Origin of the sequence: Rathayibacter sp. AY1B4, from assembly GCF_002932815.1 — a bacterium.
In the GTDB taxonomy this organism is placed as follows: domain Bacteria; phylum Actinomycetota; class Actinomycetes; order Actinomycetales; family Microbacteriaceae; genus Rathayibacter.
Window position 1 is genome coordinate 1 of record NZ_PSWN01000027.1, and the last position, 42,454, is coordinate 42,454.

The following is a 42,454-nucleotide window of genomic DNA, read 5'->3' on the forward strand; positions in this document are numbered from 1 at the left end:
CTCCCCGACGGCACCCTCCCGCCCGCAGACCGTACGAGCCCGGGCTCGCGGCGCTCGCGCTGGGCCTGCTCGCGCTCGCGTCCTCCGTGCATCCGCTCTGGGCCCTCCCCGCCGTCGCCGTGGCGGTCGCCGCGGTGATCGCGTCCGTGCGGGCGCTGCGGTGGGCGGGCGAGCGGAGGAGCGCGGTGGCCGGGCTCGCCTGCGCGGCTCTCGCACTGCTCGTCTGCTCCGTCACGGCACCCGCCTCCGTGCGGGCGGGCCTGGCCGTGCTGGCCTGGATCACCGCCCTGCGGCCCGGCCCGTGAGCGGGCGCGGCTCCGGTCCAGCCCGCCTCGCTACAGTGACGGCGGCCCGCGCCCGAGCGGGCCGGGAGGACGGCCACGATGGCTCAGACGGACGGTTGGATCTCGACGGCGATCTGGTGGCACGTCTACCCGCTCGGCTTCACGGGCGCCGAGGCGAGCGCCTCGGAGGGTCCGGGTCCGGACGACGAGCCGCAGCACCGCCTCCGCGCCCTGCTCCCCTGGCTCGACGACCTGCTGGCGCTGGGCTGCAACGGGCTGCTGCTCGGGCCGGTCTTCGCCTCCTCCACCCACGGCTACGACACGGTCGACCACTTCCGGATCGATCCCCGCCTCGGCGACGAGGCAGACCTCGACGCGCTGATCGCCGCGTGCCGCGAGCGCGGGATCCGGGTGCTGCTCGACGGGGTCTTCAATCACGTGGGACGGGAGCACCCCTGGTGGCGTGCCGCCGTCGCGGCCGGCGAGGGCTCCCCCGAGGCGGCGCGCTTCTCCCGCAGCGAGCGGTCGCAGGAAGTCGACGGCCTCCGCGTCGACGTGTTCGAGGGGCACGACGCTCTGGTCGAGCTCGACAACGGGAACCCCGAGGTCGCGGAGCACGTGTCCTCCGTGCTCGCGCACTGGCTCGAGCGGGGCATCGACGGCTGGCGGCTCGACGCGGCGTACGCGGTCGCGCCGGCGGCCTGGCACGCGGCGATCGACCCGGTGCGGCAGCGCTTCCCCGACGCGTGGTTCGTCGGCGAGGTCATCCACGGCGACTACACCGGCTACGTGCGGGAGTCGGGGCTCGACTCGGTCACGCAGTACGAGCTCTGGAAGGCCGTCCGCAACTCCCTCGAGGAGGCGAACCTCTTCGAGCTGGCCTGGTCCCTGAAGCGCCACGACGACTTCGTCCGCGAGTTCCTGCCCCTGACCTTCGTCGGCAACCACGACGTGACCCGGATCGCCAGCGCCGTCAGCGACGAGCGCCACCACGGCCACGCCACGGCGATCCTCGGCTTCGTCGCAGGCGTGCCGAGCATCTACTCCGGCGACGAGCGGGGCCTGCGCGGCGTCAAGGAGGAGCGGATCGGCGGCGACGACGCGATCCGCCCGGAGTTCCCGGCCGATCCCGCCGAGTGGCCGGGCGGGGAGGCCTACCGGGCCCACCAGGAGGTCGTCGCGTTCCGCCGACGGAACCCGTGGCTGGTCGGCGCGAGCACCCGCACGGTCGACCTCTCCAACACCGCCGTGATGCTCGTGGCGGAGGGCCCGGAGGGACGCACCGCGCGGCTCGCGCTGAACATCGACGACGAGACGGCGACCGTCGGCGGCGTCCAGGTCGCTCCCCACTCCTGGTCGCTGCACGACTGACCCGGCGCGCAGGCGGCCCGGCAGTGCGCGACGGAGCGTCGACCTCCGGGGGCCCGTCCTCTACGCTCGGGCGCATGCCGAGACCTGCACGAGGACCCTCCGACGGACGAGCCGACTCGATCGACGACGCCGGGATGCCGGCGTCCGGACTCGAGCAGGCGTTCGCCGCCCCCGTCGACCCGGAGAGCGACCCCGGACCGGGCGAGAGGAGCGGCCTCTCGAGCCGCATCGCCCAGGAGCTGCTCGAGGACGGCTTCGGCCTCGACGCGAGCGACGAGGAGGCCCCGTCCCGCGCCGTCGAGATCGACGATCCCTCCCGCGCCGTCGGTGACGATCCCGCCCACCCCGTGCACGGCTCGATGTCCGGCGAGTTCGAGCGCCGCTGAGCCCGGCCGCCGTCGGTCGTTCGTCGTGAGCCCGGCGGCACCGCTCCGCCCGCCGGCCGTCGTCACCCCGCCGGTACCGCGCCACCCGCCGCCGGCGCCGGGTCCTGGCCGCCCGCCTGCAGCTCGGCGAGGAATCCGGGCCGGAGCACGCGCGCCTCGATCGACACGGCTCCCGAGGTCCAGCCGTCGCCGAGCGGACGCTCGGGCGTGAGCAGCACGTGGCCCGGCGTCCCCGCTCGGCCGAGGACGGCGGCGACGCGGCCCTCCGGATCGTAGAGGGCGTGGTCGACGAGCGGCCCGTAGACGGCGTGCACCGCGAAGTCCTCGCGGCTGCCGAGGAGGACGGGCAGCAGCTCCTCGCCCGGGCGCAGGCCGTGGGGCCACCAGCGGAAGCGCTCGACGAGCTCGTGGCAGGCGGCGCACGAGGGCGAGAAGAAGACGAGGTGCGTCGCCGGGTGGGACAGCTCCTCGAGCGTCAGGAGCTCGCCGGCCACCGTGACGAACGCGAGGTCGGCGGCCGAGAGGTCGCCCTCGGGCGCGCGCCCCGGCGCGGACTCCCTGTCGGCTGCGGACAGGCGGGCGGCCGCCCGGACGCGAGCGGCCGTCGACGCCGCACGGCGGTCGCGCACCAGCACGAGCGAGACCGCGGCGAGAGCGGCGGCGAGCCCGGACGCCGCCGCCGAGGCACCGCCGCCGCCGAGCAGCGCGGCCGGAGCGAGCCCGCCGAGGGCCCCGGCGACCGCGAGCGCGAGCAGCACCGCGTTCCTCGCGACGGTGCGTCCGGTCATCCGCGCCGAGCCCAGCCCGCCGAAGCACTCGCAGTCGACGTCCTCCGTCGCGCGGACCGCGCGGACGGCGACGACGAGGAACACGGCGTCGAGGAGCGCCACCGGCACGAGGGCGGCACGGTGCGCCGGAGCGGGCGCCAGCACCACCGCGGCGCCCAGCGCGATCTCGACGGCGGGGAAGGCGGCCGCGAACCAGCCGCGGCGCCGGAGGAGGAGGGGGACCCCGAGCGCCTCGAGGCTCGCCCGGAACCGCTCCGTGCGGCCGAGCTTCAGGGCACCGCTGACGACGAGCACCGCGCCCGCGCACCACGCGGCGATCGCGAGAACCGCCTCCAGCATCCGTCGCCCTCCTCGCTCGGCATCGACCCGCGCGACGCTACCGGCGCGGACCGGCCTCCCGCGGCCGAGGCGGGGAACGGGGCGGAGACGGCGCGATCCGGCGCGTTCCGCCCTCCGGACGAGCCGCTGCCGGCGCATCCGGCGCCCGGATCCCTCCAGGCGGGGCGCCCCCGGGCTCCCTCCCGGTCCCGGACGGCCGCTCCGCCGTACACTGCGAGAGGATCGGAGGGGTCATGCGGGGACGGCGAGCGCGCGACGAGCGGCACGGCACGGCGACGACCCCGCCTGCGGACGCCGCTCCCCCGGCAGCGGTCCCGGCTCCGGCCCTCGCGGACTCGCCGGACGACGCCTCGGGCGACGTCTCGACCGGGATGCGGATCGCCGCCGCCTGGTCGTGGCGCTTCCTCGCCGTCGCCGGGCTCCTCTACCTCCTCGTGCGCCTCGTCTCGCTGCTGCCCGTGATCGTCGTGCCGGTGCTGATCGCGCTGCTGCTCACCGCGCTCCTCACTCCGCTGCGGAACCGGCTCGAGCGCCTGCGGCTCCCCCGCCCGCTCGCGGTCCTGGTCTCGATCGTCCTGATGCTCCTCCTGCTGACCGGCCTCGTCGGGCTGGTGGTCGTGCAGTCCCGCTCCGGCTTCAGCGGAGTGGGGCAGCGCGCCCTCGACGCGGTCGACGGCGTCGAGGCGTGGCTGCGGAGCCCGCCGCTGTCGTTCTCGGACGTGCAGCTCTCGGACTGGGCGCAGCGCGCGGTCGACTGGGCCGACGCGCAGGCGTCGACGATCGCGTCCGGCGCCCTCGCCGTCGGCTCCCAGCTGGCCGAGGTCTTCGCAGGGACCCTCCTCACCCTGTTCTCGCTGATCTTCCTGCTCCTCGACGGCCGCCGGATCTGGCACTGGTTCCTCCGCCTCCTCCCCCGCCGCGCGCGCCCCGCGATGGAGCGCGGCGGCGCCGCCGGCTGGCGGACCCTCAGCCAGTTCGTGATCGCGCAGCTCGGCGTCGCCGGGATCAATGCGGTCGGCATCGGCATCGGCGCGCTCGCGCTGCAGCTGCCGCTCGTCGTGCCGATCGCGATCGTGGTGTTCCTCGGCTCGTTCGTCCCGATCCTCGGTGCGATCGTGACCGGTGCGCTCGCCGCACTGGTCGCTCTGCTGTTCAGCGGGCCCGTCGCCGCGCTGGTGATGGTCGGCGTCGTGATCCTGGTGCACCTGCTCGAGGGGCACGTGCTGCAGCCGCTCATCCTCGGGACCGCCGTGAAGGTGCATCCGCTCGCCGTGGTGCTCGGAGTCGCGACCGGGCTCGAGGTGGCCGGGCTCGCCGGAGCGCTGTTCGCGGTGCCGACCATCGCGACGCTGAACGCGGCGGTCACCGCCATGCGGGCGCGCGCGCCCGGCGCGGAGTGAGCGCGTTCGATCCGGCCGCCCGACCCGGATCGACGGTGCTGCCCGCCCTCGCCTGCCCGGTCTGCGGCGGCGCGCTCGCCCCCGACGCGCTCCCCCGCCCCTCCTCGCTCCGCTGCCCCCTCGGGCACAGCGCCGACCTCGCGCGCCAGGGCTACGCCTCGCTCCTGCGCGGGAGGCACGCGACCTCGGGCGACACCACGGCGATGGTGCAGGCCCGCGCCGACCTGCTCGGCTCCGGCCACTACCGGGTGATCCAGGACGCGGTCGCCGCGGCCGTCCCCGCCGGCGCACGGCTCGTGGTCGACCTGGGCTGCGGCACCGGGGCGTACCTCGCGGCCGTGCTCGAGGCGCATCCGGCGGCGGACGGGCTGGGCCTGGACCTCTCGGCCCCGGCCGCCCGCCGCGCCGCCCGCGCGCACCCCCGGGCGGCGATCGCGACCGCCGACCTCTGGCAGCCCCTCCCGCTGGCCGACGCCTCCGCCGACGCGCTGCTCACCGTCTTCGCGCCGCGGAACGCCCCGGAGATGCGGCGGGTGCTCCGTCCGGGCGGCGTCGCCGTCGTCGTCACTCCGCGCGAGAGGCACCTGCACGAGATCCGCGAGCGGTTCGGGATGCTGGGCATCGACGCCGGCAAGGCGGAGCGGCTCGACGAGCAGCTGGCGGGGTTCGCGCTCGAGGAGCGCATCGAGCTCGACACGACGGTGCTGATGAACGTCGACGAGCTGCGCGCCGAGGTGCTGATGGGGCCGAGTGCCCACCACGTGGATCCCGAGGCGCTGGACGCGCGGCTCGCGGCGGTGGAGGGGACGACCGCGGTGACGGTCGCGGTCACCGTGTCGCGCTTCGTGCGGGCGGAGTAGCGGCGGGCGCGCCGCCGGCCCCGCGTCAGTACGTCTCGCGCAGGCGCTCCTGGTCGACCACCGCTTCGCGGTCAGCGAGGCGGCGCAGGCCCGCGAGGGGCTGCGCCATCCGGTGGTTGCCGCGGAGAACGGGCTCGGCCCGGTCGAGGAAGGCCCAGTACCCGGCGGTCACCGGGCAGGCGTTCTCGCCCAGGCGCACCTTCGGGTCGAAGCGGCAGCCGCCGCAGTAGTCGGACATCCGGTTGATGTAGGCGCCGCCCGAGGCGTACGGCTTCGTCGCGACGACGCCGCCGTCGGCGTGCTGGGACATCCCGATCACGTTCGCGGGCATCACCCACTCCGTGCCGTCGACGAAGACGTCCACGAACCAGTCGTTGAGCTCCGCCGGATCCCACCCCCGCTGCAGTCCCCAGTTGCCGAGCACCATCAGGCGCTGGATGTGGTGCGCCCAGCCGTGCCGGTGCACGTCGTCGAGCGTCTCGTGCAGGCAGTTCGCCTCGATGCCGCTCGGGTCGAGCGCGAGCAGCTCGGCGGGCAGCGGCGTGGAGGCGCCGAGCGCGCGGCTGCGGTTCCGGTACTCCGGCCCGAGGTGCCAGAACAGGTTCCAGACGTAGTCGCGCCAGCCGAGGATCTGGCGGATGAACCCCTCCGTCGCCGCGATCGGCGCGCCCCCGGCGGCGTACTCCGCCTCGGCCGCCTCGACGACCGTCCGCGGATCGAGCACGCCGAGGTTCATCGGGGCGCTGAGCAGCGAGTGCGCCATCGTCCAGTCGCCCGAGAGCATCGCGTCCTCGTAGGTCCCGAAGTCGCCCAGGCGCGACGACACGAAGTCGGCGAGCGCCGCCTCGGCCTCGGCGGGCGTCGCGGCGAAGCGGCGCGGACCGTCGGCGCCGACCAGGCGGACCGCCCCCTCGGCCTCCCAGCGCGCGAGGTCGGCGCGCACCTCCTCGTCGATGTCGTCCTCCTCCGGCCACCACGGGTCGGGGAGGCCGAGCCGGGAGGCGCCCTTGGGCGGAGGCTGGCGGTTGTCGTGGTCGTAGTTCCAGCGGCCGCCCTCGGGCTGGTCCCCGCGCATCAGCACGCCGGTGCGCTCGCGGCTCCACCGGTAGAAGTCCTCCAGCAGCAGGCGCCTGCCCGAGCGGGAGAGCGCCCACTCGCGGAAGTCCTCCTCGGCCGTGATGAAGCCGCGGCTGGGCAGGACGCTCATGCCGAGCCTGCGGGCGAGGCGGCGGCCACCGCGGGTCGGCGGGTCGATCACCTCGAGGTCGTCGCGCCCGGCGAGGGCCTCGCCGAAGGTCTCGGAGCGGACGTACTCGGCGCGGTCCCCGAGCTCGCGGGCGCGGTGGCGGAGCGCCGACAGCAGCAGCTGCGCCTTGGCGCGGTGCATCGGGCGGCGCCCGAACGCCGATCGGGCCTCGACCAGCAGCATCGGACCGCCGTCGTCGAACGCCGGTCCGAGCTGGCCGATGACGCTCCAGCGGGTGCGAGGGGGTCTGCTCATCCTCGGAGGCTAGGCGGACGGATCCGGCGCCGGTAGGAGTTGCGTGGCACGGATGTGCAGCCGCCACGTCTTGCACCCCCGCCCCCGATGCAGAAGTCTCGGAGCGAGCGCGGCCGATCCGACCGCGCACCGACGCGACGAAGCGAGGAGGCCGCCATGGCCCACCACGACCACGACAACGAGCACCACGAGGGTCACGAGCACCATGACCACCACGAGGGTCACGACGAGCACGCCGCCGGCCACGGCCGTCACGTCGCCGAGGGCACGAGCACCGAGGACACCGAGGGCGGCGAGTACACCTCGACCGAGGGCGTCTCGCACACCGCCGGCGAGGCCGAGGGCAGCTACGTCGACACCTCGGTGAACGAGCAGAGCACCGCCGACAAGGGCAGCTACGTCGACACCAGCGCCGCGGGCACCTCCGCCGAGGGCGAGGGCGAGTACACCGACCGCGACAAGTGACCCGCGCTCGCGCCCGGGCGCCGCGCGTCCCGCCGGGACACCGCGCTCCGGCCGGTGTCCCGGCGGGGAGCCGGCGCCTCGGCGGGACGCGGTGGTCCGCCGGCGCTTCAGGCGGGCTTCAGCGGGGCCGCGGCTAGCCTGGGCTCGCGCGGGCCCCCGCGCGCCGAGCCCGGGGAGGCCGCCATCCGCATCCTGGTCGTCGACGACGAGATCAACCTGCTCCGCGCCCTCGAGACGGGCCTGGAGGCCGAGGGCTTCGCCGTGGACACCGCCACCACCGGCACCGACGCCCTCTGGTACGCGCAGGAGGCCGACTACGCCGCCATCGTCCTCGACCTGATGCTCCCGGACGTCAGCGGCTTCCGCGTCTGCGAGCGGCTGCGCGCCGCCGAGGACTGGACCCCGATCCTGATGCTCACCGCGAAGGACGGCGACCTCGACCAGGTCGAGGCCCTCGACACCGGCGCCGACGACTACCTCACCAAGCCGTTCTCGTTCCCGGTGCTCGTCGCGCGGCTGCGCGCCCTCATCCGCCGTGGAGCCGCCGAGCGGCCCACGGTGCGCGTCGTCGGCGATCTCGTGCTGGATCCGGCGTCCCGGACCGTCGAGCGGGGCGGAGTCGCCGTGCCGTTGACCGCGCGCGAGTTCAGCGTCCTCGAGTACTTCGTCTCGCGGGCGGGCGAGGTCGTCTCCAAGCGCGACGTCCTCGGAGCCGTCTGGGACTTCGACTACGACGGCGACCCGAACATCGTCGAGGTCTACGTCCGCACCCTGCGCAACAAGATCGACCGGCCCTTCGGCCGCGACACCCTCCGCACCCGGCGCGGGGCGGGCTACACGCTGGTGGCCGGGTGAGCCGCCGGAGCCTGCGGACCCGCATCACCGCGGCCGCGACCGCCGTGGTGGCCGCCGCCGCGCTCCTCGGGAGCGTGCTCTTCGTCCTGGTCCTCTCCTCCGTGCTCGCCTCGAGCGCCGCCTCCGCCGCCGACGCCGAGGCGGAGCGGGTCGCGGCGCTGGTCGAGCAGGGCGGCCCGGAGGCCGTCCGCGGCTCGGAGGGACTGGTCCAGCTCGTGGTCGACGGGCGGGTCGCCGCCGCGGGCGAGGACGCGGAGGACCTCCCTCCGCTCGCGCTGGCCGAGAGCGACGACCCGGTCACGGTCGACGTGGACGACGAGGGGCCGGTGGTGGTCGCCGCCCGCGAGCTCGACGACGACTCCCTCGTCGTGGTCGGCGTGCCCGACGAGGGCCGCGAGGAGGCGGTGTCCACGACGATCGGGCTGCTCGCGGTCGCCGTCCCGCTGCTGATCGCGCTGGTGGCGGTGGTGTGCGCCGTCGTCGTCGGCCGGGCGCTGCGCCCCGTGGAGCGGATGCGCGAGGAGGCCGAGGCGGTCACCTCCTCCGCCCTGGACCGCCGGATCGCCGCTCCCGGCTCCGGCGACGAGGTCGACCGGCTGGCGCACACCCTCAACCGGATGCTCGATCGGCTGCAGAGCGGGCAGGAGCGGCAGCGGCGCTTCGTCTCGGACGCCTCGCACGAGCTGCGCTCCCCCGTCGCGGCGCTGCGCCAGACCGCGGAGGTGGCGATCGCGCACCCGGACCGGCTCGACTCCGCCCGGCTGGCGAGGACGGTCGCGGAGGAGTCGGTGCGGCTCGGCGGGCTGATCGAGGGCCTGCTGCTGCTCGCCCGGGCGGACGAGGCGCGCCTGGCCGTGGCGGCGGCTCCCGTGGACCTCGACGACCTCGCCCTCGGCGAGGTGCGGCGCCTGCGCGACTCCGGGGCCCGCGTCGACGCGAGCGGGATCTCGCCCGTGCAGGCGGTGGCCGACGAGGCCCTGCTCTCGCGGGCGCTGCGCAACCTGGTCGACAACGCGGTGCGGCACCGCTCCTCGCAGCTGGCGCTCTCGACCCGGATCGACGGAGCGGAGGCGGTGCTCGCGGTGGACGACGACGGGCCGGGGATCCCGGCGGCGGAGCGCGAGCGGGTGCTCGAGCGCTTCGTCCGCCTCGACGAGGGCCGGGCGCGCGACGCCGGAGGGTCGGGCCTCGGCCTGGCGATCGTCGCCGGGATCGCCCGGGCGCACGGCGGACGGGTCGTCGTCGGCGACTCGGCGCTGGGCGGCGCCCGGGTCGAGGTGCGGGTGCCGCTCGTCCGCTGAGCGGGCGCTTCAGGCCTGCTTCAGCGCCCGACCGCGAGAGTGCTGGAGGCGTCGACGAGCGGCGCCGGGACGGAGCCATCGTGCAGAAGAAGACGAAGATCATCGCCGGGATCGCCGGAGCGGTCGTGCTGATCGGAGCCGGGACGGGCATCGCCTACGCCGCGACCGACGGCTTCGAGGGGTCCGACTCCCTCACCGGCAGCGACCTGGACCGCGCGAGCGAGGCCGCGCTCGCCGAGATCGGCGGCGGGACCGTCACCTCGGCCGAGCGCGACGACGACGGCGCCACCGGCTACGAGCTGGACCTGACCGACCGCGACGGCCTCGAGTACGAGGTGCGCCTCGACGACTCCTTCGCCGTCGTGTCCGTGGACCCCGACGACCGCGCCCTCCAGGCCGGCTCCGACGACGACAGCGTGCCTGCCGGCGACCCGACCGCGGCCGCCGTGGACCCGGACGACCTCACCGGCGACGACCTCGCCCGCGCGAGCGAGGCGGCGCTGGGCGCCGTCGGCTCCGGGACCGTCACCGAGGCCGAGCGCAGCGACGACGCCGACCACGCCTTCGAGGTGGAGGTCACCCGCGAGGACGGCACGGACGTGGACGTCGAGCTCGACGCGGCGTTCGCCGTGCTCTCGACGCAGGAGTAGCGCTCTAGCGGCCGCCGGGGCCCTTCGCGGCCCCGGGCGCGGCACCGCTGCCCGCGGGGGCGCCGACGCCGGTCGCCGCACCGCGAGCGCCGGGGCCGTTGCCGTTGCCGCCCGCGTTGCCGTTGCCGCCCGCGTTGCCGTTGCCGCCCGCGTTGCCGTTGCCGTTGCCGTTGCCGTTGCCGTTGCCGTTGCCGGGAGCGTTCCCGCTGTTCCCGGGTGCGTCGCCGCTGTTCCCCGGAGCGTCCCCGCTGTTCCCCGGAGCGTCCTCACCGGGAGCGGCCGGGGTCTCCTCCGCGGGCTCCTCCGGCTCGGTCGGCGTCTCCTCCGGCTCCGACTCCTCGGGCGAGGGGGCGGGGTCGTCCTCGGTCTCGACGGGGGCCGGCGTGTCCTCCGGCTCCTCCTCGACCGGGGTCGTCTCCTCGGGAGCCGGGGCGGTCGTCTCGGCCGGCGCCGGCTCCGGGGCTCCCGCGATCAGGGCCTCGAGGTCGGCGCGGACGACGTCGACCTGCGCCTGCACCGTCGCTGCGCGGTCGGAGCTGACGGAGTCCTCGGCGAGCGCGGCGTCGAGCGCCGACTGCAGCGAGGCGAGCTCGGTGAGAGCGCCCTGGTAGTCGTCGGCCGAGGCCTTCTCGGCGACGGCCACCACCGCGTCGTCGAGGGTCTGGGCGGTGCCCTCGTCGATGCCCTGCGGCGCGGAGGAGCATCCGCTCAGCAGCAGGACCGAGGCGAGCACGGCGCCGGCGGCGCGCAGTCGGAGGCCCCTCACGAGCGGATGCTCTCGCGCAGCTGACGGAGGTGGTCGCCCAGCTCGCCGTCCACCTGCGGCAGAGGCGACTGGGGACCGTCGATCAGGATGATCGCGAGCCCGACGGCGACCGCGACCAGCGCGAGCACCAGCACGATCAGCCACGGGCTCGGGCCGCGGCGCTGCGGAGGGGCGGCCGCGGAGCGGAGCGGAGCCGTGCGCGGCGCCGGAGCGGTCTGCGGTGCCGGAGCGATCCGCGGTGCCGGAGCGATCCGCTCGGTCGCGGTGAAGCGCTGCGTCGGAGCGATCGCCTCCGTGGCCGGGTGCGCGTCGGCCGCGAGCCGGCGGGTCGGGTCGAGCGCCTCCGTCCGCGTGATCGGCTCGGTCTCGGCGAGCGGCTCCGTGGACATCACCCGGGTGGCGGGGACGTCGGGGACGACGATGGCCGCCGGCGGGGAGTCGCGCCGCGGATCGATCAGGCGGCGTGCCGACTCCGCCACCTGCAGCGCGGCGGGACGCTCGCCGGGCTCGCGCCGCGTCATCGAGGTCAGGAGCGAGGTCCAGCCGCTGCCGAGCGACTCCGAGACCTCGGGGTCGCGGAGCAGGCGGGCGAGCGTGACCTCGATCGCCGAGCCCGTGAACGGGCGGCGGCCGGTCAGCGACTCCAGGAGCACCAGGCCGAGGGAGTAGATGTCGCTCGCCGAGGTGACCGGGTCGCCGTGCGCCTGCTCGGGGCTGAGGTAGGCGGCGGTGCCGATGAGGGTGCCGGGCGCGGTGATCCGCGTCGCGTCGATGAGGGAGGCGATGCCGAAGTCGGCCAGCTTCGGGCGGAACTCGCGGCTGGTCAGCGGGCTCGGGACGAGCAGCACGTTCGACGGCTTCACGTCGCGGTGCACGACTCCGGCCGCGTGGACCGTGTGCAGGGCCTCGCCGAGGTCGCCCGCCATCGAGGCGACGTCGTTCGGCGCGACCGGGCCCTCGGCGAGCCGCTCGGACAGGCTCGGCCCCTCGGCGAGCTCCATCACCATGTAGGCCTGGCCGTTGGTGTCGTCGCCGCCGTCGTGCGCGTCGTAGAGCGTGACGAGGGCGGGGTGGTTGAGGGCCGCGAGCAGCCGGATCTCGGACGCCTTGCGCTGCAGGTCCTGTGCGTCGTCGATGCCGGGGGCGAACATCTTCAGCGCGACGGAGCGGCCGAGGACGCCGTCTCGCGCCCGGTAGACCGTGGCCATGCCGCCGCGGCCGATGAGCTCCTCGATCGTGTACCGGCCGTCGACCGTCGTCCCGACGATGCGGGTGTCGCCTGTCCGGTGGGATGCCACAAGTCCTCCTCGCGGTCGGCGGCGGGTGTGCCGCGCCCCCCGGTGCGACCGTCGACCCAGGGTAGTACGTCGACCCTGCACGCCGCCCTCCCCCGGCCGGGCTGTCAAGCGGGTGCCCCCGCGCGCGCCCCGACGTAGCGTCGGAGGTCCCGACGAAAGGCGACGACATGGACCAGGACCGCACGGAGCAGGACGACCAGGGCTCGACCATCGGCAAGCCGGACGGGGCGGCGCCCGCCACCTCCTCCGAGAGCGAGACCATCGAGAAGGACATCTCGGAGTCGCCCGGCAGCGAGCGCGAGACCGAGGCCAAGCAGGACTCGGACCCGGCGGAGAGCCGCACCGAGGTCTCCGGCTCGGCCGAGGTGAAGGCCGTGCCCGGCACGGGCGGCCCGGACGACGTGGGCGACGTCGAGGTCGACCCCGACGAGGTCTCGCTGAACGGCAAGCCGTTCCCGGGTCACGCCGGCACGAAATAGGACGCCCGGGAGGAGCGGGGCCGCGGCTCCGCCCCTCCCGTGCTCTCCGGTCCACCCACCGCCGGTCGTCCGCCCTCGGCCCGAGGTTCCGCAGACCGCGCGGAGCGTCCCGCGCCTACCGAGCAAACGGCGTCAGGCGATCGGCGTCAGCAGGCCCGGGTCGCGGCGGTCGACGGCGCGGGAGTTGTTCACGCGGCGGTCGACCGGGTGGGCCGTGACGGTCGAGGCCATCGCGACGGACGCCCGGTCGAGGGTGGCGAGCATCTCCTCGGCGGAGGCGAGCGGAGCCGGGTCGAGCCAGGCGTCGCGCACGTCGGGCGTCAGGAACACGGGCATCCGGTCATGCACCTCGCCGGAGGCGTCGCGCGCCTCGCGGGTGATGATCGTGAAGGAGACGCGCCAGTCGTCGCCCTCCTTGCGGGCCGTGTAGAGGCCGGCCGCGGCGAGGATCGGCTCCTCGCCCTGCAGGAACCAGGGCTGCTTGCCGTCGGCGCGGGTCTCCCACTCGTAGTACCCGCGCATCGGCACGATCGCGCGCTGCTTGGCGAACGCCCCGCGGAACAGGCCGTTCGTCGCGACCGACTCGAGGCGCGCGTTGATCGGCGAGGGCCCCCTGCCCTTCGACCAGGACGGGGTGAAGCCCCAGGACGCGAGCTCCAGCTCGCGCTCCCGCTCGCCGTCGTGGAGCCGCTCGCGCACGATCGGCGCGACGTCGGTGGGAGCGACGCTGTAGTCGGGCGCCCAGTCCTCGGCGCGCCCGCCCGCGGCGACGAACTCGCGGATCAGCTCATCGGTCTCGGAGTCCATCGCTAAGCGGCCGCACATGCGGGACAGGCTACGCCGCACCTCCGACGCCGCGCGAGGCGCCCGGTCCGACCACCCGGGACTTCGCGGACCAGAAGCGCATCAGCGCGCCGACGAGGATCGAGCCCAGCGCACCGGCGGCGAGGTCGCCGAGCGTGTCCTCGTAGCCGACGAAGATCGAGGAGTCGATGAAGCGGTGCCCCGCCCACTCGCCCCACTCCCACAGGACGCCCGCCGTCGTCCCGAAGCAGGCGCAGAGCACGACCGCCGGGAGCAGCGGCCCGCGATCGCCCGCGACGGCCGGCACGACTCCGGCCCGCGCGGCGACGATGTAGGCCACCGCGGCGATCAGCCCGTTGAGCACGCAGTGCACGACCAGGTCCCACTGCGGCCACGCCTCGTACAGGCCGAGGACGCTGCTCCAGGACGCCACGAGCAGCGCGAGCCCGAAGAGGGCGTCGAGCGCCGGACGGATGCCGAGGAAGCGCGGCAGCACCAGCCCGATCGCCGCGAGCGCGAGCACCGCCACGTCGACCAGGTCCCAGCCGATCGCGGCCGCCACGATGCTCGCCGCCCCGATCGCGCGGATGCCGTCGGCCGTCCACTCCCCGCGGGTGCGCGGGGGCTCGAGGAAGGTCTCGACGAGGGCGGAGCCGCTCACGGCTTCGTGAAGCGCAGCACGGCCTGGACCGGCTCGTGGTCGGAGGGCGCCGCTCCCCCGTAGCGGACGGCGTTGATCCCCGCGGAGACGACCTCGAAGGCGCCCTCGCTGACGAGCAGCCAGTCGATCCGCTTGCCCGGCGCCGGCGCGCGGTAGTTCGAGAAGGTGCTCCACGAGTGGGTGAGGTGCTTCTCCGTCGTCTCCCACGCGTCCGCGAGGCGGCCCTCCTCGAGGATCGTCCGGTAGGGGACGGTGTCGACGTCGGTGTTGGTGTCGCCCATGACGATCGCGGGGCGTCCGAGCTCGAGGACGCGGCGGGCGATCAGCTCGGCGGAGCGCTGGCGCGAGCGCCGCGAGATGTGGTCGAAGTGGGTCGAGATCACGGTGAGCTCGCGGCTGGTCGCGTGATCGGTCAGCTCCGCGATCACGGCGGTGCGCGGGATGCGGTTGCCCCAGCTGCGCGAGCCGGCGACGTCCGGGGTGTCCGAGAGGGCGATCTGGGTCCAGTGCCGGACGGCGTAGCGGCTGCGGTCGACGAAGAGCATCACGCGCTCGCCGCCGCGGTCCGCGTCCCGGCCGAAGCCCATCGCCTCGAAGGAGGAGCCCAGCGCCTCGTGCACGGCGGCCGACTGGTCCGGCAGCGCCTCCTGCACGGCGAGGATCGAGGGGCGCTCCTGCTCCAGCACCCGCTGGACGAGCGGGCGACGCCGGTCCCACTGGTCGACGGCGCGGGAGGTGAGGCGCGGCATCCGCCGGCGGATGTTGTAGGTCATCACGTGCAGATCGGGCGCCTCGGTCGGGCCGATCAGAGGCGTCGCGTCGGTCATCACTCCACCCTACGGGGGCGGATCGAGGTGCCACGGAGGCTTGCGGTGACCGCTCCCGGCCGCTCTACTTCGGACATGCCCCTCTCCCAGGACCTCACCGCCCTCGCCGACGAGCGCTTCGTCTCGCTCACCACGTTCCGGAAGTCCGGGGACGCCGTCTCGACCCCGGTCTGGATCGCCCGCGACGGCCACGAGCTGATCGTCACCACTCCCCGCCGCAGCGGCAAGGTGAAGCGCCTCCGCAACGACGCGCGGGTGACCCTCGTCCCGTGCGACCGCCGCGGCCGCGTCTCCGACTACGCGGTGCCGGTCGAGGCCGCCGCGGAGATCGACGCCGACCCCGGCGAGGTCGAGCGCCTGGGCCGCGTGTTCCTGGCGAAGTACCGGCTCGAGTACCGCGTGTTCCTCCTGATCGAGGGCCTGGTCACCCGCGCCGACCGCACCCGCGTGATGCTCCGCGTATCCGACCGCTGACCCTCACCGCCCTACACCCCCGGAGGCTCCCGCCGGAAGGCCTGGGGGCCGCCGGACCTCGGGTCTACCGTGGGGCGATCGCCGGTGCCCCTGCGCGCTTCCCGCGCGCGCTCCGGCGGCAGTCAGAAGGAGCACGCAATGAGCATCGGAGCAGGGATCTTCCTCCTCGTCGTCGGCGCGGTCCTCGCCTTCGCGGTGGACGTGCAGGTGTCCGGGATCGACCTGAGGCTGGTCGGCTACATCCTGATGGCGGCCGGAGCGGTCGGCCTGATCCTCGGGCTGGTCCTGCTGACGCGCCGCCGCCAGGCCGTCTCGACCACGCGCTCGGCCGTCGACCCGGCCAGCGGCGAGCAGGTCACCCGCCGCTCGAGTGAGAGCGACGGTCCGCTGGTCTGATCGGCGGAACGACGAAGGGCGGGACCTCGCGGTCCCGCCCTTCGTCGTTCACGGCCCTACTCGGCGGGCTCGTCCGGCTCGCCGCCGGAGACGGTGTCGGTGTCGCCGCCACCGGAGGAGGTGTCCGTCCCGGTGCCGTCGGGGAGGTCCTCGGTCTTCTCGGTGTCCTCACCCGTGGTGCGGTCGGTGCTCATGGCGCTCTCCCTTCGCGTCGGCGACCTGCCGACCCTCCCACTCTGCTCCGCCCGCGCCTCGCGGGGCAGGGGGTAGCGGAGGCGGAGGCCGGCGTGGAAGGCGCCTACTCCTCGACGACGATGGTGGTGATGACCGGGTTCCGGCGGTGGCGGCGGGTCAGCCAGCGGCCGAGGGTGCGCGTGATCAGCGCCTCCATGGCCTCGAGCTCGACCGGCTTGCCCGCGGCCTGCAGGACGGCGTCGTCGATCGCCTTGCTCGCGTTGGCCTTCCAGCCCGGCTCCTCGACGAAGCCGCGGGTGAAGAACTCGACCGGCTCGCCGAGCGTGCCGCGGTCGAGGTCGGCGATGGCGAGGACCGTGATGGCCCCCTCCTCGGCGAGGACGATGCGGTCGTTCATCGCGTCCTCGGTGGCGACGCCCATCGTGGTGCCGTCGACCAGGATCTGGTCGGCCGGGATGCGCCCGCTGATGCGCGAGCGGCCCTTCACCAGGTCGATCGAGACGCCGTCCTCGATGACGAAGACGTCCTTCTCGTCGATCCCGGTGCGGGTCGCGATCGCCGCATTCGCGGTGAGGTGGCGCCACTCGCCGTGCACGGGGAGCACCGCGGTGGGGCGGAGGATGTTGTAGCAGTAGGCGAGCTCGCCCGCGCTGGCGTGACCCGAGACGTGCACCTTGGCGTTGCCCTTGTGCACGACGGTGGCGCCCCAGCGGGTGAAGGCGTTGATGATCCGGTAGATCGCGTTCTCGTTGCCGGGGATCAGCGAGCTGGCCAGCAGCACGGTGTCGCCGGGGCCGATGTCGATGATGTGGTCCTTGTTGGCCATGCGCGAGAGCGCCGCCATCGGCTCGCCCTGCGAACCGGTGCAGATCATCACGATCTCGGTCGCGGGGAGCTTCTCGAGCACCTTCATGTCGACGACGAGGCCGGCCGGGATCTTGAGGTAGCCCAGGTCGGCGGCGATGCCCATGTTGCGGACCATCGAGCGGCCGACGAAGGCGACCTTGCGGCCGTGGCGCTGCGCGGCGTCGAGGACCTGCTGGATGCGGTGCACGTGGCTCGCGAAGCTGGACACGACGATGCGGCGCGGCGCGGTGCGGAACACCTGGTCGATCGCGGGGGCGAGGTCGCCCTCCGAGATCGCGAAGCCGGGGACGTCGGCGTTCGTGGAGTCGACCAGGAACAGGTCGACGCCCTCGTCGCCGAGGCGCGCGAAGCCGGGGAGGTCGGTGGTGCGCCCGTCGAGCGGGAACTGGTCCATCTTGAAGTCGCCCGTGTGCAGCACGAGGCCGGCCTCGGTGCGGATCGCGACGGCGAGCCCGTCCGGGATGGAGTGGTTCACGGCGAGGAACTCGAGGTCGAAGACGCCGGCGTCGATCCGATCGCCCTCCTTCACCGGGCGCGTGCGCGGGGTGATGCGGTGCTCCTGCAGCTTCGCGCTGATCAGCGCGAGGGTGAAGGTCGAGGCGATGATCGGGATGTCGCCGCGCTCCTTGAGGAGGTACGGCACGCCGCCGATGTGGTCCTCGTGGCCGTGGGTGAGGACGATGGCCTCGATGTCCTTCAGGCGCGAGCGGATCGCGGCGAAGTCGGGGAGGATCACGTCGATGCCGGGCTGGTTCTCCTCGGGGAAGAGGACGCCGCAGTCGACGATGAGCAGCTTGCCCTTGTGCTCGAAGACGGTCATGTTGCGGCCGATCTCGCCGAGGCCGCCGAGCGGAGTGATCCGCATGGCGCCCTTCTCGAGGGGCTTGGGCTTGGGGAGCTCGAGGTGGTGGCGGGCGGGCTTGGCGGTTCTGGCGTTTCTCATGCGGTTCTTCCGGGAGGGAGTGGCTGGACGCGGGCGCGCGGCGCAGGGTCCGACCGCGCGCCCGGTCGGGCCGCGGTGATGTGTCGCTCCGGCGCTGTGAGCGCTGTCGGGAGCGGGTGGAGGTGTGCGGGACGGGGCCGGGCGGGGCCGCTCTCAGCGGGCGGTGCCGTCCGTGCGGCGCGCTCTCGCGCACCGACCGTCCCGTACATCCTGCCAGCGTTCCCTGGGTCGCGGGTCCAGGAGGCGGGATCCGGGCCTCGCAGGCGCTCACGCGCGCGCGTCCTCGACCTCTCGCCGACCCACCGCGTCCTGACGGCTGCGGAGGAGCTGGCGGCCTGGCGCGCGCGACGGGCGCCGTTCGATGGCTTCACTGCGCTTCACTCGATCTGGATAAAGCACAGTAAGACTCCTGAACCGGCCCGTATGGATGCCGTCGACAACCCCTACACGCCGAACGCGGGAGCGCGACCGGAGATCCTCATCGGCAGAGACGAGCAGACCCAGGCGTTCCGCACGCTGCTGACGCGCCTGCGACGGGGCCGCACGAACCAGTCGATGACCATCACGGGGCTGCGGGGCGTCGGAAAGACGGTCCTTCTCAACAGCTTCCGGACGATCGCCCAGGAGGAGAACGGGGAAGTGATCGAGTTCGAGGCGGTCAAGCACGACGAGGGCCGGTTCCGCCAGGTGCTGGCATCTCAGCTCAAGGCGGCACTCCTCCGCCTGTCCCCCCGCGCGAGATGGACCGACCGCGGGAGGCACGCCGCCGCGGTCTTGAGCGCCTTCGCGGTGTCTGTCGGAGCGGACGGCGTGTGGTCCATCGGATGGGGTGTACCGCCGGCAGAAGGAGTGGCCGATCATCGGGATCTCGGACTGGACCTGACGGACGTCCTCGTCGCCGTGGGTGAAGCGGCGGCCGAGCAGGGCGAGGGGATCGTCCTGCTCATCGACGAGGTCCAGTTCCTCGACTCACCGCAGCTCGAAGCGCTCATCCAAGCCATCCACAAGACCGTGCAGCGGAGCCTCCCCGTCACGTTCGTCGGTGCCGGTCTTCCGCAGATCGCCGAGCTGGTGGGCGATGCGAGATCGTACGCCGAGCGGCTCTTCACCTTTCCGCGGATCGACTCGCTCGATCACGACGAAGCGGTAGCGGCTCTCCGAGAGCCGGCAGCGGCCGAGGGCGCGGTCTACGACGACGACGCTGTTGAGCTCGCAGTCGAGATCACGAGCGGATACCCCTCTTTCATCCAGGAACTGGGCTACCAGGTCTGGACGGTGGCTGAGAACGATCGCATCCACCGGGAGGACGTCGAACTGGCGAGGGAGGCCTACGAGGCGAAGCTGGACAGCTCCTTCTTCCGCGTGCGACTCGATCGGGCGAGTCCACTTCAGACCGCGTACATGCGAGCCATGGCGGAGCTCGGACCAGAGCCCCAGAAAGCGGGCGACGTCGCGGCGCTTCTGGAGCGCGCGTCCACTCAGCTCGGATCGGTCCGCGCGGAGCTGATCGGGATGGGGCTCCTGTCCACTCCCGAGCACGGGTACGCCGCGTTCACTGTTCCGGACTTCGACCGGTTCATGAAGCGTGCAGTCCCCGTCTTGGAGGTGCCTCCCGTCGTGAGCCGGGGAGCCCGTCGAGCACCCGCCACCGAGGTCTGAGCCAGGCCGCACCCGTTCACGGCCGCCCGGCGTCAGGACTCGTCGGCCTCGAAGCGCAGGGACCGGTCGGCCACCGGCAGCCCGGAGCCGCGCACGGCGGCCTCGATCGCGGCGTGCCCGCCGTCGGGCGCGACGATCCGCAGGCCGTCCTCGGTCGCCCAGTAGGCGGTGACGCCGTGCTCCTCGACGAGGGTCGTGAGCAGCGCGGCGGTCCGCTCCTGCTCGCCGGGACCGACGGTGATCGCGGCCCACGGGCCGGAGATCTCGACCGGGGCGCCCCGCTCCGCTCCCGCAGCGTCCCGCAGGTCCTCCGCCGCCCGGACGATCGGGAGCAGCGCGGGCAGCCCGCCGGAGACGTCCTCGAAGGAGTCGAGGGCGAAGGCCCCCTCGCGGAGCGACGCGTGCAGCTCCAGGCCGCGGCCGAGGCCGTCGATCCGGTCGAGCAGGCCCGACGCGTCGACAGCGGGAGCGGGGCACGCGCCGGTCGGCTCCTCCGCGCCCGCGAAGGAGAGGGCGTTCCCGCCGGCGGACGTCGCCCGGAACGACCACAGCACCGGATCCGCGTACTCGGTCGCGCAGGCCGTCGCGAGGGCGTCGGCGAGCGCCGGCTCCTCGACCGCGACCCCGACCCACGAGGTCGGCGGGCCGAACGCCGGCGCCTCGACCCAGCGCTCGGCGCCGTCGAGGGAGACTCCGGGCACCGCGGCGACCTCGCTCGTCAGACGGTCGAAGCCGGCGTCGGGTCGCGCGAACGGCGTCTCGTCGATCGTCCAGACGAGGAGCGTCAGCCCGCCGGCGGCGAGGGCCGCGGCGAGGACGCCGGCGACGGGGAGGAGGAGGCGACGGGACACGCCCCCATCCTCGCTCCCCTCCTCCGCGGCGTCACGTGGACATCGGGCGAACGGACGGTGCGTCGGCGACGACGGCTCCCGCCCGCGGCCCGGCCCGCGCCGCTACTGCCCGGCGCCCATCCCGCCGTCGATCCGGTACTGGGCGCCCGTGATGAACGAGCTCTCGTCCGAGGCGAGGAAGAGCACCAGCGCGGCGATGTCCGAGGCCTCGGCGTAGCGTCCGAGCGGGACCCCGGCCTCGTAGGCGGCACGCTGCTTCTCGGCGTCGCCGCCGCCCGCCTCGATCGAGCGCATCATCCGCGTGTTCACGGGCGACGGGTGGATCGAGTTGACCCGGACGCCGGTGCCCGCGACCTCGAGGGCCGCGCTCTTGGTGAGCCCGGCGACCCCGTGCTTCGAGGCGACGTAGGGGCTGAGGCCCGGGGCGCCGTCGAGCCCGGCGACGGAGGAGGTGTTGATCACGCTGCCCCGCCCCTGCTCGATCATCCGCGGCAGCACGGAGCGGAGCCCGAGGAAGGCACCGCGCAGGTTGATGCCGATGACGCGGTCGAAGTCCTCGGGGGCCGTGTCGACGATCGACGCCACCTTCCCCTCGACGCCGGCGTTGTTGAAGAAGACGTCGATCCCGCCGAAGGCGTCGACGGTCGCGCTCACGTAGCGGTCGACGTCGTCGGGGTCGGAGACGTCGGCGCGGACGGTGAGGACGCGCCCCTCCGCCTCGAGGCCCGCGGCCGCCTCGTCGAGCGCCGACTGGTCGATGTCGACCAGCACGACGCGGGCTCCGGCGTCCAGGAGCGCGCGGGCGGTCGCGAGGCCGATGCCTCCGGCGCCGCCGGTGATGATCGCGGTGCGGTCGGTGAAGTCGGTCATGGTGATTCCCTTCGTCGTCCGTGGTGCGGGGCGGCGGCGGTGCCGGCCCGCTCCCAGCACGCTAGGCGGCGGCCGGCCGCCTGCCACGGGGGTCGACCTCCGCGGGGGGCAGGGGTTACCGGCGCAGTCCCGAGACGAGCGCGAGGAGCCCGTCCATCGACTCGACGACGAGGGGCGGGAGGTCGCCGCGCTCGGCGACGAAGGCGATCGGGGTGGTCGCGACGACGTGCCCGGCGAGCTCGCCGTCGACGTGCACGACCAGGAGGCCCGCCCCCTCGGCCTCGGGGGTGCCGACCACGACCTCCCGCTCGCCGAGGAAGCCGGTCCGCGGATCCTTCCGGGCGGAGCGGATCCACGCGGGCAGCGGCTCCTCGGCGACGTACCTCGAGAGCGCGTCCTCGAGCGACGGGCAGGTCACGTCCTCCTGCGGCAGCCCGAGGCGGTGCGCCTCGAAGCCGCCGTCGACCGGCGTGATGAAGCCGAGCACGGCCTCCGGCTCCCGCGGGTCCTCGGTGCGGGCGCGGACCCGCCAGCCGTCGTCGCCGACCGGGTCGAGCTCCACGTCGTCGACGGTCGCGGGCAGTGCTGTGCGGATCACGGGTGGTCCTTCCTCGAGGGACCGTCCAGTCCACCGGACGGCGGAGGGCGCGTCACCGGGGTTGACGACGGTCGCACCACCCGCATCGAGCACGCCCGCTCCGGACGCGTCCGACTGCTCCCGCTCCGGCACAAGGCCCAGCGCGCGGGCCGCCGTCTCCGCTTGACTGGGGGCGACGCGCCGACCCTCGGCGCACCCGGGAGGCGACATGGCGAACCACCGTTTCGAGCTGCGGTCCGGCCGCGGGATGGGCGTCTCAGCGGCGGGTGATCCCGTCGCCGACCGGCTGGTGGTGTTCTGCCACCCCACTCCCGGAGCGGGCGGCTTCGACCCCGACCCGACCGTCACCGGTCCGTGGGGTCTGCACCTGCTGATCCTCGACCGCCCCGGCTACGGCGCCTCGGACCCGGTCGACGCCGCTCACGGCCGCGTCGAGGACCGCGCGGACGACCTCGCCGAGTACCTGCGCCGCTCCGAGCGCACCGCCCGCATGGTCGAGGGCGCCCGCTTCGGCAGCGTCGGCGTGGTCGGCTGGGGCTCCGGCGGCGCGTTCGCGCTCTCGCTCGCGGCCCGGCACCCCGACCTCGTGGACCGCCTCGCGCTGGTCGGCACCCCCGCGCCCCCGCAGGCCGGCGCGATCGTGCACCCCACCAGCGCGTGGGAGCGGCGCGAGACCCTCCGCGGGGAGGACGCCGACGCGATCGCCGCCGCCCTCCCGCAGACGCAGCCGGGCCTGGACGCGCTCGGGATCGACTCCGACGACCCGGTGCTCGCCACCCACGGCGGACTGCGCAACCGGCTGGAGCGGATGCTCTCCGAGGGCTGGCGGCAGGGCCCGAGCGGCGCCGCGACCGACCTCGCGGCGCTCCGCGACGGCTCCTGGGCCGACGACCTCGACCGGGTGACCGCCGAGACGCTCCTGGTCCACGGCGACGCGGACCCGGTGGCGAGCGCCGAGGACGGCCGCTGGTACCGCGGCCGCCTCGCGCGGGCGCGCACCGTGACCGTCGACGGAGCCGGCCGGCTGGCGCTCGTGCGCGAGTGGCGCCGGATCCTCGACCACGTCGCTCCGCTCGAGCGCGGGGCGGAGGGCCGATGAGCCGCCTGGGCGCGGGCCCGCTCGTGCTCGTGTCGGCGATGGCGGTCTCGGGAGTCGTCCACCTGGTGCACCCGCGGACCTTCGACGCGGTGGTCCCGCGCGGGATGCCCGGCTCGGCGCGCGGCTGGGTCCTCGTCTCGGGAGCGGCGGAGCTGGCCTGCGCGGCCGCGACGCTGCATCCGCGGACCCGCGCGGCCGGCGGTCTCGCCTCCGCCGCCCTGATGGCCGCCGTCCTCCCCGGCAACGTGCAGATGGCGCGGGACGCCCGTCGGCCGCGGACCCGGGTGATCACGCTGCTGCGCCTCCCGCTCCAGATCCCGCTCGTGCTCTGGGGTCTCCAGGCGGCGCGCGGCCGCTGACGCAAGCCCGCGCGGGCGCGGATCGCCCGCTGCTACCGTCCAGGCATGACCGACCAGAGCGCGGACGACCGCCACGACCAGCTGACCAGCGCCCCGAAGGCGACGGAGGCCGACGCGGCCCCGCGCATCGAGGTCTCCACCACCGAGGCCGGCGACACCCGCATCGACATCCGCGGGGACGCCGCCGTGCGTCCGGGCCGTGTCGACGAGAACGGCGACGAGCTCGACGAGAGCCGCGACGATGCCTGAGCGCCGCCGCGCCGCCCTCGTCTACAACCCCGTCAAGGTCGACCTGGAGTCCGTGAAGGCCGCTGTGAAGCGCGCCGAGGAGGCCGCCGGCTGGGAGGAGACGCTCTGGTACGAGACCTCCGTCGAGGACCCCGGAGCCGGTCAGACGAAGGAGGCCCTCGCCGCAGGCGCCGACGTCGTGATCGCGGCCGGCGGCGACGGGACGGTCCGCGTCGTGGCGGAGGCCCTCCGCGGCTCCGACGCCTCGCTCGCGCTGCTGCCCTCCGGCACCGGCAACCTGCTCGCCCGCAACCTGAACCTCACGCTCGACGACATCGACAACTCCCTGACCGTCGCGTTCTCCGGACAGGACCGGGCGATCGACGTCGGGATGATCGACATCGAGACCTCCACGGGCCGCGACCGCCACGCCTACGTCGTGATGGCGGGCCTCGGGATCGACGCGAAGATGCTCGCCAACACCGACGACGACCTCAAGAAGCGGGCCGGCTGGCTCGCCTACGTGGACGCGCTGCGGAAGGCCCTGCTCGACAAGAACCAGCTCGAGTTCCGCTACCGCCTCGACGGCTCGAAGACCCGCAAGGTGCGCGCGCACACGATCATCGTGGGCAACTGCGGCGCCCTGCCTGCGAACATCCTCCTGCTGCCGGACGCGGCCGTCGACGACGGCGAGTTCGACATCGTCCTGCTGCGCCCCGAGGGCTTCTTCGGCTGGGTGCAGATCATCTTCAAGGTGGTGTGGGAGAACGGCGTGCTCCGCCGCAGCGGCGTCGTCGGCAAGAAGCTGATGGGCCTGACCAAGGAGGTGTCGGCCCTGCGGTACGTGAAGGGCCGCGACCTCACGGTCCGCCTCGAGCACGCGCAGGAGATCGAGCTCGACGGCGATCCGTTCGGCTCGACCTCGGCGTTCCGCACCTGGATCGAGCCCGGCGGGCTGACGGTGCGCGTCCCGGCGTAGCGCCGGCGGCGGCCGGGCGGATCCGCCCGGTCCGCCTCCCGCCGGGAGAGAGGATCGTCATCCCTCCCGGCGGAGGCGTCTGCTCCGAGCAGGGCGGCGCAGTGCGGCTTCGGGTACCGCACCCCATGCACCTGCATGAACACGGCGACTGTAGTGCGGAATCCGTCGCCGCCGCAACGATCCGCGGGGCTCCGGCGGCTCGAATGGGTAATTCCACCGTGCGATGCTCCGTGGCGGCGACGGATTCCGCAGCTGACTCGCCCCGGCAGGAACGTGATCGCCCGTCCGTCGATCGACGGGGCTTCTCCTCGGCACGGTGCCGACACGCGCACGAAACGCCCGCCCGCTAGCGTGCGGACATGACATTCCGTGCGTCAGCCGCGCTCAGCGCGCTCGTGGCCTCCTCCCTCCTCCTCGCACCCGCCGCCATCGCCTCCCCCGCCGCCCGCGCGGGCGCCGTCGACGGGGGCACCAGCGCCGGCGATCCCTACTTCCCCGGCCTCGGCAGCAGCGGCTTCGACGCCCTCACCTACAGCCTCGTCCTGAAGTACGATCCGGCGACCCGGGCCCTCGGCGGCAGGGCCGTGGTCACCCTCGCGCCCCAGAAGGACCTGCGCTCGCTCTCCTTCGACCTGACCGGCCTCACCGTCTCGAAGGTCACCGTCAACGCCGGGGGCGCCCGGTTCTCGCAGTCGGGGGACGAGCTGACCGTCACGCCCACCCGGACCCTCCGGAAGGGCCTGCCCGCGCTGGTGAGCATCGACTACGCCGGGACCACCGGGAACCCCGTCGACGGCACCGGGGCCCCCTTCGGCTGGTGGTCGACGGACGACGGCGCCCTGGTCGCCAGCGAGCCGGACGGCGCCTCGACCTGGTACCCCGTCAACGACTCGCCCGCCGACAAGGCGCGCTACACCTTCAGCATCACGGTCCCGGAGGGCCGGACGGTGGTCGCGAACGGCCTGCCGGTCGGCTCCCCCACCACGTCGAAGGGGTGGACGACCTCCCGCTGGGTCGAGACCAGCCCGATGGCGAGCTACCTCGCCATGGTGAACATCGGCGACTACGACCTGGTCCGCTCCACCCAGGGCGGCGTGACGACCATCGACGCGATCGACCGGGACATCACCGGCGACACCCGCGCCCGCACCGAGGCGGCGCTCGCGAAGCAGGGCGCGATCATCGACTACTTCTCCTCCGTCTTCGGCCCGTACCCGTTCCGCTCGGCCGGAGCCGTGGTCGACGACGAGCGGATCGGCTACGCCCTCGAGACCCAGGGCCGCTCGTTCTACTCCGGCGGCGCGGACGAGTCGACCGTCGCGCACGAGACCGCGCACCAGTGGTACGGCGACAGCGTCACGCCGGAGACCTGGTCCGACATCTGGCTGAACGAGGGCTTCGCGACCTACGCCGAGTGGCTCTGGGAGGAGCACACCGGCGGCGCGAGCGTCACCGAGTCCGCCGCCCGGGTCGCCGCCGCTCCCGCCGACGACCCGTTCTGGTCGACCGCCGTCGCCGACCCCGGAGCCGCGGGCCTCTTCGACGCGCCCGTCTACGCCCGCGGCGGCCTGACGCTCGTCGCCCTCCGCGACCGGATCGGCGCGGACGCGTTCGGCGTGCTGCTGAAGCGCTGGGCCTCCGAGAACCGCTACTCGAACGCGACGACCGCCGACTTCCAGGCCCTGGCCGAGAACGTCTCCGGCTCCGACCTGGCGGACTTCTTCGACGCCTGGCTGCGCACGCCGGAGAAGCCCGCCGGTCTCTGACCCCCGCATCGCCGCGGCGCGGGCGGGGTGTCAAGGAGGGACGGCAGGTCGGCCCGAGCCGATACCGTCCCTCCATGGGCTTCTTCGACCGCAACGACTCCTCGACCAGCGCCGCCGCGCCGCAGCCGAGCGCACCCGATCCGCAGCGGCGGGTCTGGAGCGACGGCCTCGGCCGGTTCGCGACCCGCTGCCTCCAGGTGGTCATCGTCCTCCTGCTCGCCTCGGTGCTCGTCTTCGCGATGACGCAGCTCACACTGGTGCTCATCCCCGTGATGATCGCGCTCATCCTCGCCGCGGCGATCCACCCGGTCCTGGCGTGGATGCGGCGCAAGGGCGTGCCGTCGATCCTCGCGACCTGGCTGGCGCTGATCGGGCTGCTCGCGATCCTCGGCGCGGTCGGCTGGCTGATCACGGTCGCGGTCCGCAACCAGTGGGACGAGCTGGTCAGCAGCGCCTCCGACGGCATCACCTCGCTGCAGGACTACGTGCAGCACCTGCCTTTCCAGATCACCGACGAGCAGATCGAGTCCGCCCGCCAGTCGGTCGTCGACTTCCTCACCTCCAGCTCGTTCGGCAACGGCGCGCTCGCGGGCGTCTCCGCGGCGGCGAACTTCATCACCGGCCTCGTGCTGATGATCGTGGTGCTCTTCTTCTTCATGAAGGACGGCCCGAAGATCTGGGAGTTCCTCCTGCGCCCCTTCACCGGCTCGGGCTACGAGCGCGCCAAGCGCGTCGGGCACAAGACGGTCGACGTACTGGGCGGCTACGTCCGCGGAACGGCGACCGTCGCGGCGGTCGACGCGATCGGCATCGGAGTCGCGCTGGCGATCATCCAGGTGCCGCTGGCGATCCCGCTGGCCGTCATCGTCTTCCTCACCGCATTCATCCCGATCGTCGGAGCCACGGCCGCGGGCATCCTCGCCGCTCTCGTCGCCCTGGTCGCCAACGGCCCGGTCGCCGCGCTGATCGTGATCCTGGTCGTCATCGGGGTCAACCAGCTCGAGGGCAACTTCCTCCAGCCGGTCGTGATGGCGCGCTCGCTGAAGCTGCACCCGCTGATCGTCCTGATCGCCCTGACCGTGGGCACCGTCCTCGCCGGCATCGTCGGCGCCGTGCTGGCCGTGCCGATCGCGGCCGTCGTCTGGGGCATCGTCTCGATCTGGAACGGACCCTCCGACCCCGCCGAGCCCGCGCGGCAGAAGCGCGCAGAGACGGTCTAGGCCCCGGGATCGTCGAGCGCGCCTAGCGCTCGACGATCCCGTCGCGCAGCGCCTGCCGGCGGAGCGAGATCTTCGTGCCGACGGCCAGCCCCTCCGCCCGGTACTTGCCCCGGGCGCTGCGCAGCGAGCTCCGCGCGGCGTCCTGGGTGATGCCGAGGAGCGTCGCGACCTGCTTCAGCGGCATCCCGTCGACGAAGAGGCGCACGATCTCCCGCTCGCGGTGCGTCAGGGTGCCCGGGCGGTCGGCCCCGAGCAGCTCCCTGGTCTGCGCCGTCAGGAAGCGCTCGTCGCGCGCCGCCGCCCGGATCGCCGCGAGGATCGTCTCGGTCCGCTCGCTCTTGACCACGTAGCCGTGCGCCCCGGCCTCGAGCGCCCGGCTGATCGTCCCCGGCTCGGAGTGCGTGCTGATGATGACTGTGGCGGCGCCGGCGGCCGCGATGATCCGGATCTTCATGGCGAGGTCGAGCTCGTCGCCGAGGTCGATGTCGAGCAGCACCACGTCGGTCGGGAAGGCCGGGTGAGCGAGCAGGTCCGTCCAGGTGCCGGCCGTCGCCGCCACGCGGATGTCCGTGCCCGAGCGGCGGATCCACTCCGCCAGCGCCGCCAGCAGGATCGGGTGGTCGTCGAGGATGGCCAGCGTGATCGCGGGCTCGATGGTCATGTCGTCGTCCTCCTCCGGGGGCGGTGCGCGACGCGGATCCTCGTCGCGCCGTGATCGGTCGTCGTGCGGTGCTCGCCGATCTCGCTCAGGATGCCCCAGACCGAGCGGTCCAGGTCGCGGGCGCGGATCCCCGCGGCGACGAGAGTGAGCTCGACCTCGCCGCCGGCGCCGGCCTCCAGGCGGACGGCCAGCGAGGGCCGGGCCGCCGGGACGGTGAGCAGCCAGAGCACCGAGAGCAGGCGCGAGCGGTCGAGCGGGGGCAGCAGCGCGGCGGCACCTCCGGGATCGTCCACCGCGACCGCGGAGGACAGCAGCGCCGACTCCTCCACGGCGATGCGCAGCCAGGTGCGGTCGTGGCTGCGGGCGAGCGCCACCCGGAGCTCGTCTCCCAGCACGCGCGCCCGCTCGCCCAGCTCCTCGTCCAGGAGCCCGGGCGTCCGGACCCGTTCGAGGAGCTCCTCGATGCGCGCGTCCACCTGGGTGAACTCGTCGCCGTCGGCCGCGTGGACGGTGCTGTCGGCCAGGCTCCGGTCGAGCGTGCGCCGCACGTACTGGTCGAGCGCGGTCAGCACGACGACGCACACGGCCGCCGGCGCGGTGGCGAGGAGGACGTTGCCCACCGCGAGGGCGGCGCCTCCGTCGCCGAGCAGCGCCTGGCCGACGAGTCCGAGCGCCGCGAGCGCGACCAGGACCACGAGGGCGAGGAACGAGCGCGAGAGCGGCTGGAAGGTGATCAGCGCGATCACGCCCGCGCCCACTCCCACGCAGACCGACGGGTAGTACATCGGTGCCGGAGTGGGCAGCGCGTGGTCGGCGAACTCGAGCAGCAGCGCGATCACGTCGACGCCGAGGACGCCCGCGAAGGCCCAGCGCGGCAGCTCGCCGTGGCGGCGCAGGGCGATCGCGGCCCCCGCCGCGCTCGCGGCGATCACGAGCAGCCAGGAGAGACCGCTCACCCAGGTCGCGGACCGGGCGTCGAGGGACCAGAGGTACGAGATCAGTCCGCGGATGTCGAGCATCACCGCCATGGTGAGGAAGCCCAGCCCGAGGTAGCTCCCGCTCAGGCGGTTCGGCCGCGTCAGGCGCTCGCGGATGCTCCACAGCGCTCCGGGGCTCCGATCCGCCGCGCGGACCAGCTCGAGGAGCGTCCCGTCCTCCGGCCCCTCCTCCTGCCGCGTCCCGCTCACAGCGGCACGCTCAGCAGCGGCACGCTCAGCAGCACGGTCGCGCCGGATCCCGGCGCCGAGAAGACCCGGACCGTGCCGCCCACCGCCTCGACGCGGCCGACGACGGACTCCGCGAGGCCCAGGCGCCCCGGCGGCACCGCGGCCGGATCGAAGCCGCGCCCCTCGTCCGTGACGACGACGCGGAGCGAGCCCGCCTCCTCCGCGACGCTCACGTGCGCCAGCGCTGCCCCGGAGTGACGGCGCACGTTCTCGAGGCACTCCCCGGTCGCGCGCACCAGGGCGTCGAGCACCTCCGCACGGATCCGCGGCTGGGCACCGCCGTGCCAGCGCACCTCGACGCCGACCTCCGCCGACCGCCGACCGAGCGCGGCGAGCGGCTCGGGCAGCCGGACGCCGGAGGCCGGCTCCGGCTCGTCCACCGCCTCCACACCGCGCAGGAGCGCGAGGTCGGCCGCCGCCCGGTCGCGCAGCACCGGAGCCGGCACTCCCTCGCCCCGATGGGCCACGAGCGTCAGGGTCGCCAGGATGGTGTCGTGCATGAGCCGCGCGTCGGCGCGGTGCCGCGACTCGGTCTCGCTGGAGCGGCGCTCGGCGTCGTGGGCCCTCCGGAGACGGGCCGTGCCGACGTGGGCCCGCGCGACGCTGCCCGCGAGCCAGCGGGCGGCCGTCAGCAGCAGGGCCCAGCAGACGACGATCGAGAGGAGGACGAACGGCGCGCGCCCGGACGCCCCCGTCGTCGCCGCCCCGAGGACCAGGACCGGGAGCAGCGCCAGGACCGCGGCCCAGGGCAGGCCCCGCCAGGCGCCGACGGCGAGCATCGCGCACGGCAGCGCCATCGAGGTGAGCATCGTGATCCCGCTCAGGACGGCTCGGAGGGAGGCGTCGACGTCCGGCGAGAGGAACGCGACGAGCGCCGCGACGTCCAGCGCGAGCCCGAGGGCGACCGCCCTCGCCCCCGTCGCGACGGACCGGCTGGGCGCGAGCTGCACGAGCGCCGAGACGACGAGCAGCGCGGCGCTCGGCACCACCGTCAGCAGCTGGGCCGGAGTCAGGGCGAGCAGGTGCAGGGCTGAGGCGGCGGTGAGCACCCCGCCGGCCCGCCGAGCGCAGAGCACGCCGACCTCCCGCTGCTCGCGCAGCAGCACCGCGGCGTCGGCGGGCCGGGGAGGCAGGGGCACGGTGACCTCGGAAGGAGGGGCGGGGGCGAAGACGGGGAGGTGCGGTGGGGTCGGCGGTGGGGTCGGCGCGTTCCGAGTCGTATCGTGGCACACCGCGACCCACTCCAGCGGGCCTTCCGGCCGTCCAGCGCAGGCGGATCGGCGCTCAGTGTGACGCGAGCGGTCGCGCTCGGGGGCCGTGATCCCGTAGAGTCGAGACATCTCCTGGGCGATCGCCCGAATTCCACGGCTGAGAAGTCGCACGACGACGAAGAGACTCAGCCCCTGATAGAGACCGCACCGACCGAGAGCATCGTCCTCGGTCGTCCGGTTCGAACGCCCGCCTCGCACGCGGGTACCGCCCTTCACAGGACGCCGCGGAAGCCGCGCCGTTCCTCGTTCGACCCCCGCTCCACCGGCTCGTCCGGTCCGCGGGACGTTCTCCCCCGCAGAGCCGCCCTCCCCCGGAGGCGCGAGCTCAGCCCCTAGACGACCCGGACGACTCCGGCAGACGCGTGTTTCACCCGCGGAGGCCGAGTCGAGCGGGTACCGCACACTCGTGCGGACTCTGACGACGCCGGCCCCGGTCGGCGTCATTAACACATAAGGAAAAGAAATGCCTACTGGCACCGTTAAGTGGTTCAACTCCGAAAAGGGCTTCGGCTTCATCGCTCCCGACGACGGAGGCGCCGACGTGTTCGCGCACTTCTCCGCCATCGCGAAGCAGGGCTACCGCGAGCTCGTCGAGAACCAGCACGTCGAGTACGACGTCGAGCAGGGCCGCAAGGGCCCGCAGGCCGCGAACATCCGCGGCGTCGGCGAGTAATCTCCGACTTCCGACGCCCCGTCGACCAGGATCCCCGGATCCGGTCGGCGGGGCGTCCGTCGTTGACGGGGTGATCCCGCCCTCGGCCGGCGGAGGCGAAAGCCGTGTCACCCCTCCGGGTCGCAGGATCGGTATCCTCTCCGTGGCGGCTCCCGAGCTCACGGAGCCCGCGACGCCGTCCGGGACTCCGGCGCGTCGGCACGACTTCACGGCGGAGACAATGGGACGACTGATCTACGGACCGCAATCACTCGAGATCGACTTCGAGGACCGGCTCCTCGCGCACCTCAAGGTCGCGATGTTCACCAAGATGCGGCGGAACGAGTCGTTCAGCCTCTCCTGGAGCGAGCCGGAGTCGTCCGGCTACGGCCGCAGCTCCGTCTGGGTGCACCCGACGACTCCGCTGCACTTCCGGTTCCACGGCAGCAAGCGCCCGTCGCTCAACCGCCTGTGGATCGAGCAGTTCATCGCGAGCGCGAACAACACCGGCGAGATGACCGTGGTGCCGGAGCCGGCCGAGGGCTCCTGACCCGCGACGCTCCTCAGACCACGAGCGGCCGGGCCGTGTGCACGAGCTCCTCGTGCGGCAGGGCTCGGAGACGCTCGGCGATCTCGGCACGGGCGCCCGCGTCGACCGACGCCCGGGCGTGCTCCTGCGGCCGCAGCGGCGTGAGGGTGACCAGGTCGGCGTGACCGGTCGCCAGGTCGAGCCGCTCGGGCAGGCCGGGGCTGCGCAGACCCAGGAGGACACCGACGGTGCCCTGCTCGTCGGTCCAGGCGGGCGGCGCCGCGACGTTCGCGAGCCGCGCCGTGTCGAGGGAGCTGCGGCAGCAAACCCCCTGCAGGGCGGCCCGTCGGGCGGCCTCGTACAGCAGGCGGAAGTGCCAGTGGTTCCAGAGCTCGGCGGTGGGGACACCGCGGACGGCGGACGTCTCGAGGCACAGCTCGAGGCCGAGACCGGTGCCGGGATGCGCGAGCCGGTCGAAGGGATCGCTCAGCCCGTCGGTCGCGAGCACCACGGAGGCGCCGCGGTCCACGCGCAGGAAGGCACGGTGATCGGTGGGCCAGCGCGCGCCGCCCCGGACGCCGGGATCCTCGGTCGAGACGACGACGGTGCGATCGAGCGCACCCACTCCGCGCCAGGCGTCGGCCCGGTCCTCCGCCACCGCCTCGGCCAGCGCCCGCCTCTCGTCCTCGGTCCATCGGACCTCACGAGTGCGGTTCAGGAACAACGACATGGGACTCCCCGTCCGCGCGACCGGCGTGCCGCGCTCCCGGAACGCTACGGCGCCCACCCCTGCTCCTCCTCCGAGCAACCGGAACGCCAGCTGTGTTTGTTGCGCGGCGGTCCCCGCCCGCCGCGGCGCGGTCGGCTCCCAGGAGTGGCCGGGCAGGTGGAGCGGGTCGCGTCCGGCTACGCCGAAACGCTGGAACGCGTTTCGACGGTTCGCCTCCGGCGGTGGTCGTTACCGCGGCGGTAGCCGGCCGCCGCGGAAGAAGGCTCAACCCAGCGGGTTGATGCCGTTGGTGCGCCAGCGCTCGTCGGCGAGCTGGCCGGGGGTGCCGGCGCTCGCGTTCTCGCCCAGGGGCTCGCCGCCCTCGATCGCGTCGGCGCCGAGTGCGGTGCCGGCTCCCTCGGCGGTGCTGCCGGGGGGCAGCAGGCCCTCCTCGTCCTCGCGGGGGCCGACCTCGTCCTCGGGGGCGTTCTCGGAGCCGCTCTCGCTCATCGGGTCGTAGCCGTGGTCCGGGTCGCGGCTCTCGTCGGCCGTCGTGTTCTCCTCGACCTCGGCGTCGGCGGGACGGACGTCGTCGGCCTTCTCCGCATCGGTGGAGGGGGTGGCCTCGAAGCCTGCGAACTCGGGGCTGTCGTCTGCGCTCATGGCCGCCACGGTAGCACCGGGCCCGCGGGCACTGGAGGGGGTTCCGCCGGGCGCGAGCGACGCTTCCGCTCAGCGGCCACGCCCTAGGCTCGGGGGGCTGGCACGGACGACGGGAGCGACATGCGACGACTCGGGTACGACAGGTTCGGCGGGCCCGATCTGCTCTCGTGGCGGGAAGCGCCGGTGCCCATGCCGGGTCGCGGCGAGGTCCTGGTGCGCACGCGCGCGGCGAGCATCAACGCGACCGACGAGAAGATCCTGTCCGGCTCCGCGCGGATCATGGCCGTCGGCCGCTCCCGTCCCTACGGGTTCGGCCTCGACATCGCCGGCACCGTCGAGGCGCTCGGCCCGGGGTCGCACTCGGTCGCGATCGGCGACCGCGTGGTGGGGATGACCCGCGACGGCGACGCCTTCGCCGACGCGTCCATCGCGCGCAGCCGCTCGCTCGTCCCGATGCCCGACTCCCTCGGCTTCGTCGAGGCCGTCACGCTCGCGATGTCGGGCGGCACCGCGGTGGGCCTGGTCGACGCACTGCACGTGCGCGCCGGCGAGCGCGTCCTCGTCAGCGGCGGCTCGGGAGCCATCGGCGATCCGACGATCCAGCTGCTGGTGCGGGCGGGATGCACGGTCGCGGCCACCGGCTCGGCCGCCTCCGCCGACCTCCTCCGCTCGCTCGGCGCCGAGCCGCACGACTACCGCGCGCTCGACCTCGGGGTGCTGGGCGGCCGCTTCGACGTGGTCGTCGACGTCTCCGGCCACCTGCCGGTCGACGACGCGGCGATCCTCCTGGCCGAGGGCGGGCGCATCGCGACGCTGGTGCCGAGCGGTCCGGCGCTGGTCTCGCAGGCGACGGGCCTCGTCCGCCGCGACCGCCCGCGGGTGCGCAACATGATCGTGGTGGCGACGGCGGAGCGGATCGGGCGCGCGGTCTCGCTCGCCGCCTCCGGCGAGCTGCGACCCCGGCCGGGCGCCGTGCATCCGCTGGGCGACGTCGTCGACGTGCTGTCGCGCCGAGCGACCGGCGCCGACCGCACGATCGGCAAGATCGTCTTCACCGCCGACGACTCGGCTCCGCTGAGCTGACCACCGTCTCCTCCTCCTCGGCCGGTCGGCCGAGCGAGAGCGTGGCCACAAAGCCGACGGCGAGGAACCCGGCGGCCGCGAAGGCGGCGTAGCGGGTGCCGTCCGAGAACGCCTCGCCCGCCGCCCGGGCCGCGTCGGCGGTGTCCGGTGAGGCGGCCAGCCCTGCGATCGCGGCGCCGGAGGAGTCGACCACCGCGTCGACGGTGCTCGCGACCTGCTCCGCGGGGAGGCCCTGCTGCTCGAGCGAGGTCGTGAGGACCCCCGCGGTCGAGGTGTAGAGGATCGTCCCGAGCACGGCGATGCCCAGCGCCGAGCCGATCTGCCGCGCGGTCGACTGCGTGCCCGAGCCCTGCCCGCTGAGCTCGACGGGCACGTCCCGGAGCACGACCCCGGTCAGCTGCGCCGTCGCGAGGCCGACGCCGAAGCCGTAGACGGCGAGGAACGGGACGAGGGCCCACCACGGGGTGGAGTCGGAGACGACCAGGCCGATGCCCGCGACTCCGACGATCTCGGCCAAGAGGCCCACCCGCACGATCAGCACCGGCGCGACCCTGTTGCCGAAGGCGCCGGCGAAGCCCGAGGCGACGAAGGAGCCGAGCGCGAGCGCGAGGAGCACCAGGCCGGTCTGCACGGCCGTGTAGCCGAGGACGCTCTGGAGCCAGATCGGCAGCGCCAGGATGATCCCGAACTCGCCGAGCGAGACGATCATCGCGGCGAGGTTGCCGTTGCGGAACGAGGCGAGGCGGAAGAGCCCGATCGCGAGCATCGCCGAGCGCCCGGCGCGCTCGCGGGCCCGCGCCCAGAGGACGAAGGCGACCCCGGCGAGCACCGCGACGGCGAACGCGATCGGGACCGGCGAGAGGCTGAGCGGCCAGCTCCAGCCGCCGACGCTCAGCCGCTCGTCGACGCCCCACCAGCCGAGGGTGCGCCCCTCGATGAGGGCGAACACGAGGGAGGCGGAGGCGATGATCGAGAGCGCGGCGCCGACGAGGTCGACCCGCCGCCCGTCGGGCTGCCGCGACTCGTCGACGAACAGCAGCGCTCCGACCACGATGATCACGCCGAGCGGGATGTTGATGCCGAACGCCCAGCGCCAGGAGAAGTCGGTGGTGAGCCAGCCGCCGAGCAGCGGGCCGACCGCGGTCATGCCGCCGATGGTCGAGCCCCAGACGGCGAAGGCGATGGCGCGCTCGCGCCCGCGGAAGGTGGCGTTGATGAGCGAGAGGGTCGTCGGCAGCACCATCGCTCCTCCGACGCCCTGCACGACCCGGGAGAGGATCAGCAGGTCGCCGGTCGGAGCGAGGGCCGCCGCGACGGAGGAGAGCGCGAAGAGCGAGACGCCGACGATCAGCATGCGGCGCCGGCCCCAGCGGTCGGCGAGGGTGCCGAAGACCAGCAGGAGCGCGGCGAACACGAGCGTGTACGACTCCTGCACCCACTGCACCTGGGTCGAGGTGATCCCGAGATCGGCGACGATCGACGGGATGGCGACGTTGACGATGGTCGAGTCGACGATGATCGTCGCCACTCCGAGGCTGATGACGACCAGCCCGATCCACTTGCGGTTGCGCACGACGCTCTCCTCCGGCGATTTAGTAAGCCAGCTGACTATACGCCCGCGGAGGGCGCCGTGTCGAAGGGAGGGCCTGGAAGATTAGCGGGAGGCGGGCGCGGCGACAAGGGCGCGAAGCTCCCGGAGCCGCCCGGTCAGGATGGACGCATGCCCGCATCCCCCCGTTCCTTCCCGTATCCCCTCGGCGTCTCCCTCCGCGGCGACGCCGGCGCCGACGTCGCCGTCTACTCCGAGACCGCGGACAGCGTCGAGGTCTGCCTCTTCGACGAGTCCGGAGCAGAGACCCGCGTCGCCCTCACCGAGCGGACCGGCCACGTCTTCCACGGCCTCGTCCCCGAGATGGGCATCGGCACCCGCTACGGACTGCGCGTCGACGGCCCCTGGGACCCCGCCAACGGCCTCCGCCACAACGCCGCCAAGCTCCTCCTCGACCCGCACGCCACCGCGATCGAGGGCTCGTACACCTGGTCCGAGGACGTCTTCGGCCAGTTCTACGAGGACGCCGACACCCGCAACGACGCCGACTCCGCGCACGCGGTCCCCCGCTGCGTCGTCACCGACCCCGACTCCTTCGACTGGAGCGGCGACACCGCGCCGCGCATCCCGCTCGAGGAGACCGTCGTCTACGAGGTGCACGTGAAGGGCTTCACGAAGCTGCACCCCGACGTGCCCGAGGACATCCGCGGCACCTACCGCGGCCTCGCGCACCCCGCCGCGATCAAGCACTTCACCGACCTGGGCGTGACCTCGGTCGAGCTGCTCCCCGTGCACCAGTTCGTGCAGGACTCGCACCTCGAGGAGAAGGGCCTGCGCAACTACTGGGGCTACAACTCCCTCGGCTTCTTCGCGCCGCACAACGAGTACTCCCACGCTGGCGACGACGGCTCGCAGGTCGACGAGTTCAAGGCCATGGTCAAGGCGTTCCACGAGGCCGGCCTCGAGGTCATCCTCGACGTGGTCTACAACCACACCGCCGAGGGCAACGACAAGGGCCCCACCCTCTCGTTCAAGGGCATCGACAACGGCTCCTACTACCGCCTGGTGGAGGAGGACCGCGCGAACTACTTCGACACCACCGGCACCGGCAACAGCCTCAACGTCGCGCACCCGGCCGCGCTCGGCCTGATCATGGACTCCCTGCGCTACTGGGTGACCGAGATGCACATCGACGGCTTCCGCTTCGACCTCGCCACCACCCTCACCCGCCAGACCGGTGAGGCCGAGGTGCACAGCGCCTTCCTCGACCTGATCGCGCAGGACCCGGTGCTCGCGCCCGTCAAGATGATCGCCGAGCCGTGGGACACCGCCGGCTACCAGGTCGGCGGCTTCCCCGCGGACTGGTCGGAGTGGAACGGGAAGTTCCGCGACGACGTGCGCGACTTCTGGAACGGCGCCGACTCGGTGCTCGGCACGACCGCGCAGCGCGTCCTCGGCTCCCCCGACGTGTACGAGGCCGACCGCCGCTCGCCGGTCTCCAGCATCAACTTCGTCACCGCGCACGACGGCTTCACCCTCGCCGACCTCACCGCGTACTCGCGCAAGCACAACGCGGCCAACGGCGAGGACAACAACGACGGCGAGAGCGACAACCGCTCCTCCAACAACGGCGCCGAGGGCCCGACCGAGAACGAGGCGGTCAACGAGCGCCGCGACCGCATGCGCCGCAACTTCCTCGCGACGCTGCTGCTCTCGGCCGGCGTGCCGATGATCCTGGGCGGCGACGAGATCGCCCGCACCCAGGGCGGCAACAACAACGCCTACTGCCAGGACGACGAGATCTCGTGGTTCGACTGGGAGAACGCGGACCGCGAGCTGCTCGCCTTCACCCGCGAGCTGATCGCCCTCCGCGCCGCGGAGCCGGCGCTGCGCCCGAAGTGGTTCCGCCGCGCGCCCGGCGACGGCGGCCCCGACACGGTCGACATCCTCCGCTCCGACGCGCAGGGCTTCGCCGACGAGGACTGGGACAACCCCGACGCCCGCTCGATCACGTTCGTGTTCGAGCACGAGGGCAGCGCGAGCTTCGCCCTGCTGCTGAACGCGGCGGAGAACGGCGTCGAGTTCACCGTTCCCGAGGCGCCCGCCGCCGAGTGGACGCTGGCCGCCTCGAGCGACCCGGAGCAGGTCGTCGAGGGCGAGGTCACCACGCTGATCGTCCGCGACGGCTCGTTCACGCTGCTGCGCTCGGCCTCCTGATGACCGGCCGGACCCCGCGGCTCCTCCGCTTCGGCGGGCGCATCGCGGGGTTCGGCACGTCCTCGGGCACGAGGATCGTGCTGGGCCTCTGGGAGGACACCCCCTTCGGCCCGTTCGCCGACGCGATGGTCGAGGACGGCGACGGCCACCGCCTCCTGATCGCACCGACCCGCGAGGTCGCGGACTTCATCGGGTCGACGTACGCGTTCGACGAGGTGCGGATCGCGCCGGTGTCGTGGCGGAGGATCGCGGGCGGCCTGTCCGTCGCGGCCGGACCGCTCGCGGTGCGACTGGAGCTCGGCGGTCTCACTCCGCTCGGCCGGCTGCTGCGGATCGTTCCACGACCGCTCGCCGAGCACCCGGCATGGCTGACCGCGATCTCGCCGGTCGCCTCCCTGCTCGTCCGCGGGGTCAGCACGGCCGGGTCGGCCGGGCACGGACGCCGCGAGTACTACGGCGTGCGGGCGATCCGCCGCGTCGAGGGCGTCCACGCGGTGCTGGCGGAGGAGGACCTCGGCCCGTTGCGCCCGCTCTCGCCGCCCGTGCGGTTCGGCTTCTCGTCGGCGCCCGCCGCTCCGGCGATCGTCGACGTCACCACCACCATCGCGCTCCCGCGCGAGGGGACCACCGCGCTCCGGCGCGACCGAGAGAGAGGAGCCGCCTCGTGAAGAAGGGCGACAAGATCAGCTGGAACACCTCGCAGGGCGAGACCCACGGCGAGCTGGTCGAGAAGAAGACGAAGGAGTTCCAGTTCGAGGGGCAGAAGTTCAACGCCTCGGACGACGAGCCCTACTGGATCGTGCAGAGCGACAAGACCGACGCGAAGGCCGCGCACAAGGAGTCGTCGCTGACGAAGAAGTGAGCGGGCGCAGGCCGAGCGGCTGCGGGCCGGGCTCCGGATCGACTCCGGGGCCCGGCCCGCGCCCGTCTCACGCGATGCGGATGAGCTTCTTGTTCACGAACTCCTCGAGGGCGGGGCGGCCCATCTCGCGGCCGGTGCCCGAGCGCTTCACGCCGCCGAAGGGCAGCTCGGCCGCGTCGCCGAGGACGAGGTTGATCCAGACCATCCCCGCGTCGATCCGGTCCGCCAGGCGCAGCGCCTGCTCCTGGTCGGTCGTGTAGAGGTAGGAGCCGAGGCCGTAGGGGGTGTCGTTCGCGAGGGCGATCGCCTCGTCCTCGTCGCGGACGCGGTAGAGCGCGGCGACGGGGCCGAAGAACTCCTCGCGGTAGGCGTCCATCTCGGGCGTGACGCCCTCGAGCACGGCGGGCGGGAAGAAGTTGCCGGTCACCTCGCCGCTGGCGCGGACGGTGGCCCCCTGCTCGCGCGCGGCCGCCAGCTGCGCCTCGAGGCGCTCCGTCGCGGCGGAGGAGGAGAGCGGGCCGAGGAGGGTGCCCTCCGCGAACGGATCGGCCGGCTGGGCGCGGGTGAACGCCTCCGTGAACTTCTCGGCGAACGCGTCGTACAGCTCGTCGATCACGATGAAGCGCTTCGCGGCGTTGCAGGACTGGCCGTTGTTGTCCAGGCGCGCGGCGACCGCGTCCTCAACCGCCTTGTCGAGGTCGTCGGTCGACAGGAGCACGAACGGGTCGGAGCCGCCGAGCTCGAGCACGACCTTCTTCAGGTGCCGGCCCGCGAGCTCCGCGACGGCCGCGCCGGCCCGCTCGGAGCCGGTGACGGAGACGCCCTGGACCCGGGGGTCGGCGATGACGGTCGCGGCCTGCTCGTTCGTGGCGTAGAGGTTCACGTAGACGCCGGCGGGCGCGCCCAGCTCCTCGGCCGCGGTGCGGAACACGTCGGCGATGGCGGCGGCCGACTCCGGGCACTGCGGCGCGTGCTTGAGCAGGATCGTGTTGCCCGCGACCACGTTCGGGCCGGCGAAGCGGGCCACCTGGTAGTAGGGGAAGTTCCACGGCATGATGCCCAGCAGCACGCCCAGCCCGGCGCGGCGGATCAGCGCGGAGCCGGTGCCCTCGGCGAGCTCGATCGGCTCGTCGGCGAGGAAGGCCTCGCCGTTCTCGGCGTAGTAGCGGTAGATGTCGGCGGCGAAGCCGACCTCGCCCTGCGCCTGGTCGAGCGGCTTGCCCATCTCGCGGACGATGATCGCCGCGAGCTCGTCGGCGCGCTCGACGTGCAGCTCTGCCACGCGGGCGATCAGCGCCGCGCGGGTCGCGACGGGCACGGTCCGCGACCACGAGGAGTACGCGTCCTGCGCCGAGCCGATCGCCGCGGTCAGCTCGGCGTCGCCGAGGGTCGGGTACTCGCGGAGGGTCTCCCCCGTGGCCGGGTCGATCACGGCGTAGTAGGTGCTCATGCGGGCTGTGCTCCTTCGCGCTGGGGGGCCGGTGCGGTCGCGCCGTCCTCGTCGATGATCTCCTGTGCCAGGCGCCTGCCGACGCGGATGGCGCCGTCGACGTGCTGGTAGCCCTCGGCGGCGAGGTCGCTCGTGCCGAAGCGGAGCGGACCCACCGGCTCCAGCTGCAGCGCGCCGTACCGGGTCAGCCCGCCCAGGTCGAAGCTCGCGGCGTACGCGCCCTGCGTCCACTCCTCGGACGCCCAGTCGCTCTCGTAGTAGACGACCGGATCGAGTGCGGCCGGGCCGAAGTAGGCGGCGAGCGAGTCGAGGATCGCGGCCTTCCGCTCCGTCTCGTCGAGCGCGAGCACGCGGTCGGCCTTCTCGTCCGAGACGAAGCCGACCAGGGTGCCGCGCTCCTCCCCGTGGTTCGAGTTGTCGTAGGCCTCGTGGACGAGCGAGTGCGGGCTGAACGCGGTGCCGGAGAGGCCGTCGGCGCGCCAGAAGGGCGTGGCGTAGGTGGCGTGCACCTTGATCACGAGGCCGAGCGACTGGTGCTGCAGGGCCTGCTGCCGCAGGCGCGGGAGCGGCGGGTCGAACGAGATGCGGCCGACGAGGTTCGGCGGCACGGCGACGATCGCACGGCGAGCGCGGAGGACGACGCCGTCGGCGCGCACCTCGACCCCGTCGTCGCCGTAGCGGACGGAGCGGACCGGGTGCCCGAGCAGGACACGCTCGGCGCCGAGGCGCTCGGCGAGCCGCTCCGGGACCTGCTGGAGGCCGCCGATCACGCGCTTGTCGAGGATGAAGTCGGCGTCGACCAGGTTGCTGAAGCTCCCCGCGCTCGCGGCCATGAGGAGCGCCTGGAGGAGGGAGAAGGCGTGCGCCGGCTTGGTGAGCATGGCGTCGGCGAGGAAGAGGGCGATGTTGGCCCGTGCCTCCTCGTCGTCGCTCTGCTGCTCCAGCCAGGCGGCGAAGGTGACGCGGTCGTAGTCGCGGGCGAGCGGATGCGTCCACGGCGCCGCCGGGTCCGTCTCGGCGACGAGGCGGTCGAGCACCTCGATCAGACGGGAGATCTCGGACTCGGTGCGCTCGCTCCCCGGGAAGATGTCGCCGGTGAAGCGTCGAGCGGAGCCGTCGGCGCCGATGTAGACGCTCTCGCCCTCGCGGTAGCGGGAGTAGGTGCCGAGGCCGAGCTCGTCGAGGGTCTCGAGGAGCGCCGTCTGGTCCGGCGAGACCCACTGGCCGCCGAGCTCGAGGAGCTGCCCGTCGACCACGCGGGTCTCGAGCCGCCCGCCCACGCGCTCGCGCGCCTCGACGACGACGACGTCGAGCCCGTGCTGCTGCAGCCGGAGCGCCGCGGTGAGTCCGGTGGCACCGGCTCCGATCACGACGACGTCGTGCTCGCTGGGGGACATGACTTCTCTTTCCGTCGGTGATCGCGGGAGTGGACGCGCGAATACGGATGATCCTGTCACAGAAGCGGAGGAGAACGTCAGTGAGTGCGCCCGATGGAGGGTGGACTCGGAGCGCCTTCCACCGAACTACATAGGCGTGCTATATTTTTTCTCGTGCCCGATCCCAGTGCCCCCGTGCGTCTCGCCTCCGCCGCCACCGCCCTCACGCGGTTCGCGGGCCGGGCGAGCGGCGCGACCGGGCTCGGCGCGCAGTCCGGAGCCGTCTGGTCGACGCTCGCCGAGCTGCGCACCGCCTCCCCCTCCCGCCTCGGCGAGCTCGCCGAGCGGGTCCGCGTCACCCAGCCGACGATGACCGGCATCATCGCCCGGCTCGACGAGGCCGGCTGGATCCGCCGCGTCCACGACGCCGGCGACGGCCGCGCCTGGCTGATCGAGGGCACTCCCGCCGGCTTCGACGCCCTCGCCGAGCACCGGCTCCGCCTCGAGGCCGCCCTCGCCCCGCTGTTCGAGGACCTCGACGAGGACGACCGCCTCGCCCTCGAGCGCGCCGCGACCCTCGTCGAGGCCCGCGTCGCCCGCATCGCCGGCCCGAACGTGGTCGCGGGCAACACGATCCTGCTCAAGCACGCGCCGCAGTGCCCGGAGT

Annotated in this window: 46 protein-coding genes; 26 read left to right on the forward strand and 20 right to left on the reverse strand. The window is 73.8% G+C overall.

The features are described from left to right. The 3 genes from C5D66_RS17290 to C5D66_RS14595 form a co-directional block, all read left to right on the forward strand. On the forward strand, positions 1-305 hold a 305-nt coding region (locus tag C5D66_RS17290; RefSeq protein WP_219815201.1), incomplete at its 5' end, for a hypothetical protein. Positions 306-383: 78 nt separating this feature from the next. Beyond that, the gene (locus tag C5D66_RS14590; protein WP_104256455.1) at positions 384-1,655 is read left to right on the forward strand and encodes an alpha-amylase family glycosyl hydrolase; all 1,272 of its coding nucleotides are present in this window, start codon (positions 384-386) and stop codon (positions 1,653-1,655) included. A 74-nt stretch (positions 1,656-1,729) separates the two neighbouring features. After that, on the forward strand, positions 1,730-2,041 hold the full coding sequence (locus C5D66_RS14595; RefSeq protein ID WP_146078496.1) for a hypothetical protein: 312 nt from the start codon (positions 1,730-1,732) through the stop codon (positions 2,039-2,041). A gap of 62 nt (positions 2,042-2,103) precedes the next feature. On the opposite strand, the gene C5D66_RS14600 is transcribed toward C5D66_RS14595, so the two are convergent. Next, complete coding sequence (locus C5D66_RS14600) at positions 2,104-3,168, reverse strand: MauE/DoxX family redox-associated membrane protein (protein WP_104256456.1); 1,065 nt, start codon at positions 3,166-3,168, stop codon at positions 2,104-2,106. Between the two features lie 233 nt (positions 3,169-3,401). Here C5D66_RS14600 and C5D66_RS14605 point away from each other — a divergent pair, with 233 nt between their 5' ends. Both C5D66_RS14605 and C5D66_RS14610 read left to right on the forward strand, forming a co-directional pair. Next, the gene (locus C5D66_RS14605; protein ID WP_104256457.1) at positions 3,402-4,568 is read left to right on the forward strand and encodes an AI-2E family transporter; all 1,167 of its coding nucleotides are present in this window, start codon (positions 3,402-3,404) and stop codon (positions 4,566-4,568) included. A gap of 35 nt (positions 4,569-4,603) precedes the next feature. After that, the gene (locus tag C5D66_RS14610; protein WP_374953327.1) at positions 4,604-5,428 is read left to right on the forward strand and encodes a methyltransferase domain-containing protein; all 825 of its coding nucleotides are present in this window, start codon (positions 4,604-4,606) and stop codon (positions 5,426-5,428) included. Between the two features lie 25 nt (positions 5,429-5,453). Here the strand turns inward: C5D66_RS14610 and C5D66_RS14615 are convergent, their stop codons facing one another. Next, entirely contained in the window at positions 5,454-6,929 is a 1,476-nt protein-coding gene (locus C5D66_RS14615) for a cryptochrome/photolyase family protein (RefSeq protein ID WP_104256459.1), read from the reverse strand. A gap of 156 nt (positions 6,930-7,085) precedes the next feature. Here C5D66_RS14615 and C5D66_RS17395 point away from each other — a divergent pair, with 156 nt between their 5' ends. The 4 genes from C5D66_RS17395 to C5D66_RS14635 all read left to right on the forward strand — a co-directional run bounded on the left by C5D66_RS17395 (position 7,086) and on the right by C5D66_RS14635 (position 10,200). Then, positions 7,086-7,394 carry a hypothetical protein gene (locus C5D66_RS17395; RefSeq protein ID WP_219814518.1) on the forward strand — a complete coding sequence of 103 codons (309 nt, stop codon included), beginning with the start codon at positions 7,086-7,088 and terminating at the stop codon, positions 7,392-7,394. Between the two features lie 183 nt (positions 7,395-7,577). Then, complete coding sequence (locus tag C5D66_RS14625; protein ID WP_104249963.1) at positions 7,578-8,249, forward strand: response regulator transcription factor; 672 nt, start codon at positions 7,578-7,580, stop codon at positions 8,247-8,249. Next, positions 8,246-9,550: an ATP-binding protein gene (locus C5D66_RS14630; RefSeq protein ID WP_258063954.1), complete on the forward strand. Its 1,305-nt coding sequence runs from the start codon at positions 8,246-8,248 to the stop codon at positions 9,548-9,550. Before C5D66_RS14625 ends, C5D66_RS14630 begins: the two co-directional genes overlap by 4 nt. A gap of 80 nt (positions 9,551-9,630) precedes the next feature. After that, positions 9,631-10,200: a PepSY domain-containing protein gene (locus C5D66_RS14635; protein ID WP_104256460.1), complete on the forward strand. Its 570-nt coding sequence runs from the start codon at positions 9,631-9,633 to the stop codon at positions 10,198-10,200. Positions 10,201-10,204: 4 nt separating this feature from the next. Here the strand turns inward: C5D66_RS14635 and C5D66_RS14640 are convergent, their stop codons facing one another. Both C5D66_RS14640 and C5D66_RS14645 read right to left on the reverse strand, forming a co-directional pair. Then, positions 10,205-10,966 (reverse strand): hypothetical protein, encoded by a 762-nt coding sequence (locus tag C5D66_RS14640; protein WP_104256461.1) that lies wholly within the window; start codon positions 10,964-10,966, stop codon positions 10,205-10,207. Further along, positions 10,963-12,264 (reverse strand): serine/threonine-protein kinase, encoded by a 1,302-nt coding sequence (locus tag C5D66_RS14645; RefSeq protein WP_104256462.1) that lies wholly within the window; start codon positions 12,262-12,264, stop codon positions 10,963-10,965. Before C5D66_RS14645 ends, C5D66_RS14640 begins: the two co-directional genes overlap by 4 nt. A 167-nt stretch (positions 12,265-12,431) precedes the next feature. Here C5D66_RS14645 and C5D66_RS14650 point away from each other — a divergent pair, with 167 nt between their 5' ends. Next, positions 12,432-12,743, forward strand: a complete 312-nt coding sequence (locus tag C5D66_RS14650; protein ID WP_104222919.1) for a hypothetical protein — start codon at positions 12,432-12,434, stop codon at positions 12,741-12,743. Between the two features lie 132 nt (positions 12,744-12,875). On the opposite strand, the gene C5D66_RS14655 is transcribed toward C5D66_RS14650, so the two are convergent. The 3 genes from C5D66_RS14655 to C5D66_RS14665 are packed head-to-tail and all read right to left on the reverse strand — an operon-like array spanning position 12,876 to position 15,035. After that, entirely contained in the window at positions 12,876-13,568 is a 693-nt protein-coding gene (locus C5D66_RS14655; protein ID WP_104256463.1) for an SOS response-associated peptidase, read from the reverse strand. Positions 13,569-13,578: 10 nt separating this feature from the next. Then, positions 13,579-14,208 carry a hypothetical protein gene (locus C5D66_RS14660; protein WP_104256464.1) on the reverse strand — a complete coding sequence of 210 codons (630 nt, stop codon included), beginning with the start codon at positions 14,206-14,208 and terminating at the stop codon, positions 13,579-13,581. Further along, entirely contained in the window at positions 14,205-15,035 is an 831-nt protein-coding gene (locus tag C5D66_RS14665) for an endonuclease/exonuclease/phosphatase family protein (protein ID WP_104256465.1), read from the reverse strand. The genes C5D66_RS14660 and C5D66_RS14665 overlap by 4 nt, the downstream gene beginning before the upstream one ends. A 75-nt stretch (positions 15,036-15,110) precedes the next feature. Between C5D66_RS14665 and C5D66_RS14670 the strand changes: the two genes are divergently transcribed. Together C5D66_RS14670 and C5D66_RS14675 are read left to right on the forward strand one after the other, a co-directional pair. After that, on the forward strand, positions 15,111-15,509 hold the full coding sequence (locus C5D66_RS14670; protein ID WP_104246944.1) for a PPOX class F420-dependent oxidoreductase: 399 nt from the start codon (positions 15,111-15,113) through the stop codon (positions 15,507-15,509). A gap of 138 nt (positions 15,510-15,647) precedes the next feature. Further along, on the forward strand, positions 15,648-15,905 hold the full coding sequence (locus C5D66_RS14675; RefSeq protein WP_104256466.1) for a DUF6458 family protein: 258 nt from the start codon (positions 15,648-15,650) through the stop codon (positions 15,903-15,905). Between the two features lie 56 nt (positions 15,906-15,961). Here C5D66_RS14675 and C5D66_RS17295 read toward each other — a convergent pair whose 3' ends face one another. Together C5D66_RS17295 and C5D66_RS14680 are read right to left on the reverse strand one after the other, a co-directional pair. Beyond that, positions 15,962-16,099, reverse strand: a complete 138-nt coding sequence (locus C5D66_RS17295) for a hypothetical protein (RefSeq protein ID WP_159940924.1) — start codon at positions 16,097-16,099, stop codon at positions 15,962-15,964. A gap of 104 nt (positions 16,100-16,203) precedes the next feature. Further along, complete coding sequence (locus C5D66_RS14680) at positions 16,204-17,910, reverse strand: ribonuclease J (RefSeq protein WP_104222925.1); 1,707 nt, start codon at positions 17,908-17,910, stop codon at positions 16,204-16,206. A 423-nt stretch (positions 17,911-18,333) separates the two neighbouring features. Between C5D66_RS14680 and C5D66_RS14685 the strand changes: the two genes are divergently transcribed. Further along, positions 18,334-19,569 carry an ATP-binding protein gene (locus tag C5D66_RS14685; protein ID WP_104274454.1) on the forward strand — a complete coding sequence of 412 codons (1,236 nt, stop codon included), beginning with the start codon at positions 18,334-18,336 and terminating at the stop codon, positions 19,567-19,569. Between the two features lie 32 nt (positions 19,570-19,601). On the opposite strand, the gene C5D66_RS14690 is transcribed toward C5D66_RS14685, so the two are convergent. The 3 genes from C5D66_RS14690 to C5D66_RS14700 all read right to left on the reverse strand — a co-directional run bounded on the left by C5D66_RS14690 (position 19,602) and on the right by C5D66_RS14700 (position 21,888). After that, complete coding sequence (locus C5D66_RS14690; protein ID WP_104274453.1) at positions 19,602-20,420, reverse strand: hypothetical protein; 819 nt, start codon at positions 20,418-20,420, stop codon at positions 19,602-19,604. A gap of 102 nt (positions 20,421-20,522) precedes the next feature. Next, the gene (locus C5D66_RS14695) at positions 20,523-21,290 is read right to left on the reverse strand and encodes an SDR family NAD(P)-dependent oxidoreductase (protein WP_104274452.1); all 768 of its coding nucleotides are present in this window, start codon (positions 21,288-21,290) and stop codon (positions 20,523-20,525) included. A gap of 115 nt (positions 21,291-21,405) precedes the next feature. Next, positions 21,406-21,888 (reverse strand): hypothetical protein, encoded by a 483-nt coding sequence (locus C5D66_RS14700; protein WP_104246946.1) that lies wholly within the window; start codon positions 21,886-21,888, stop codon positions 21,406-21,408. 208 nt (positions 21,889-22,096) lie between these two features. Between C5D66_RS14700 and C5D66_RS14705 the strand changes: the two genes are divergently transcribed. The 6 genes from C5D66_RS14705 (at position 22,097) to C5D66_RS14730 (ending at position 27,539) form a co-directional block, all read left to right on the forward strand. Then, positions 22,097-22,987: an alpha/beta fold hydrolase gene (locus tag C5D66_RS14705; RefSeq protein ID WP_104274451.1), complete on the forward strand. Its 891-nt coding sequence runs from the start codon at positions 22,097-22,099 to the stop codon at positions 22,985-22,987. Next, complete coding sequence (locus tag C5D66_RS14710) at positions 22,984-23,346, forward strand: hypothetical protein (protein WP_104256473.1); 363 nt, start codon at positions 22,984-22,986, stop codon at positions 23,344-23,346. Before C5D66_RS14705 ends, C5D66_RS14710 begins: the two co-directional genes overlap by 4 nt. A gap of 45 nt (positions 23,347-23,391) precedes the next feature. Next, positions 23,392-23,595: a multidrug transporter gene (locus C5D66_RS14715; protein ID WP_104256474.1), complete on the forward strand. Its 204-nt coding sequence runs from the start codon at positions 23,392-23,394 to the stop codon at positions 23,593-23,595. Beyond that, entirely contained in the window at positions 23,588-24,553 is a 966-nt protein-coding gene (locus C5D66_RS14720; protein ID WP_104222931.1) for a diacylglycerol kinase family protein, read from the forward strand. The genes C5D66_RS14715 and C5D66_RS14720 overlap by 8 nt, the downstream gene beginning before the upstream one ends. Before the next feature lie 359 nt (positions 24,554-24,912). Continuing rightward, on the forward strand, positions 24,913-26,319 hold the full coding sequence (locus C5D66_RS14725) for a M1 family metallopeptidase (RefSeq protein WP_104326952.1): 1,407 nt from the start codon (positions 24,913-24,915) through the stop codon (positions 26,317-26,319). A 74-nt stretch (positions 26,320-26,393) separates the two neighbouring features. Then, on the forward strand, positions 26,394-27,539 hold the full coding sequence (locus C5D66_RS14730) for an AI-2E family transporter (protein ID WP_104226105.1): 1,146 nt from the start codon (positions 26,394-26,396) through the stop codon (positions 27,537-27,539). A gap of 22 nt (positions 27,540-27,561) precedes the next feature. On the opposite strand, the gene C5D66_RS14735 is transcribed toward C5D66_RS14730, so the two are convergent. The 3 genes from C5D66_RS14735 to C5D66_RS14745 are packed head-to-tail and all read right to left on the reverse strand — an operon-like array spanning position 27,562 to position 30,565. Beyond that, positions 27,562-28,200 carry a response regulator gene (locus tag C5D66_RS14735; RefSeq protein ID WP_104256476.1) on the reverse strand — a complete coding sequence of 213 codons (639 nt, stop codon included), beginning with the start codon at positions 28,198-28,200 and terminating at the stop codon, positions 27,562-27,564. Continuing rightward, positions 28,197-29,387, reverse strand: coding sequence for a hypothetical protein (locus C5D66_RS14740; RefSeq protein WP_104239690.1), 1,191 nt, complete (start codon positions 29,385-29,387; stop codon positions 28,197-28,199). Before C5D66_RS14740 ends, C5D66_RS14735 begins: the two co-directional genes overlap by 4 nt. Then, positions 29,384-30,565, reverse strand: coding sequence for a sensor histidine kinase (locus C5D66_RS14745; RefSeq protein ID WP_104249945.1), 1,182 nt, complete (start codon positions 30,563-30,565; stop codon positions 29,384-29,386). The genes C5D66_RS14740 and C5D66_RS14745 overlap by 4 nt, the downstream gene beginning before the upstream one ends. Before the next feature lie 595 nt (positions 30,566-31,160). Here C5D66_RS14745 and C5D66_RS14750 point away from each other — a divergent pair. Further along, positions 31,161-31,370 (forward strand): cold-shock protein, encoded by a 210-nt coding sequence (locus C5D66_RS14750; protein ID WP_055786246.1) that lies wholly within the window; start codon positions 31,161-31,163, stop codon positions 31,368-31,370. A gap of 220 nt (positions 31,371-31,590) precedes the next feature. Continuing rightward, positions 31,591-31,899: a hypothetical protein gene (locus C5D66_RS14755; protein WP_104226101.1), complete on the forward strand. Its 309-nt coding sequence runs from the start codon at positions 31,591-31,593 to the stop codon at positions 31,897-31,899. A gap of 13 nt (positions 31,900-31,912) precedes the next feature. On the opposite strand, the gene C5D66_RS14760 is transcribed toward C5D66_RS14755, so the two are convergent. Both C5D66_RS14760 and C5D66_RS14765 read right to left on the reverse strand, forming a co-directional pair. Then, positions 31,913-32,608 (reverse strand): hypothetical protein, encoded by a 696-nt coding sequence (locus C5D66_RS14760; RefSeq protein WP_104238971.1) that lies wholly within the window; start codon positions 32,606-32,608, stop codon positions 31,913-31,915. A gap of 264 nt (positions 32,609-32,872) precedes the next feature. Continuing rightward, positions 32,873-33,250 (reverse strand): hypothetical protein, encoded by a 378-nt coding sequence (locus C5D66_RS14765; RefSeq protein WP_146079321.1) that lies wholly within the window; start codon positions 33,248-33,250, stop codon positions 32,873-32,875. 120 nt (positions 33,251-33,370) lie between these two features. Between C5D66_RS14765 and C5D66_RS14770 the strand changes: the two genes are divergently transcribed. Then, positions 33,371-34,333, forward strand: coding sequence for an NADP-dependent oxidoreductase (locus C5D66_RS14770; RefSeq protein ID WP_104226099.1), 963 nt, complete (start codon positions 33,371-33,373; stop codon positions 34,331-34,333). Here C5D66_RS14770 and C5D66_RS14775 read toward each other — a convergent pair. Beyond that, complete coding sequence (locus C5D66_RS14775) at positions 34,302-35,906, reverse strand: DHA2 family efflux MFS transporter permease subunit (protein WP_104256601.1); 1,605 nt, start codon at positions 35,904-35,906, stop codon at positions 34,302-34,304. The genes C5D66_RS14770 and C5D66_RS14775 overlap by 32 nt on opposite strands. A gap of 147 nt (positions 35,907-36,053) precedes the next feature. Between C5D66_RS14775 and glgX the strand changes: the two genes are divergently transcribed. The 3 genes from glgX to C5D66_RS14790 are packed head-to-tail and all read left to right on the forward strand — an operon-like array spanning position 36,054 to position 38,961. Then, positions 36,054-38,099 carry a glycogen debranching protein GlgX gene (gene glgX, locus C5D66_RS14780; RefSeq protein WP_104256602.1) on the forward strand — a complete coding sequence of 682 codons (2,046 nt, stop codon included), beginning with the start codon at positions 36,054-36,056 and terminating at the stop codon, positions 38,097-38,099. Then, on the forward strand, positions 38,099-38,767 hold the full coding sequence (locus C5D66_RS14785; protein ID WP_104246956.1) for a hypothetical protein: 669 nt from the start codon (positions 38,099-38,101) through the stop codon (positions 38,765-38,767). The genes glgX and C5D66_RS14785 overlap by 1 nt, the downstream gene beginning before the upstream one ends. After that, positions 38,764-38,961 carry a DUF2945 domain-containing protein gene (locus C5D66_RS14790; protein ID WP_056866275.1) on the forward strand — a complete coding sequence of 66 codons (198 nt, stop codon included), beginning with the start codon at positions 38,764-38,766 and terminating at the stop codon, positions 38,959-38,961. The genes C5D66_RS14785 and C5D66_RS14790 overlap by 4 nt, the downstream gene beginning before the upstream one ends. Before the next feature lie 67 nt (positions 38,962-39,028). On the opposite strand, the gene C5D66_RS14795 is transcribed toward C5D66_RS14790, so the two are convergent. Continuing rightward, a complete protein-coding gene (locus tag C5D66_RS14795) occupies positions 39,029-40,411 on the reverse strand; it encodes an NAD-dependent succinate-semialdehyde dehydrogenase (RefSeq protein WP_104326953.1) in 1,383 nt (460 codons plus the stop codon). Beyond that, on the reverse strand, positions 40,408-41,808 hold the full coding sequence (locus C5D66_RS14800) for an NAD(P)/FAD-dependent oxidoreductase (RefSeq protein WP_104326954.1): 1,401 nt from the start codon (positions 41,806-41,808) through the stop codon (positions 40,408-40,410). Before C5D66_RS14800 ends, C5D66_RS14795 begins: the two co-directional genes overlap by 4 nt. Before the next feature lie 153 nt (positions 41,809-41,961). On the opposite strand from C5D66_RS14800, the gene C5D66_RS14805 reads away from it, so the two are divergent. Next, positions 41,962-42,454, forward strand: a 493-nt coding sequence (locus C5D66_RS14805; RefSeq protein WP_181125768.1) for a MarR family winged helix-turn-helix transcriptional regulator, incomplete at its 3' end; no start/stop codon positions are given.

Excerpts from the sequence above, each read along its gene's own strand:
- C5D66_RS14590 (WP_104256455.1), top strand. The coding sequence starts at position 384 with ATGGCTCAGACGGACGGTTGGATCTCGACGGCGATCTGGTGGCACGTC.
- C5D66_RS14595 (WP_146078496.1), top strand. The coding sequence starts at position 1,730 with ATGCCGAGACCTGCACGAGGACCCTCCGACGGACGAGCCGACTCGATC.
- C5D66_RS14600 (WP_104256456.1), bottom strand. The coding sequence starts at position 3,168 with ATGCTGGAGGCGGTTCTCGCGATCGCCGCGTGGTGCGCGGGCGCGGTG.
- C5D66_RS14605 (WP_104256457.1), top strand. The coding sequence starts at position 3,402 with ATGCGGGGACGGCGAGCGCGCGACGAGCGGCACGGCACGGCGACGACC.
- C5D66_RS14615 (WP_104256459.1), bottom strand. The coding sequence starts at position 6,929 with ATGAGCAGACCCCCTCGCACCCGCTGGAGCGTCATCGGCCAGCTCGGA.
- C5D66_RS17395 (WP_219814518.1), top strand. The coding sequence starts at position 7,086 with ATGGCCCACCACGACCACGACAACGAGCACCACGAGGGTCACGAGCAC.
- C5D66_RS14650 (WP_104222919.1), top strand. The coding sequence starts at position 12,432 with ATGGACCAGGACCGCACGGAGCAGGACGACCAGGGCTCGACCATCGGC.
- C5D66_RS14655 (WP_104256463.1), bottom strand. The coding sequence starts at position 13,568 with ATGTGCGGCCGCTTAGCGATGGACTCCGAGACCGATGAGCTGATCCGC.
- C5D66_RS14665 (WP_104256465.1), bottom strand. The coding sequence starts at position 15,035 with ATGACCGACGCGACGCCTCTGATCGGCCCGACCGAGGCGCCCGATCTG.
- C5D66_RS14670 (WP_104246944.1), top strand. The coding sequence starts at position 15,111 with ATGCCCCTCTCCCAGGACCTCACCGCCCTCGCCGACGAGCGCTTCGTC.
- C5D66_RS14675 (WP_104256466.1), top strand. The coding sequence starts at position 15,648 with ATGAGCATCGGAGCAGGGATCTTCCTCCTCGTCGTCGGCGCGGTCCTC.
- C5D66_RS17295 (WP_159940924.1), bottom strand. The coding sequence starts at position 16,099 with ATGAGCACCGACCGCACCACGGGTGAGGACACCGAGAAGACCGAGGAC.
- C5D66_RS14680 (WP_104222925.1), bottom strand. The coding sequence starts at position 17,910 with ATGAGAAACGCCAGAACCGCCAAGCCCGCCCGCCACCACCTCGAGCTC.
- C5D66_RS14685 (WP_104274454.1), top strand. The coding sequence starts at position 18,334 with ATGGATGCCGTCGACAACCCCTACACGCCGAACGCGGGAGCGCGACCG.
- C5D66_RS14695 (WP_104274452.1), bottom strand. The coding sequence starts at position 21,290 with ATGACCGACTTCACCGACCGCACCGCGATCATCACCGGCGGCGCCGGA.
- C5D66_RS14705 (WP_104274451.1), top strand. The coding sequence starts at position 22,097 with ATGGCGAACCACCGTTTCGAGCTGCGGTCCGGCCGCGGGATGGGCGTC.
- C5D66_RS14710 (WP_104256473.1), top strand. The coding sequence starts at position 22,984 with ATGAGCCGCCTGGGCGCGGGCCCGCTCGTGCTCGTGTCGGCGATGGCG.
- C5D66_RS14715 (WP_104256474.1), top strand. The coding sequence starts at position 23,392 with ATGACCGACCAGAGCGCGGACGACCGCCACGACCAGCTGACCAGCGCC.
- C5D66_RS14720 (WP_104222931.1), top strand. The coding sequence starts at position 23,588 with ATGCCTGAGCGCCGCCGCGCCGCCCTCGTCTACAACCCCGTCAAGGTC.
- C5D66_RS14725 (WP_104326952.1), top strand. The coding sequence starts at position 24,913 with ATGACATTCCGTGCGTCAGCCGCGCTCAGCGCGCTCGTGGCCTCCTCC.
- C5D66_RS14730 (WP_104226105.1), top strand. The coding sequence starts at position 26,394 with ATGGGCTTCTTCGACCGCAACGACTCCTCGACCAGCGCCGCCGCGCCG.
- C5D66_RS14735 (WP_104256476.1), bottom strand. The coding sequence starts at position 28,200 with ATGACCATCGAGCCCGCGATCACGCTGGCCATCCTCGACGACCACCCG.
- C5D66_RS14750 (WP_055786246.1), top strand. The coding sequence starts at position 31,161 with ATGCCTACTGGCACCGTTAAGTGGTTCAACTCCGAAAAGGGCTTCGGC.
- C5D66_RS14755 (WP_104226101.1), top strand. The coding sequence starts at position 31,591 with ATGGGACGACTGATCTACGGACCGCAATCACTCGAGATCGACTTCGAG.
- C5D66_RS14760 (WP_104238971.1), bottom strand. The coding sequence starts at position 32,608 with ATGTCGTTGTTCCTGAACCGCACTCGTGAGGTCCGATGGACCGAGGAC.
- C5D66_RS14765 (WP_146079321.1), bottom strand. The coding sequence starts at position 33,250 with ATGAGCGCAGACGACAGCCCCGAGTTCGCAGGCTTCGAGGCCACCCCC.
- C5D66_RS14770 (WP_104226099.1), top strand. The coding sequence starts at position 33,371 with ATGCGACGACTCGGGTACGACAGGTTCGGCGGGCCCGATCTGCTCTCG.
- glgX (WP_104256602.1), top strand. The coding sequence starts at position 36,054 with ATGCCCGCATCCCCCCGTTCCTTCCCGTATCCCCTCGGCGTCTCCCTC.
- C5D66_RS14785 (WP_104246956.1), top strand. The coding sequence starts at position 38,099 with ATGACCGGCCGGACCCCGCGGCTCCTCCGCTTCGGCGGGCGCATCGCG.
- C5D66_RS14795 (WP_104326953.1), bottom strand. The coding sequence starts at position 40,411 with ATGAGCACCTACTACGCCGTGATCGACCCGGCCACGGGGGAGACCCTC.
- C5D66_RS14800 (WP_104326954.1), bottom strand. The coding sequence starts at position 41,808 with ATGTCCCCCAGCGAGCACGACGTCGTCGTGATCGGAGCCGGTGCCACC.